At 57.1% G+C, this 56,482-nt stretch carries 55 protein-coding genes (2 of these 55 only partly in view); 34 read left to right on the top strand and 21 right to left on the bottom strand.

The window, feature by feature from the left end:
- Positions 1-447: the 5' end (the start) of a LysR family transcriptional regulator gene (locus FS690_RS12200; RefSeq protein WP_108569822.1), read on the bottom strand. 468 nt of this gene lie to the left of the window's left edge; the window shows 447 of its 915 coding nt (coding positions 1-447); it begins with the start codon at positions 445-447; the stop codon falls past the left edge of the window.
- Positions 448-584: 137 nt separating this feature from the next.
- Here FS690_RS12200 and FS690_RS12195 point away from each other — a divergent pair, with 137 nt between their 5' ends.
- From FS690_RS12195 to FS690_RS12185, 3 genes are all read left to right on the top strand, one after another.
- Positions 585-1,586 (top strand): zinc-binding alcohol dehydrogenase family protein, encoded by a 1,002-nt coding sequence (locus FS690_RS12195; protein WP_071668389.1) that lies wholly within the window; start codon positions 585-587, stop codon positions 1,584-1,586.
- 218 nt (positions 1,587-1,804) lie between these two features.
- A complete protein-coding gene (locus FS690_RS12190) occupies positions 1,805-2,572 on the top strand; it encodes a transporter substrate-binding domain-containing protein (RefSeq protein WP_071668388.1) in 768 nt (255 codons plus the stop codon).
- A gap of 39 nt (positions 2,573-2,611) precedes the next feature.
- Positions 2,612-3,715, top strand: coding sequence for a DUF2817 domain-containing protein (locus FS690_RS12185; protein WP_145339680.1), 1,104 nt, complete (start codon positions 2,612-2,614; stop codon positions 3,713-3,715).
- On the opposite strand, the gene FS690_RS12180 is transcribed toward FS690_RS12185, so the two are convergent.
- Positions 3,677-4,447, bottom strand: a complete 771-nt coding sequence (locus FS690_RS12180; RefSeq protein ID WP_145339679.1) for a 2OG-Fe(II) oxygenase family protein — start codon at positions 4,445-4,447, stop codon at positions 3,677-3,679. The genes FS690_RS12185 and FS690_RS12180 overlap by 39 nt on opposite strands.
- A 97-nt stretch (positions 4,448-4,544) precedes the next feature.
- On the opposite strand from FS690_RS12180, the gene FS690_RS12175 reads away from it, so the two are divergent.
- The 3 genes from FS690_RS12175 to FS690_RS12165 are packed head-to-tail and all read left to right on the top strand — an operon-like array spanning position 4,545 to position 6,802.
- A complete protein-coding gene (locus tag FS690_RS12175; RefSeq protein WP_145339678.1) occupies positions 4,545-5,447 on the top strand; it encodes a LysR substrate-binding domain-containing protein in 903 nt (300 codons plus the stop codon).
- Positions 5,448-5,503: 56 nt separating this feature from the next.
- On the top strand, positions 5,504-6,361 hold the full coding sequence (locus FS690_RS12170) for an AraC family transcriptional regulator (protein ID WP_145339677.1): 858 nt from the start codon (positions 5,504-5,506) through the stop codon (positions 6,359-6,361).
- Positions 6,362-6,394: 33 nt separating this feature from the next.
- On the top strand, positions 6,395-6,802 hold the full coding sequence (locus FS690_RS12165; RefSeq protein ID WP_040113600.1) for a DUF2000 domain-containing protein: 408 nt from the start codon (positions 6,395-6,397) through the stop codon (positions 6,800-6,802).
- Positions 6,803-6,822: 20 nt separating this feature from the next.
- Here FS690_RS12165 and FS690_RS12160 read toward each other — a convergent pair whose 3' ends face one another.
- Positions 6,823-7,857: a LacI family DNA-binding transcriptional regulator gene (locus tag FS690_RS12160; protein ID WP_104085801.1), complete on the bottom strand. Its 1,035-nt coding sequence runs from the start codon at positions 7,855-7,857 to the stop codon at positions 6,823-6,825.
- Positions 7,858-8,067: 210 nt separating this feature from the next.
- Here FS690_RS12160 and FS690_RS12155 point away from each other — a divergent pair, with 210 nt between their 5' ends.
- From FS690_RS12155 to FS690_RS12135, 5 genes are all read left to right on the top strand, one after another.
- The gene (locus FS690_RS12155) at positions 8,068-9,096 is read left to right on the top strand and encodes an ABC transporter substrate-binding protein (RefSeq protein ID WP_040113596.1); all 1,029 of its coding nucleotides are present in this window, start codon (positions 8,068-8,070) and stop codon (positions 9,094-9,096) included.
- A 74-nt stretch (positions 9,097-9,170) separates the two neighbouring features.
- Positions 9,171-11,393, top strand: a complete 2,223-nt coding sequence (locus FS690_RS12150) for an iron ABC transporter permease (RefSeq protein ID WP_104085802.1) — start codon at positions 9,171-9,173, stop codon at positions 11,391-11,393.
- Positions 11,390-12,451, top strand: coding sequence for an ABC transporter ATP-binding protein (locus FS690_RS12145; protein WP_145339676.1), 1,062 nt, complete (start codon positions 11,390-11,392; stop codon positions 12,449-12,451). The genes FS690_RS12150 and FS690_RS12145 overlap by 4 nt, the downstream gene beginning before the upstream one ends.
- Before the next feature lie 14 nt (positions 12,452-12,465).
- Complete coding sequence (locus tag FS690_RS12140) at positions 12,466-13,266, top strand: inositol monophosphatase family protein (protein WP_040113590.1); 801 nt, start codon at positions 12,466-12,468, stop codon at positions 13,264-13,266.
- A gap of 271 nt (positions 13,267-13,537) precedes the next feature.
- The gene (locus FS690_RS12135; protein ID WP_071668380.1) at positions 13,538-14,305 is read left to right on the top strand and encodes an N-acetylmuramoyl-L-alanine amidase; all 768 of its coding nucleotides are present in this window, start codon (positions 13,538-13,540) and stop codon (positions 14,303-14,305) included.
- Between the two features lie 40 nt (positions 14,306-14,345).
- Here FS690_RS12135 and FS690_RS12130 read toward each other — a convergent pair whose 3' ends face one another.
- Positions 14,346-14,984: a LysE family translocator gene (locus tag FS690_RS12130; RefSeq protein WP_040113586.1), complete on the bottom strand. Its 639-nt coding sequence runs from the start codon at positions 14,982-14,984 to the stop codon at positions 14,346-14,348.
- A 263-nt stretch (positions 14,985-15,247) separates the two neighbouring features.
- Here FS690_RS12130 and FS690_RS12125 point away from each other — a divergent pair, with 263 nt between their 5' ends.
- Positions 15,248-16,366 carry a lactonase family protein gene (locus tag FS690_RS12125; RefSeq protein ID WP_071668379.1) on the top strand — a complete coding sequence of 373 codons (1,119 nt, stop codon included), beginning with the start codon at positions 15,248-15,250 and terminating at the stop codon, positions 16,364-16,366.
- Between the two features lie 4 nt (positions 16,367-16,370).
- Here the strand turns inward: FS690_RS12125 and FS690_RS12120 are convergent, their stop codons facing one another.
- Positions 16,371-17,273 carry a LysR family transcriptional regulator gene (locus FS690_RS12120; protein WP_040113582.1) on the bottom strand — a complete coding sequence of 301 codons (903 nt, stop codon included), beginning with the start codon at positions 17,271-17,273 and terminating at the stop codon, positions 16,371-16,373.
- 101 nt (positions 17,274-17,374) lie between these two features.
- Between FS690_RS12120 and FS690_RS12115 the strand changes: the two genes are divergently transcribed.
- From FS690_RS12115 to FS690_RS12100, 5 genes are all read left to right on the top strand, one after another.
- Positions 17,375-18,442, top strand: coding sequence for an SDR family oxidoreductase (locus FS690_RS12115; RefSeq protein WP_071668378.1), 1,068 nt, complete (start codon positions 17,375-17,377; stop codon positions 18,440-18,442).
- A gap of 240 nt (positions 18,443-18,682) precedes the next feature.
- Positions 18,683-18,838, top strand: coding sequence for a hypothetical protein (locus tag FS690_RS18370; RefSeq protein WP_158249873.1), 156 nt, complete (start codon positions 18,683-18,685; stop codon positions 18,836-18,838).
- A gap of 316 nt (positions 18,839-19,154) precedes the next feature.
- Positions 19,155-19,706 carry a C40 family peptidase gene (locus FS690_RS12110; RefSeq protein WP_040113578.1) on the top strand — a complete coding sequence of 184 codons (552 nt, stop codon included), beginning with the start codon at positions 19,155-19,157 and terminating at the stop codon, positions 19,704-19,706.
- Positions 19,707-20,080: 374 nt separating this feature from the next.
- The gene (locus FS690_RS12105; RefSeq protein WP_040113576.1) at positions 20,081-20,296 is read left to right on the top strand and encodes a YdgH/BhsA/McbA-like domain containing protein; all 216 of its coding nucleotides are present in this window, start codon (positions 20,081-20,083) and stop codon (positions 20,294-20,296) included.
- Positions 20,297-20,719: 423 nt separating this feature from the next.
- On the top strand, positions 20,720-20,932 hold the full coding sequence (locus tag FS690_RS12100) for a hypothetical protein (RefSeq protein WP_145339675.1): 213 nt from the start codon (positions 20,720-20,722) through the stop codon (positions 20,930-20,932).
- Positions 20,933-20,974: 42 nt separating this feature from the next.
- On the opposite strand, the gene FS690_RS12095 is transcribed toward FS690_RS12100, so the two are convergent.
- The 3 genes from FS690_RS12095 to FS690_RS12085 form a co-directional block, all read right to left on the bottom strand.
- Positions 20,975-21,253: a VF530 family DNA-binding protein gene (locus FS690_RS12095; RefSeq protein ID WP_040113574.1), complete on the bottom strand. Its 279-nt coding sequence runs from the start codon at positions 21,251-21,253 to the stop codon at positions 20,975-20,977.
- A gap of 90 nt (positions 21,254-21,343) precedes the next feature.
- On the bottom strand, positions 21,344-21,871 hold the full coding sequence (gene blc / locus FS690_RS12090) for an outer membrane lipoprotein Blc (protein ID WP_040113572.1): 528 nt from the start codon (positions 21,869-21,871) through the stop codon (positions 21,344-21,346).
- Positions 21,872-21,982: 111 nt separating this feature from the next.
- Entirely contained in the window at positions 21,983-22,672 is a 690-nt protein-coding gene (locus FS690_RS12085) for a hypothetical protein (protein WP_145339674.1), read from the bottom strand.
- A gap of 206 nt (positions 22,673-22,878) precedes the next feature.
- Here FS690_RS12085 and FS690_RS12080 point away from each other — a divergent pair, with 206 nt between their 5' ends.
- On the top strand, positions 22,879-23,715 hold the full coding sequence (locus FS690_RS12080; RefSeq protein WP_104085808.1) for a substrate-binding domain-containing protein: 837 nt from the start codon (positions 22,879-22,881) through the stop codon (positions 23,713-23,715).
- Positions 23,716-23,759: 44 nt separating this feature from the next.
- Here the strand turns inward: FS690_RS12080 and FS690_RS12075 are convergent, their stop codons facing one another.
- Complete coding sequence (locus tag FS690_RS12075) at positions 23,760-26,087, bottom strand: FdhF/YdeP family oxidoreductase (protein ID WP_145339673.1); 2,328 nt, start codon at positions 26,085-26,087, stop codon at positions 23,760-23,762.
- Between the two features lie 217 nt (positions 26,088-26,304).
- Between FS690_RS12075 and FS690_RS12070 the strand changes: the two genes are divergently transcribed.
- A complete protein-coding gene (locus FS690_RS12070; RefSeq protein WP_145339672.1) occupies positions 26,305-27,501 on the top strand; it encodes an FAD-dependent oxidoreductase in 1,197 nt (398 codons plus the stop codon).
- Between the two features lie 178 nt (positions 27,502-27,679).
- On the opposite strand, the gene FS690_RS12065 is transcribed toward FS690_RS12070, so the two are convergent.
- Both FS690_RS12065 and FS690_RS12060 read right to left on the bottom strand, forming a co-directional pair.
- Positions 27,680-27,967, bottom strand: coding sequence for a DUF1330 domain-containing protein (locus FS690_RS12065; protein ID WP_040113562.1), 288 nt, complete (start codon positions 27,965-27,967; stop codon positions 27,680-27,682).
- Positions 27,968-27,969: 2 nt separating this feature from the next.
- A complete protein-coding gene (locus tag FS690_RS12060) occupies positions 27,970-28,647 on the bottom strand; it encodes a GntR family transcriptional regulator (protein WP_040113561.1) in 678 nt (225 codons plus the stop codon).
- Between the two features lie 532 nt (positions 28,648-29,179).
- Between FS690_RS12060 and FS690_RS12055 the strand changes: the two genes are divergently transcribed.
- The 8 genes from FS690_RS12055 to FS690_RS12020 all read left to right on the top strand — a co-directional run bounded on the left by FS690_RS12055 (position 29,180) and on the right by FS690_RS12020 (position 37,381).
- On the top strand, positions 29,180-29,782 hold the full coding sequence (locus FS690_RS12055; protein WP_040113559.1) for an amino acid synthesis family protein: 603 nt from the start codon (positions 29,180-29,182) through the stop codon (positions 29,780-29,782).
- On the top strand, positions 29,754-30,581 hold the full coding sequence (locus FS690_RS12050) for an alpha/beta fold hydrolase (protein ID WP_071668374.1): 828 nt from the start codon (positions 29,754-29,756) through the stop codon (positions 30,579-30,581). The genes FS690_RS12055 and FS690_RS12050 overlap by 29 nt, the downstream gene beginning before the upstream one ends.
- A gap of 3 nt (positions 30,582-30,584) precedes the next feature.
- Positions 30,585-31,526 (top strand): flavin reductase family protein, encoded by a 942-nt coding sequence (locus tag FS690_RS12045; protein ID WP_104085811.1) that lies wholly within the window; start codon positions 30,585-30,587, stop codon positions 31,524-31,526.
- Positions 31,523-32,560, top strand: a complete 1,038-nt coding sequence (locus FS690_RS12040; RefSeq protein WP_040113552.1) for an LLM class flavin-dependent oxidoreductase — start codon at positions 31,523-31,525, stop codon at positions 32,558-32,560. The genes FS690_RS12045 and FS690_RS12040 overlap by 4 nt, the downstream gene beginning before the upstream one ends.
- A gap of 12 nt (positions 32,561-32,572) precedes the next feature.
- Positions 32,573-34,039, top strand: a complete 1,467-nt coding sequence (locus FS690_RS12035; RefSeq protein ID WP_040113550.1) for an aldehyde dehydrogenase — start codon at positions 32,573-32,575, stop codon at positions 34,037-34,039.
- Positions 34,040-34,222: 183 nt separating this feature from the next.
- Positions 34,223-35,620 carry a cytosine permease gene (locus FS690_RS12030; RefSeq protein WP_071668371.1) on the top strand — a complete coding sequence of 466 codons (1,398 nt, stop codon included), beginning with the start codon at positions 34,223-34,225 and terminating at the stop codon, positions 35,618-35,620.
- A gap of 223 nt (positions 35,621-35,843) precedes the next feature.
- Complete coding sequence (gene leuE, locus FS690_RS12025) at positions 35,844-36,482, top strand: leucine efflux protein LeuE (protein WP_040113891.1); 639 nt, start codon at positions 35,844-35,846, stop codon at positions 36,480-36,482.
- Between the two features lie 32 nt (positions 36,483-36,514).
- Positions 36,515-37,381, top strand: coding sequence for a DMT family transporter (locus FS690_RS12020; RefSeq protein WP_071668429.1), 867 nt, complete (start codon positions 36,515-36,517; stop codon positions 37,379-37,381).
- A 4-nt stretch (positions 37,382-37,385) separates the two neighbouring features.
- On the opposite strand, the gene FS690_RS12015 is transcribed toward FS690_RS12020, so the two are convergent.
- Positions 37,386-38,717 (bottom strand): aspartate aminotransferase family protein, encoded by a 1,332-nt coding sequence (locus tag FS690_RS12015; RefSeq protein WP_145339671.1) that lies wholly within the window; start codon positions 38,715-38,717, stop codon positions 37,386-37,388.
- 98 nt (positions 38,718-38,815) lie between these two features.
- Here FS690_RS12015 and FS690_RS12010 point away from each other — a divergent pair, with 98 nt between their 5' ends.
- The gene (locus tag FS690_RS12010; protein WP_104085812.1) at positions 38,816-39,742 is read left to right on the top strand and encodes a LysR family transcriptional regulator; all 927 of its coding nucleotides are present in this window, start codon (positions 38,816-38,818) and stop codon (positions 39,740-39,742) included.
- 140 nt (positions 39,743-39,882) lie between these two features.
- Here the strand turns inward: FS690_RS12010 and betA are convergent, their stop codons facing one another.
- The 3 genes from betA to betI are packed head-to-tail and all read right to left on the bottom strand — an operon-like array spanning position 39,883 to position 43,669.
- Complete coding sequence (betA, locus tag FS690_RS12005) at positions 39,883-41,562, bottom strand: choline dehydrogenase (protein ID WP_071668369.1); 1,680 nt, start codon at positions 41,560-41,562, stop codon at positions 39,883-39,885.
- Positions 41,563-41,586: 24 nt separating this feature from the next.
- Entirely contained in the window at positions 41,587-43,059 is a 1,473-nt protein-coding gene (gene betB, locus FS690_RS12000; RefSeq protein WP_071668368.1) for a betaine-aldehyde dehydrogenase, read from the bottom strand.
- 13 nt (positions 43,060-43,072) lie between these two features.
- Positions 43,073-43,669 (bottom strand): transcriptional regulator BetI, encoded by a 597-nt coding sequence (gene betI, locus FS690_RS11995; RefSeq protein WP_145339670.1) that lies wholly within the window; start codon positions 43,667-43,669, stop codon positions 43,073-43,075.
- 249 nt (positions 43,670-43,918) lie between these two features.
- Between betI and FS690_RS11990 the strand changes: the two genes are divergently transcribed.
- Together FS690_RS11990 and FS690_RS11985 are read left to right on the top strand one after the other, a co-directional pair.
- Positions 43,919-45,949 carry a choline transporter gene (locus FS690_RS11990; RefSeq protein WP_145339669.1) on the top strand — a complete coding sequence of 677 codons (2,031 nt, stop codon included), beginning with the start codon at positions 43,919-43,921 and terminating at the stop codon, positions 45,947-45,949.
- Between the two features lie 105 nt (positions 45,950-46,054).
- Positions 46,055-47,032, top strand: coding sequence for a UV damage endonuclease UvsE (locus FS690_RS11985; protein ID WP_145339668.1), 978 nt, complete (start codon positions 46,055-46,057; stop codon positions 47,030-47,032).
- Here the strand turns inward: FS690_RS11985 and FS690_RS11980 are convergent.
- The 5 genes from FS690_RS11980 to ascF form a co-directional block, all read right to left on the bottom strand.
- Positions 47,019-47,468, bottom strand: coding sequence for an OmpA family protein (locus FS690_RS11980; RefSeq protein ID WP_040113887.1), 450 nt, complete (start codon positions 47,466-47,468; stop codon positions 47,019-47,021). The genes FS690_RS11985 and FS690_RS11980 overlap by 14 nt on opposite strands.
- Before the next feature lie 17 nt (positions 47,469-47,485).
- Positions 47,486-48,700: a diguanylate cyclase domain-containing protein gene (locus FS690_RS11975; RefSeq protein WP_145339667.1), complete on the bottom strand. Its 1,215-nt coding sequence runs from the start codon at positions 48,698-48,700 to the stop codon at positions 47,486-47,488.
- Position 48,701: 1 nt separating this feature from the next.
- Positions 48,702-49,259 (bottom strand): YfiR family protein, encoded by a 558-nt coding sequence (locus FS690_RS11970; RefSeq protein ID WP_071668365.1) that lies wholly within the window; start codon positions 49,257-49,259, stop codon positions 48,702-48,704.
- 96 nt (positions 49,260-49,355) lie between these two features.
- The gene (locus FS690_RS11965; protein ID WP_071668364.1) at positions 49,356-50,792 is read right to left on the bottom strand and encodes a 6-phospho-beta-glucosidase; all 1,437 of its coding nucleotides are present in this window, start codon (positions 50,790-50,792) and stop codon (positions 49,356-49,358) included.
- Positions 50,793-50,807: 15 nt separating this feature from the next.
- On the bottom strand, positions 50,808-52,250 hold the full coding sequence (gene ascF / locus FS690_RS11960; protein ID WP_040113527.1) for a PTS cellobiose/arbutin/salicin transporter subunit IIBC: 1,443 nt from the start codon (positions 52,248-52,250) through the stop codon (positions 50,808-50,810).
- 239 nt (positions 52,251-52,489) lie between these two features.
- Between ascF and FS690_RS11955 the strand changes: the two genes are divergently transcribed.
- On the top strand, positions 52,490-53,518 hold the full coding sequence (locus FS690_RS11955) for a LacI family DNA-binding transcriptional regulator (protein ID WP_071668363.1): 1,029 nt from the start codon (positions 52,490-52,492) through the stop codon (positions 53,516-53,518).
- Here the strand turns inward: FS690_RS11955 and FS690_RS11950 are convergent.
- Positions 53,512-54,186: a GntR family transcriptional regulator gene (locus FS690_RS11950; protein WP_071668362.1), complete on the bottom strand. Its 675-nt coding sequence runs from the start codon at positions 54,184-54,186 to the stop codon at positions 53,512-53,514. The two genes, FS690_RS11955 and FS690_RS11950, sit on opposite strands and share 7 nt — an antisense overlap.
- Positions 54,187-54,300: 114 nt before the next feature.
- On the opposite strand from FS690_RS11950, the gene FS690_RS11945 reads away from it, so the two are divergent.
- The 3 genes in view from FS690_RS11945 to FS690_RS11935 are tightly spaced (at most 14 nt apart) and all read left to right on the top strand, a layout consistent with a single transcriptional unit that may run on beyond the window.
- A complete protein-coding gene (locus FS690_RS11945) occupies positions 54,301-54,981 on the top strand; it encodes a DUF2848 domain-containing protein (protein WP_071668361.1) in 681 nt (226 codons plus the stop codon).
- A 14-nt stretch (positions 54,982-54,995) separates the two neighbouring features.
- Positions 54,996-56,345 carry an amidase gene (locus FS690_RS11940; RefSeq protein WP_108569898.1) on the top strand — a complete coding sequence of 450 codons (1,350 nt, stop codon included), beginning with the start codon at positions 54,996-54,998 and terminating at the stop codon, positions 56,343-56,345.
- On the top strand, positions 56,338-56,482 hold the 5' end (the start) of the coding sequence (locus FS690_RS11935) for a DUF4286 family protein (RefSeq protein WP_108569841.1). Its footprint extends 494 nt past the window's final position; only the first 145 of its 639 coding nucleotides appear in the window; the start codon lies at positions 56,338-56,340; the stop codon falls past the right edge of the window. Before FS690_RS11940 ends, FS690_RS11935 begins: the two co-directional genes overlap by 8 nt.

Genomic DNA, 56,482 nt, shown 5'->3' with positions numbered 1-56,482 from the left:
CTCTAATTTGCCGTAGCGAATAGCGATATCTACCGGATCGCGGAAGACGTTACTGACCTGATCGGAGAGTGAAAGGCGCAGCTGCAATCCGGTATGCTGACGGCAGAAACGGGTCAGTAACGGCAGCAGGATATGCCGCCCGATATCGGATGGCATCGCAATTTTCAGTTCACCGCGCAGTTCGTCGTCATGACGCTGCAGACTCTCGGCACCTGCCTGCATCAGCGCCAGCATCTCCTGTGCAAAAGGCAGATAGCGCTCACCTTCGGCGGTCAGCCGCAGACTGCGCGTTGAGCGCGCAAACAGGCGACGATCGAGATCGCGCTCCAGCCGCTGAATCGCCGCGCTGACCTGACCCGGCAGCAGGTTTGCTTCGCGCGCGGCACGGGAGAAGCTGCCCAGCGCAGCTGAGCGGACAAACAGCGTAATATCTTCGAGACGAACCATGACGTTTTTACCTGGCAAACCGGATTTTCACTCTACGAGTGAAAGTCTTCCCCTGCAACGTCGATTTTTCCATGCGCCATTGCCCGCTATGCTTGATGGGTATTCAGAAAATCTGTCAATCACCATGGAGATAAGGCATGAAAGCCATTGTTTATAGTCAGAACGGCTTACCCATTTCGGATGAAAATGCGCTGTATGACGCTGATGTCGCCAAACCTCAGCCCGGCGCCCGCGATCTGCTGGTCAAAATCAATGCCATTGCGGTGAATCCGGTCGACACCAAAGTACGTAAAGGCGCCGCCACTGAGCAGCCGCGCATTCTGGGCTGGGATGCCGTCGGTGTGGTAGAGGCGGTGGGTGAAGCGGTTACGCTGTTCCGCCCGGGCGATGAGGTGTTTTATGCCGGCGATATCAGCCGGGCCGGCAGCTATGCAGAGTATGGTCTGGTGGATGAGCGCATCGCCGGCCACAAACCGCGCTCCCTGAGCGATGCCGATGCGGCTGCGCTGCCGCTGACGTCACTCACCGCATGGGAGCTGCTGTTTGACCGTCTTGAGGTGCAGGCGGATGAGAACGCAGCGCTGCTGATTGTGGGCGCGGGCGGGGGAGTGGGTTCTATTCTCACCCAGCTGGCACGCAAACTCACCGGGCTGACAATTATCGGTACGGCATCCCGTCCTGAGACTGAAGAGTGGGTGCAGCAGCAGGGCGCGCATCACGTCATCAATCATCACCAGCCGCTGGCGGAGCAGCTGCGTGCGCTCGGCATCGACACGGTGAAATATGTTGCGTCGCTGACCCATACCGACAGCTACTATACGCAGCTGATTGAGGTGCTGGCGCCGCAGGGCAAGCTGGCGCTGATTGACGATCCGGAGACGCTGGATGCCATGCCGCTTAAGCGTAAAGCGATCTCATTACACTGGGAGCTGATGTTTACGCGCTCGCTGTTTGAAACGCCGGATATGCAGCGCCAGCATGAGATTCTGCAGCGTATCAGCCAGCTGATTGATGATGGCACCCTGCAGACCACCGCCGGGGAGCATCTTGGCAGCATCAATGCGGCTAACCTGCGCAAAGCGCATGCGTTGATCGAGAGCGGACGCGCGCGCGGCAAGCTGGTGCTTAGCGGTTTCTGATAACGTGATTCACCCGGCACGGAGCGGCCGCTTCGTGCCGGGTTTCAGTCAGGAAAACGTCACCCGCCGCCTTAAGTTAATCTGATGGCCGTCGTAATTTTCGCTAACCCCCTAACTATTATAAGAATTTGCTCTGCAAATCGCGGCTGCCGCTCTGGCTGAATGCTGCGGGTCATGATATGACTGCTCTCTGTGCTTTCAGCCTTCCGGAGAGAATTATGTATAAGCGAATTTCACTGGCTCTGCTGCTCTCGTACTGCGCTATTCAGTCAGCCGCGGCGCAACAGACGCTGCGTTTTGGCGTCGATCCCACCTTTCCCCCTTTTGAATCCAAAGCCAGCGATGGCTCCCTGCAGGGGTTTGACATCGATCTCGGCAACGCCATTTGTGCCCAGGCCAAAGTGAGCTGCAAATGGGTTCAGATTGGCTTTGATGGCTCTATTCCGGCGCTGCAGGCAAAGAAGTTTGACGCGATTTTGTCAGCCATGTCGATGACGGAGAAACGACGCGAGCAGGTTGCATTCAGCGATATGCTTTATGTCACCCCCAGCGCGCTCATCACCCCGGCTGACAGCGCCCTGACTGATGATATCGCCACGCTGCGCGGTAAAAACATCGGCGTAGCGCAGGGGACTATTCAGGAAACCTACGCGCAGACTTACTGGGCACCCAAAGGCGTCAGCGTGGTCTCCTATCCCAACCAGATGGAGATTTATCCCGATCTCGTTGCCGGACGCCTTGATGGCACGCTGGCAAATGCGGTGTCTGCCGATCAGGGCTTCCTGAATACCGCAGAAGGAAAGAAATATGTGAATAAAGTGACCCTGACCGATAAAGCTGTATTAGGTAACGGCGTGGGAATCGGGCTGCGCAAAGATGATGTCGCAAATCTTAAACTGATTAATGCGGCCCTGGCAGAACTGCACCGCAACGGTACCTACGATCGCCTGGCGCAGAAGTATTTCAAATATAAAGTTTATCCCTGATCGGGATGTGTGAATCCGTTATCTGCCAGCAGGGGAATTATGCGTAACCTGACCGATTACCGCACGCAACGGGCCCGCTTCCTGGCTGCCGTTGAGCATAAAAAAGGGGCGCTGCACACCTGGCAGCATCCGTTATGCGGTCCGGCCGGTGAAGCGCTGTTTACCGATCTTGCCGTGATTGGCAACCCGCATGCCTCGCGCGTCATGCTGATTTTCTCCGGCACGCACGGCGTGGAGGGATATTACGGGTCGGATAATCAGATAGAGTGGCTGAACAGTCTCGATGCGGCCCGCTTACCGGCAGAGTGTGCTGTGATGCTGATTCATCTGCTGAACCCGTGGGGAGCGGCGCATCTGCGACGCGTCAATGAAGATAATATCGACCTGAACCGCAATTTTATTCCGTTCAGCGCGCCGCTGCCGGATAACGCTGACTATGCACGCTATCACGCGTTTTATCACGGCGAGCGGGCAGAGGCGGATCGGCTGCTGGCTGCCGCGCTGCAGCGCGACGGCTGGCCGGCGATCAAGCGGGTGGTGGAGGCCGGACAGTATCAGCACGCTGATGGTCTGTTTTATGGCGGAGAGCACGCCACCTGGTCGCAGCAGACGCTGCAGAAGATCGTAACCGGCCATCTGCTGCGGGCAGAACAGATCCTGAGTTTCGATCTGCATACCGGCGCAGGCGCATGGGGACATCCGATGCTGCTGGGCATTGCGCAGAAGCGGGTTCCTGTGCACGCCTGGGGACGCGAGCTGTATGGTGAATGGCTGACGCTGATCGATACCGGCAGCGGGCAGGAGAGCGCCACCGGCATCACGGCAACGGCCACCGGTTACGTTTCGCAGTTTCTGCTGGATCAGCTGCCGCACGGTGCCATCCTGCCGCTGGTGGTGGAGTGTGGCACTTACGCGGGTGAGGAGATGCACCGGCGGGTGCGGGACGATCACTGGTTGCACTTAGAGGGCGATGTGCAGAGTGCGGCCGGGCAGGCCCTCAAACAGCAGCTGGTTGAGGGATTCTGGCCACAGGACCGCGACTGGCGCGAGCTGACGGCATTCCGCACGCAGCAAATTTTCCGGCGCGGCTGGCAGGCGCTGCTGTCACAGCCGGCCATAAAACGTCATGCGGGCGGTCTCTGACAAGGCAATTCCCGGCTGCGTATTGTAAGCGAGCACCACCAGCATGCGGGTGATATCACCTTCGGTCGGCGTCACGCGATGGAGCGAATTGCGTCCGCGAAACAGCACCAGATCGCCCGCCTCAATCGCCAGCGCATCCGGCGTGCGGGCTTCATTGAGCACAGCGGCGACGCCATCGTAGTTCATCTCGCCCGCGTCAGCATCGCGCAGATCGCGTACGTACTGAAATATGCCGCCCGCCTGCGGCTTCTGCAGCAGCAGAGTAATGGCAAAGGAGGAGTTGTCGAAATGCCAGCCCAGCTCCTGCCCCTGTGCGGCATAGTGCAGGTTGATTGACGAGAGCGGATCGGCATAAGGATAGAGGGCGCTCTCGTTCAGCACCTCGCAGAGAAACTGTTTAAACAGCGTATCGTTGTACAGCTGACGCAGCGGTGAGTCGTGAGCAATCGCCTCATCGGTAATACAGCCTTTGGTGCTGATGACATCGCGGTTACGGGGATGATCTGCGCTCAATGTCTCGTCTGTTTTCAGCAGATAGACGTTATGGTTGCTGCGCGTATGCCAGGCAAGATGGCGCTGCGCGTTCCCTTCTGTAATGATAGCCTGCAGCGCTGCCGGCTGCAGAAATTGCCGCAGCACCAGGGCGCCGTGTTGTTCCAGCTGCGCGCGACACTGCGCGCGCCAGTCAGCGTCCGCCAGAGGATGCAGGTCAAAACGTATTAATCCAGACATAGTGCGTTTCCCGGTAGCAACAGTGTCATAAAACTCTACGATGCTGCGGCGGGAATGCGTAGCGATAAATCATTACTGCCCTGCTAAGGAAACGTTAATGTCCGTCAGTGCTTCGCGTCTGCCAAAAATCAGCCTTATTCTCGCGTTCAAAGCTGCTGCAGAGCTGGGCAGTCTTGCAAAAGCAGCCGCGCACCTGGCGCTGACGCCGGCGGCGATCAGCCAGCAGATCCGCCAGCTGGAGACGCTGCTGGGTCACGCTCTGTTTGTGCGCACGCAAAACGGGGTCATGCTGACAGAGAGCGGCCGGGCCTATCTGCGCTATGTTTCAGAAGCGTTTGATATCCTGCGGATGGGACAGCTCAGTCTGCGCCAGGCGGCCAGCCAGCCTGCGCTGACTCTGTACGCACTGCCGGCGCTGGCGTCAAAGTGGCTGATGCCGCAGCTGAACCACTGGCGCGCGTGCTGTCCCGCGAGCGACCTCTGCCTGCATGGCACCCATGCACAGGTCGATTTCAGCGCCACGCCGGCTGATTTCGCTATCGTATTCGGTGACGATCGCTATCCGCAGCTGGAGAAACAGCGGCTGTTTCATGACGAGGTGCTGCCGGTAGCCAGCCCGGCGCTGCTGCAGCGCTTCCCGCGCGATCGGCTATTTAACCAGGCGCCGCTGATCCATCTCGACTGGGGCAATGAGGGGCGTTTTCTGCCGGACTGGCAAAGCTGGCTGCAGGCGCGCGGCCACGGCGAACCCGCGCAGCAGCCCGCTTTCACCTTTAACCTCACGTCGCTGGCGATAGATGCTGCGGTTGCGGGGGCCGGGCTGCTGCTGGGCCAGCGGCGTCTTATTGCCGCTGAGCTGGCGCGGGGCGATCTGGCGATCGCAGATAGCTTCAGCCTGCCGCTCAGTAAGCCCTACTATCTCGCCTGGCCGCAGCGCACGCTGCAGCAGCCCGACGCCCGGGCGCTGATAGAGTGGCTCACTGCGCTTGCGGCCGCCTGATTTTACCCGCACGCTGTAGCCAGATAATCTGCACCGCTGCCGGAAGGGACGAGACTATGTCAGAAAATAAAGATTGGGTTGAGCTGCGACGCGACCAGGAGACCGGCATTGAGAGTATCAACGCCCACTTCAGCGGTCACGCTTACGACGCACACGATCACGATGAGCTGCTGGTCGGGGTGACCCGGCAGGGCCTGCAGCGCTTTAACTGCCGCCGTGCCTTGCATACCAGTACGCCCGGCCGCGTCATACTTATTGAGCCGGGCGCAGTGCATGATGGCCACGCGCCGGAGGCTGCGGGTTTTACCTATGTCATGCTTTACCTGCCGCAGCCGTGGGTGGCTGACATGATGCAGCAGCGCGGACAGGGAGATATCGCCCGGATCGGCGGCGCATTCCGGCATACGCTGACGGATGACGTGCAGCTTGCCCGCGCCACGGAAGAGGCGTGGTATGCCATTCACCAGCGCGAAGGGCGTCTGGCGCGCGATCAGACGCTGGAGCAGTTGATAACGCTTCTGTCGCGGCATCTTGAGCGGCGTCCGGAGCGACCTGATACGGTGGCACAGCGTCAGATGCTGCTGCTGCGCGACTATTTGCATGATTTTATGGCGCAGGATGTCGGACTCGACGAGCTTTCACGCCTGGCCGGGCTGGATCGCTTTCGCCTGACGCGCCAGTTCCGGCAGGCGTTTGGTCAGACGCCGCACGCTTATCTGGTACGCCTGCGGCTGCGCGCGGCGCGCGCGCTGCTGGCGCAGGGCGTGGCACCGGTTGAAGTCGCTGCCCGCACCGGGTTTGCCGATCAGAGTCATCTCGGCCGCTGGTTCCGGCGCGCCTGGCATATGACGCCGGCAACGTATCAGCGCGCGTGCACAAATCTTCTATACGGCATACCGCCGCATCAGGAATGATAGCGTTTTCCTTTCTGAAGAGAGCGTTATGCCATGTCTGACACCAAAATTGCCCTGATCGTACGCGATGATTTAGCCACCTGGCAGCGTCTGAACGTGGTGGCGTTTATCGCTACCGGCCTTGCCGCCGGGGCACCGGAGATGCTGGGGGAACCCTACATCGATGCGCAGGGACGTCACTATGGCCGGATCGCCGGACAGCCGATGCGGGTGTTTTCCGGCAATCTCGCTGGCCTGCAGCGCGCGCATCGCCAGGGGCTGGAGCGTGAACTGACGCTGATACCCTATGTAGAAGCGATGTTTTCTACCGGCAACGACGCGGCTAACCGCGAGGTGTTTCTGGCAGAAAACGCGCAGGAGATGAATCTGGTTGGCCTGGCGCTTTTTGGTCCGAAAAAAGCGGTCGACAAAGCGATCAAAGGGCTGGCGCTGCATGAGTAGTCAGCCTGGCTGACGCGGCGTCATCCGCCGCGCACCGAGCCGCGCCAGATCACCTCTGCCTGATAAAGACGCGACGCGGGCGGCTCTCCATCCGTACCGGAGGCGTCATGCTCGCCCGATTCCGTGGCGCTAAGCCAGGCCACGGCGTCACGTGCAAACTGCTCTACCGGCTGTGCAAAGGTTGTCAGGTTATAGGACGCCCAGCCCGCCTGCGCAATGTTGTCATAGCCGAACAGGCAGAGATCGTCTGGCACCCGTAGCCGGAAGCGGTGACGCGCTTCATCCATCACGCCGCAGGCGATAAGGTCTGTCACGCAAAATATCGCATCAGGCCGCTGCGCGCGTGTCAGCAGACGGTGTGCCAGAATCTGTCCGCTTTCATATGAGGTTGTACCAAATCTCTCAACGGTAACGTGCAGGCCGGCGTCTTGCGCAACGGCCAGAAACGCCGCTTCACGCTTCTGCAGGCTGGGCGTGCCGGCCAGCGAGTTAGCAAAGGCAAGATGGCGGCAGCCTGCGCGCTGAAAGGCCATAACGGCGGTTTCAGCAGCGCTTTGCGCGTCCAGATGAATGCTGAGCGAGCCTGGCAGCGTTTCATCGCGGTTAATCAGAATGATGCGCTGTCCGTGCCGGTAGCACTGGGCGGTGATGGCACGGTCCGGCATACCTGACAGGATAATCGAGGCGTCGGCGCGGAAATTGATCGCCTGCAGCAGCGCGGCCGACACGCTGCTGTCAGAGCGATCGGTATTGATCACCATCGCCACTTTGCCCGCCTCCTGCAAAAATTGTGTCAGCCAGCGCACCAGCGTCGCGCGGTAGGGCGTGGCGATCTCTGAGACAATCAGACAGACAATGCCGCTGCGGTTACGCACCAGGCCGCGTGCCAGATGATTTACGTGATACCCCAGCTCTTCTGCGGCTTTCATTACTCTGGCCCGCGTAGCGGCAGAGACGCTGGCACCCGGCGTAAAAGCACGTGAAACGGCTGACCGGGAGACTCCGGCCCGCGCTGCCACATCCTGCGCGCTGACGCCCGCTTTATCGTTATGCATGGTTACATCCTCAACTCCCGTCGCTTAACTGAGTCTGCCGCAAATTGCAAAGCTGTGCAAATTATCCTTCGGCTTAAATGTTGCATTTTTGTGACGCAGGCAGTCAATTGCAGAGTACAGCGTTTGACAGCCTATTTTCTGTCCGTTACTAATTTGCACACACGTGCAAATAACAATTAATGCGCACCCTCTGCCCGACAGGAGACTACTATGCGAACCCTATCCCTTGCCGTTGCTCTCACCCTCTCAGCGGCTGGCCTGCCGATAACCGCCTCAGCTGCAGGCAATCTTAATATGATCTGTTCAGCGGATGTCGTGGTGTGCGAACAGATGACGCGTATTTTCAGCCAGAGCCATCCTGACATCAAAGTGAGCATGGTGCGGCTGTCAGCCGGTGAAGCCTACGCTCGTCTGCGCAGTGAAGCGCGTAATCCGCGTACCGATATCTGGTGGGCCGGCACCGGCGATCCGCATATGCAGGCGGCGGCGGAAGGACTGACGCAGGTCTACAAATCACCGCTGCTCGATCAGCAGCAGCCGTGGGCACAGAAACAGGCGGAAAATGCCGGTTATCGCACCGTGGGGATCTATGCGGGGGCGCTGGGCTGGGGATACAACACGAAACTGCTGGCAGAGAAAAAACTGAAAGAACCCACCTGCTGGGCGGACCTGCTTGACCCGGCCTTTAAAGGCGAAATTCAGATCGCTAATCCGAATTCATCCGGCACGGCATACAACACGCTGGCCACGCTGGTGCAGATTATGGGTGAGGACAAGGCTTTTGATTATCTGAAAAAACTCAATGCCAATATCTCACAATATACCAAATCGGGTTCGGCACCGGTGAAAGCCGCAGCGCGCGGTGAAGCGACGGTCGGTATTGTGTTTATGCACGATGCCGTCGCCATGCAGGTTGATGGATTCCCGATAAAAACCGTTGCGCCGTGTGAAGGCACCGGCTACGAAATCGGCTCGATGTCAATTGTGAAAGGCGCACGCAATCTGGCCAATGCCAAAGTCTGGTATGACTGGGCGCTCAGCGCAGAAGCGCAGTCGCATATGAAAGAGGCGAAGTCATTCCAGCTGCCCTCTAACCGCACTGCGGAAATCTCAGAATATGCGCCGCGTTTTGAGAACATCAAACTGATCGATTACGACTTTAAAACCTATGGCGATACGGCCAAACGTAAAGCGCTGCTCGGCCGCTGGGATAAAGAGATCGGCTCTGGCGCGCAGTAAGCCCATCTATGCAGACAGATATTCCGGGCTGGTGCAGATCGCGCCAGCCCGCTCCCTCCCGTTCGAGGTGTTATATGAATGCACATAATCGCCGTCTGACAGGCGCTCTGCTATCGGGGGCCGTAGCGCTGGCGCTGCTGCCCTGGTACAGCCTGGAAGCGGGTTTTTTTGATACCGGCTGGATCCTGTCGCTCTGGCGTGATGAGGCCAGCGCGCCGGCGCTGTGGCAGCTCGCGGCACATCCGTGGCTGTGGGGCGCGCTGACGCTCTGGCTGTTATGCGGTGTCAGTGGCCTGCTGCCGGGCAGACAGCGCAGCGCGCTGCTGCTGTTATTCAGTGCGCTGGGGATTCTGTTTCTGGTGATTGAGGGCCATGCCATTGGCTACAGCGGCTGGAGCTGGCTGTGGCTGGAGAATCAGTTTGGCACGCTGGAACAGGGGCAGCCTGCAATGGGAGCTGGCGCAATTTTACTGCTGACCACCTTTCTGCTGCTTTTTGCCTTTGCGCTGGCCGAGCGCGGCGTGCTGAGAGGAGATGCCTTTGTGGTGGCAGCGCTGGTGCTGATCACCGCGCTGGTCAGCGTATTTGTGCTCTACCCGGTGCTGAGTATGTTTGTGGTCTCCGTACAGGACGTTGACGGCAGCTTTCAACCCGATGGCCTGTTAGCTAACCTGCAGGATCCCTCAATCTGGAGCCTCTCCTGTCTGGCGGGCGGCAGCTGCGGGACAGCCTGGCGCACGCTCTGGCTGGCGCTGATGACGGCGACCGGCTCCACGCTGCTGGGGCTCGCTTTCGCGCTCGCCGCCACGCGCACGCCGCTGCCCTGTAAAAAAGCGCTGCGCATGCTGACCATTCTGCCCATTATCACGCCACCGTTTGTTATCGGACTGGCGCTGATCCTGCTGTTTGGCCGTTCGGGAGTGGTGACAGAACATCTGGCCGCGCTGTTTGGCATAGAGCCCGGTCGCTGGCTCTATGGCCTGACCGGGATCTGGATCGCGCAGGTGCTCTCTTTTACACCCATCGCTTTTCTGGTGCTGATTGGCGTAGCCGAGGGCGTCAGCCCCTCGCTGGAAGAGGCGTCGCAGACGCTGCGTGCCGATCGCTGGCGCACCTTCAGCCGCGTTTCGCTGCCGCTGATGGCGCCGGGCCTGGCAAACGCCTTTCTGATCAGCTTCATCGAAAGCATGGCCGATTTCGGCAACCCGATGGTGCTGGGTGGCAGCCACGGCGTGCTCTCGACAGAAATTTTCTTCTCGGTGGTAGGCGCCCAGAACGATCCGAGCCGGGCGGCGGTGCTGGCGATGATCCTGCTCTGCTTCACGCTGGCGGCCTTTGTGCTGCAGCGCCTGTGGCTGGGGGGCAAAAACTTTGCCACCGTAACCGGTAAAGGGGATGGTGGCCAGCACAGCCAGCTGCCGCGGCTGCTGCGCGGCGGCGTCTATGGGCTGGTGATCCCGTGGGGCCTCTTTACCCTGGTGGTCTACGGCATGATTCTGGTCGGAGGTTTTGTGCAGTCGTGGGGCCTGAACAGTGCGCTGACGATTGAGCACTACGTGCGCGCTTTCCGCGTGAGCATCAGCGACGGACACCTGCTGTGGAGCGGGGTGGCATGGAACTCCTTCTGGACCACGCTGGAGATAGCGCTGATCGCCGCGCCGCTCACCGCAATTGTCGGGCTGCTGACCGCCTGGCTGATTGTGCGCCAGAAGTTTGCCGGGCGGCAGACGTTTGAGTTTCTGCTGATGCTGAGCTTTGCCATTCCCGGTACGGTTATCGGCGTGAGCTATGTTATGGCTTATAACCTGCCGCCGCTGGAGATCACCGGGACGGCGATGATCCTGATCGCCTGTTTTGTCTTCCGTAATATGCCGGTGGGCGTGCGCGGCGGCATTGCCGCCATGAGCCAGCTCGATAAAAGTCTGGATGAAGCGTCGCTGACGCTGGGTGCCAGCAGTTTCCGCACGCTGCGCAAAGTGGTACTGCCTCTGCTGAAACCGGCCATCAGCGCCGCGCTGGTCTACGCCTTTGTGCGCGCGATTACCTCTATCAGCGCCGTGATTTTCCTTGTCAGCGCGCAGTACAACATGGCGACGTCCTACATCGTTGGCCTGGTGGAGAACGGAGAATATGGTGTGGCTATCGCGTACTCCACCGTACTGATTTTTGTCATGCTGCTGATTATTGGCCTGTTCCAGTGGCTGGTGGGTGAGCGCCGGCTGCGCCGCGTGGCGCGCCCGGTAGATGTCGCCGCTCCGCCCGTTGCTCCATCCTTAACCCAGGAGAGTGCTGTATGAGTGCCATCAAAGCAGGTTCCGTTGTATTTGAACACGTCACTAAGCGTTTTGCCGGGTTTAACGCGCTGCCGGATCTCTCGCTCACCGTGGAGCCGGGTACGCTGGTGACGCTGCTGGGTCCTTCCGGCTGCGGTAAAACCACGACGCTGCGCCTGCTCGCCGGGCTGGAACATCCTACCTCCGGACGGATACTGATTGGCGGGAAAGACGTCACCCATCTGCCCGCTAACGAACGCGATGTGGCGATGGTTTTTCAAAGCTACGCGCTGTTCCCCCATATGAGCGCGCTGGAAAATATCATGTACGGGCTACAGTCGTCCGGGATGACGAAGCGTGAGGCGCAGGATCGCGCGCGTGAAGGCCTGAAACTGGTAGGACTGGAGAGTCAGGGACAGCGTCTGCCTTCAGAATTGTCAGGTGGCCAGCAGCAGCGCATTGCGGTGGCGCGCGCGCTGGTGCTGGAGCCGCAGGTGCTGTTGCTGGATGAGCCGCTTTCTAACCTGGATGAACGGCTGCGTCGCCGGGTGCGGACCGATATCCGTGATTTGCAGCAGCGGCTTGGCTTTACGGCAGTGTATGTCACGCACGATCAGGAGGAGGCGCTGGCGGTATCCGACAAAATTATTGTCATGAAAGAGGGAGATATCGCTCAGCAGGGCGCGCCGGAAACGCTCTATCGCAGTCCGGCCTCCGAGTTTATTGCCGATTTTATGGGAGAGGCGAATATCCTGCCGTGTGAAGTTGAAGAGGTCGCAGAGAGTGAGGCGCTGATTCGGCTGGGAAATCAGCGCTATCGCGTGCCGGACAACGGCCTCCTCGCCGGCACCGCCCGTCTCTCCGTGCGCCCGCAGTTTATTACGCTCAGCACTCACCGCGCCGGGGCACTGACGGGGGAGATCACGCACTGCACCTGGTTGGGCGACCATATCGAATATGAAGTGACCACTGAGCTGGGCGCCTTGTTTATCGTCGATGCACAGATGGAGCAGCAGCTGCCGCTGGCGGCACGGGTCGGCGTCGATTTCAAACCACAGGGGCTGGCTCTGATTGCCGGCTGACAAGAGGAAGCGTCATGAGTGAGACAGTAAGCAGTGCGCTACAGGCGCGACGGGAGCTGGCTGAGCAGGTTGCGCGGGCGGGGGGTGAAAAGGCTCTGGCCTGGTTCCGGCAGCGCGATTCGCTGGTGGTGGAAACGAAATACGATCTGCAGGATGTGGTCTCACGCGCCGATCGTGAAGTTGAGCAGCTGATAGCAGAGCAGATCCGCCTCCGGTTTCCGCAGGATGGTTTTCTGGGAGAGGAGTATGGCCTGCAGCCTGGTTCGTCAGGTTATACCTGGGTGGTTGACCCTATCGATGGCACCAGCCCGTTTCTGAACGGTATGCCTAACTGGTGCGTGTCGGTGGCCGTACTGCACGAGGGGATACCGGTGGTTGGCATTATTTATGCGCCGGTTTATGAAGAGTGTTATGCCGCCTCCCTCGGCGCTGGCGCCACGCTGAATGGCACGACACTGCAGGTTGATCCCGCACGCACTTTGCAGAATCACGTGACAGGTTTTGGTGCAAACAGCCACGTCAGCCCGGAAGAGGTGGGCAGGCTGCTCGCGTCGCTGCTGGCGGCGGGCGGCAACTTTATCCGTATTGGCTCAGGCGCTCTGATGCTGGCCTGGGTCGCTGCAGGACGGGTGGTAGGCTATTTTGAACCCTATATGCACGCCTGGGATTGTCTGGCGGGATATTGTCTGGTGAAAGAGGCGGGGGGCTGGTATCACCCGTTTAATACCGAAGGCGATCGCCTGCTGAAAGGCGCTCAGGTGCTGGCAGTGGCGCCAGGCGCTGAAACCGAGCTCAGGCAGATTGCCGGCGTGTAACTACCGTTAGCGGATGCAAATTATTGCATCCGTTTTTTAACGTAACCGGAACGCTGGTATGCCAGCATATTGCATCAGTAAATATCCGATTCATCAGGCTATTTTTTATTAATAAAAATATAACAAGAAAATATAGCGTAAAGGCGTGAAATAGCGCTTAAAAAACTCCGTAATTAAAATTGTATAAATTTGTCATCGCAAACCTTCGTTTTATTTTTGTTTAATATAGGTGCTATAAAAATGATTTCTCTTACACGAAAAGGAGAATATCATGATTAAAATTGATTATAACAGCTATCGTTCTGTAAAAGGCTTTAACCGCCGCGTACGCTTTCTTATTATGCATTACACTGCATTAAATTTTAACGGTTCAGTGAATGCGCTAACGGGCGCTTCCGTCAGCGCCCACTATCTGGTCCCGGATTTTACAGACAAAACGTATATCGACGCCGGATTTACCGATGAACGTATATTTAACCTGGTGGATGAGCACGAGCGCGCATGGCATGCTGGCGTCAGCACATGGGCCGGACGAACAAATATTAATGACTCATCCATCGGCATAGAAATTGTTAATGAGGCTAAAAGTAGCAGTGAAGGATTTATTTTTCCTCCTTATCCCGACAGTCAAATCGAGGCGATAATTTCTCTGGCATATAATATTCTGCAGCGTTATCCCGATATTACACCTACGCAGGTAGTAGGGCACAGCGATATTGCTCCGGGTCGCAAAAGCGATCCGGGCGCAAGCTTTCCGTGGCAGCGATTATATGAAGCGGGCGTGGGTGCCTGGTATGATGAAAGTACGAAACAGATGTATAGGGAGCGTTTTGCTGCCGGATTGCCGGATAAAAAAGAAATTATCAGCAAATTTAAAACATATGGCTATAACACGCAGGAGGCTGCATCCGCTCACGGCTATCGTGTGCTGGTCAGGGCGTTTCAGCTGCATTTTCGTCAGCAGGATTATGCGGGCGTAATGGATGCAGAAACGGCCGCAATCCTCTATGCGCTGGTAGATAAATATTTTGCTGGCTAACAGGCGCTGCTCTGCCGCACAGATAGCGGCAGAGCACGCTTCAGGATATGACAAACTCCTGATACCCGGAGTAGATCACATACACCGCGAAATAGCTGAAAATCAGCGCTGAGGCGAGATAAGAGAGCCTCAGCAGCTTCCCACCCAGCATTTTGCCGCCCAGCGCGCCGGTCAGGCAAATCACGCCGCTCCAGAGCAAACCTGCAATAAAGAAGCCGCTCAGGAATTCTGCCGTGGCGCCTGCTCCCTGGTTACCCATACGCGCAATCAGCGCGCCGCCCACGCTGGCAAACCAGAGAATGGCGGTAGGCGATGACATTGCCAGCACCACTCCGCGCCGGAATTCCCGTGACAGCGGCTGTCGGGGCGCGGTTTCAGCTGCCGGCATGGCAACAGACTTTATCAGCGCGGCGTAAAGCATACGCCCGGCAAACCCGATCAGTAGCAGGCCACCGCCAATCCATAATGCCCAGCGCACAGGCGCAAATTGCAGCACCATAGCCATACCCGCCAGCGCCAGCAGGGCATAGATCAAATCACCAATGCAGGTGCCGACACCCAGCCAGAAACCCTGCAGAAAACCGCGCTGCATCGCCAGGGTCAGCATGGCGATATTGGCAAGACCAATATCGAGACATAAGGAGAGGCTAAGCAAAAATCCATTTGAAAACGGCAACATAGATCCGTCCCGGGCAGTAAAAAAGCTATTAAATCATCTCTGGCAGGCAGTGTTAATCGCAGAATCAGATTGTTGACTAACTCCTATAGACGGCTTGCAGAATCGTTGCCAGATTGCCCGTTTCCTGACTACGCTGTATCACACCTCTGGTCTGCAGGATAAACATAACGATGTCTATACCTTTCAAACCCGCTGCGTCTGGCGCATTGACGCCGCTTTCCGTAGCACTGTCACTGGCTCTTTTTACTTTTGGGGGAAATGTAATGGCACAAAATAGCGAAGATCAAATCGCCCTGGTGGGCACCTGGACCAGCGTGCCTGATGCTCCGGCGGCTGAAAAACCGGCGCAGCCAAGCGAGGGGCTCTACCGGCTGAAGCTGAACCGTGACGGCACGCTTACCCCGCTGGATGTGGTGAAGATGAAGAGTCCGTCATGGCTGGTGAAATCTGCCGACGGGCGTTTTCTCTATACCACCAACGAAGAGAAGGCAGGCAGCGTAACCGCACTGTCGGTTGCGGCTGATGGCACCGTAAAAGTGATCAACACGATAACCAGCCACGGCGATGAGCCAACACACGCCACGCTCAGCCCCGATGGCCGCTATCTGCTGGTCGCCAACTATTCCGGTAATAAAGGCGGTGCAGGCATTGCCGTACTGCCGGTGAACCAGGATGGATCGCTGGGTGCGCCGGTGCAGCACTTTCCGTTTGCTGAAGGCAGCGGCGTCGTGGACGAGCGTCAGGAGAGCGGACATGCTCATTCAGTCACGTTTACGCCGGATGGAAAGACGCTTTATGCCGCTGACCTGGGGGGTGACAAGCTTTATGCTTATCGCTACGACGCGCATTCAGCCACGCCGCTGCAGCCGGATCCGGCACGCGACATGACCTTTTCACCCGGTGCCGGGCCGCGTCATATGGTATTTTCAGCCGATGGTCACTACGCCTGGGTCATTGCAGAAATGGCGGCGGTGGTCGAAACCTGGCGGTTTACGGGAGAAAAACCGGAACGCATTGCGAGTACGGACATAGCGCCCGATAACGCTACGGCGGATCAGAGAAGCGGCGGCGCAATCATGCTCAGCCCGCAGGGCAAATTTCTGATTGTGTCCAACCGCGGTTCGCATAACCATCTGCTGGTATTCCGGATTGGGCGTGACGGCAAACCGGAGGCGCCCGTACGCTACCCGGCAGGCGGCATTGAGCCGCGGGCGTTATCTTTTGACGCCACCGGCCGCTATCTGTACGTGACCAATGTCTTCACTAACGCCATTTCGCTGTTTTCTTTCGACGAAGAGAGCGGCGAGCTGGAGGCGAAAGGGAAGGCGGCAGAAATTGCCACGCCAACTGATATCAAATTTGTGACCACAGAACGTCCCTGAGCGGCTAACGGATAGGCAACTGTTCAAGCGCCGTCAGCAGCGCATCAACTTTCGGTAACAGCTGCTTGCGGCGCGGCCAGATCAGCGACAGCGCAAAGCCGTCTGGCTGCTGCTGTGGGAGAATAATTTCGAGCTCGCCACGCTGCAGCGGCCCGGCGATGAGCCAGGAGGGCATCTGCGCCACGCCTAATCCGGCACAGACTGCCTGCACCTGTGCATCCACATCGCCCAGCGCCATACGATGCGGGACATTACGCCAGTAAGCGTGCCCCTCTGCGGTAGTCAGCAGCCAGGGCTTGGTGGTGCCATCAACCCGTTCATACATTACCGCCGGATGCAGCAGCAGCTCATTTTCCGTTGCGGGATAGCCGTGATGTGCCAGATAGTCCGGCGCTGCGCAAAATACCATACGTTCACGCCCGAGATGACGGCAGCCCAGTGACGCGGGCAGATCCGGCGAGCCGCCGATGCGCACGGCCAGATCGATTCCCTCCTCAAACAGATCGATAAAGCGATCGGAAAACGTCAGGCTTAGCTCCACTTCCGCGTGCTGCTGGCAAAAAGCGATCAGCAGCGGCATCACCGCCAGCCGGCCGTAGGTGCTGGGCAGGGCCAGTCGCAGGCGCCCTGACGGGATCGTTCGCTGCGCGGCCAGTACCGATTCCGCTTCGGCCAGCTCCTCCATGACGCGCAGGCAGGTCTGATAGTAGGCGCTGCCGGCATCGGTCAGCTTCAGACTGCGCGTGGTGCGCTCCAGCAGGCGTGAGCCGAGACGCGTTTCCAGCCGGGTAACGCTTTTACTGATCGCTGAACCGGTCAGATGCAGCCGCTGCGCCGCCGCAGCAAAGCTGCCGCATTCCACGCTGGCAACAAAAGGAACAATATCTTTCAGGCGATGATCGTGCATCTATTCATGAACTCAATTCAGAAATGAAGTGAATTTTTACCAGAGATAAGAACTGATTTCTCTATTAGGCTAAATATTAATAAACCGACGGGAGGATAATGATGAAAAAACAGGCACTCATTGTAGGGATCAGTGGCGTTATCGGACGTGCGCTGGCAGAACAGCTGCAGAAAGAGGGCTGGGACGTTACCGGCTTATCGCGCGGACGTGGTGCAGTACCGGATGGCTGCCGTAGCCTGACTGCTGACCTTACCGACAGCGACGCGGTACGCGATGCGCTGGCGCAGGAAAAACCCGATGCGCTGTTTTTCAGCGTCTGGGCACGTCAGGAAAATGAGAAAGAGAACATTCGCGTTAATGGCGGCATGGTGCGTAACGTCATTGAGGCGCTGGGCGAACGGCTGCAGGGTGCTCACGTGGCGCTGGTAACCGGCCTTAAGCACTATCTGGGGCCTTTTGAAGCCTATGGTAAAGGAGCCGTACCGGTTACGCCGTTCCGCGAAGAGCAGGGCCGCCAGCCGGTAGATAACTTCTATTATGCTCAGGAGGATGAGCTGTTTGCCGGGGCCGAAAAATATGATTATCGCTGGAGCGTGCACCGTCCGCACACCATCGTCGGCTTTGCACTGGGTAATGCGATGAATATGGGCCAGACGCTGGCCGTCTATGCCACCCTGTGCCGTGAGAAAGGCTGGCCGTTTATCTTCCCCGGCTCGCCTGAGCAGTGGAATGGTTTGGTCGATGTGACGGATGCTGGTTTACTGGCTGAGCAGCTGGTCTGGGCGGCTACAGCAGAAGGCGCAGCGAATCAGGACTTTAACGCAGTAAACGGCGACGTTTTCCGCTGGAACTGGATGTGGCCGCAGCTGGCAGCCTATTTTGGTATCGAAGCTGCAGACTTGCCGGCTCAGACGCTGCCGCTGGAAGAGAGAATGCAGGAGGCGGCTGAAATCTGGCAGGAGATCGCTGCACGCTATCAGTTACGTGAGGCGGATATCAGTAAGCTGGCGTCATGGTGGCATACCGATGCCGATCTCGGTCGCCCGATGGAAGTGTTTACAGATATGAGCAAAAGCCGCAAAGCAGGTTTTACCGGCTATCGTTCGTCCGTTGACTCTTTTATCCAGCTGTTCGATCGCCTCAAAGCGGAAAATATCATCCCGCGCTGATGCACTCAGGTTCTGCCGCCGCCTCTGGCGAGCGGCAGACGTTGCGCATAAACGCTATTTTTTACCGCACTGTTTTTATTTTGTAAAACTGACGTGCCTGGTCTGTTTTCAGCCTGTAAAGTTACGTGCAAAACGCACAAATGCCTTAAGCCAGCGGCAGATTAGTGCGGTTCGTTTATTTATTTTTAGTACCAGATCCTTACAATAACCCGCTGATACATTTCACCAGGTTATTGCGTTATGACAACACTTCTGAAAAACAACAACAGTGACACACAGCAACTTTTGGCCGTCATCGAACATGCTGTCAGCGATCCGGTTCCGCTGGTTCAGTCTCTGCCTGAGAATTTCTGGCAGCAAATTGAGTCGCTGGCCGTCGCCGCTGCAGAAGAGTAGCGATTGAGTCCCGGCTGGCTGTCAGAGTTAACCGGGACATCCTCTTTATCACTTCACAAGACGGCTGAAATTTTTCTTTTCCCTCCTCCTCTTTTCTCAAACACCCGCTAAAATTAGCTCGTTCAGCACGCGCGACCCACGGCACCTGTCAAAATTACTGTTTATCCTGTTTTTATACGTATAAACATGATGTTACCTTTATGTAAATTAAGGTAAATAACAGGGAGAGAGTGAGGATTTTCCCGCTGCGGGTTTAACTGTGCTGCTTTTTTACGGTATAAATCTTTCACCAATAAGCCGGGCGAAACGACAACCCATGACTATCACCGCAAGCCGTACTCTTTTTACCAGTCTGCTGCTCTTTACGCTGGCTGGATGCGCGAAAAAGCATCATGAAGCGCCTCCGCCTGACAGCGCTGAAATGAATCTCTCTGGTGATAAACAGCCCGATTTAATCCCGGTTATTGCTGCACTGCACGATCAGATGCACTCCTGGCAGGGCACAAAATATCAGTGGGGCGGCACGCAGCTCTCCGGCGTGGACTGTTCAGGCTTTGTCTGGCGCACGCTGAAAGATCGCTTTAATATTCCGATGGAGCGCGTGACGACACGTGAACTCATCGCCATGGGCAAGCCGGTCGATCAGGCCCATCTGCAGCCGGGCGATCTGGTCTTTTTCCGCATCAGGCATGAGCTGCATGTCGGCTTCTATGATACTGACCGCCAGTTCCTGCATGCGTCGGTGAGTCAGGGTGTGATGCGTTCATCCCTCAACAATCCTTACTGGAAGTCTGTCTATCTCCAGGCGCGGCGACTGCCCCGCGAACAGGGTTCGCAAATCAGCTTCAACTATAAAAACAAAGTCTGAGCGCTACCTGCTTCTCTGATCCAGGAATAACAGCCGTACCCCTCTCCGCCTGCTGAGAAAAACCGCCTGATGGCGGTTTTTTTACGCCTGGTTTTATTCAAAAAATATGAACATAAACGGCAAAATGCTTAGCTTTTAAACTCTCCTCAACACCTTTATTCTCTCTTCATCGCAACAGAGGCAGCGCTGATAGCGTTTCCGGAGTGATTCTCCAGCTGCTTTCTTAAGTGAAATAAACTGCTTGACTTGCTTGTGAATTTAGTTAGCAAGATCACAGTAACAGCATTAATTATCAAAATGTATATAGTTTACAGTGTTACTATATCTCTCATCAAAGGCGTGCGGCCTTTAAAACAGATATTAAGGAAAAGATTATGAAAACCATGAAAGCTCTCTCAATTGCTGCTGTAACCGCTCTGACCCTGGTATCCGGCGCAAGCTTTGCACAGAGCATCTCTGTGACCTCCGGTACGCTGGATGGTGCAGAAGCGAAAATTGCCGCTCAGGCGCAGGAGCAGGGCGCGCAGTACAAAATTACTGAAGCCAATACAAACAACCGTGTGCATATGACCGCTGAGCTCTATAAATAATCTGGCGTGAATAAGCGTTAAGGCCGCCTTCGGGCGGCTTTGCTGTTCTTATGGTTAAAAAATAACCAATCAATGGCGGCGTATCTGCCATGCGGCCTGCAGAAGGTTATCCACAGGTTTGCGCCTGCTCTTTTCACGCGGAATGTGGATAAACCCGCAAGCATAATCCATCCCCTTTGCCAGATAAGGCGCACTTAGCACTGTGCCGGCCAGTCTATCTGTTCGCCTCATTTTTATTCTATTTTATTCCCTGACTGCAGAACGCATAGCAATGACACGCTTCAACGCGAATTTTAACCTTTAGTAACTTATTTCTGGTTACACATTATTGCGGCGCAACTCAGGTAATTCATTCGATATTCCGGAATTTCATTACTATATTCAGCATGAATGCAATCTGCATTTATTTTCGGGGATAAGAATATGTGTAAAATAGCGTTTGCTTTATTAACTGCCGGCGTGCTGTTATCAGCGACTGCTCAGGTTCAGGCTAAAGGCTGTCTGAAAGGGGCTGCGGTAGGCGGTGTGGCAGGGCATCTTAAGCATCACGGTGTAGCCGGTGCGGCAGCAGGATGTGCAGTAGGTCATCACATGGCGAATAAAAAAGAGAAAGAAGCGAATAAAAATACGCAGTAATACTTATTGGGCAGGGCGCTATTTAGCCCTGCCTGAGCGCGCTCAGTGCTTCTCTTTATTTCCCTGCGTCCACGGATTAAATCCGGCGTCAGCAAGATCTTTCTCAGGCTGCTCAGTTAACATCTCCCGATAGAGCGCTTCAACTTCTGTACGCGCCCAGGGTGTACGTCGCAAAAATTTAAGGCTCGACTTTATACTGGGATCGCTTTTAAAGCAGTTAATATTGATCTTTTTTGCCAGTTCTGCCCAGCCGTAATGTTCTGCCAGCGCAGTCACTATCATTTCCAGCGTTACGCCGTGCAGAGGGTCATTTGAATGCATATCAGGTTGCGTCTCACAGGGCAAAAAGGGGCGCCAAGGTTACCGTAAACCTACGGTAACCGCAAACCACCCCGCGGTGAAACGTGTTTGTCAGGATTGATCGACCCAGATGAGTTTATCGGTGGCAAAGCCCAGCTCTCTGGCAAGATTAACATAGTCACGTTTAACCTGCTCCGGGATCTGCGGCTGGCGCGACAGTATCCACAAGTAGCTGCGATTCGGGCCGCTGACCAGCGCATACTGATAATCTTCATCCAGCGCGATAACGTTGTAGCCGCCGTAAAAAGGCCCGAAGAACGAAACCTTCAGCGCCGCAACGTCAGAGCGTCCGGTGAAATAGGCTTTACCCTCGCTTTCACTCCAGGATTTCTTCTCCGGATCGTAACCGCGATTGATAACAACCAGTCCGCCATCGCTGCGCTTTTTATACGTGGCGGTCACGTGATCTTTACCACGCTCAAAGCGATGATCGAGACGCGCAATTTCATACCACTTGCCCAGATAGCGCTGTGCATCAAAACCGGTAACCGGCTTAACACCTTTGGGCGGGGTAGGCGATTTGCAGGCCACCAGCGTCAGTGAAAGCGCGGTGACAGCAACCAGAGGCCAAATCTTCATTGTCTCTCCTTACACAACATCGTAAAAATCCCATGCTGAGTATAGTTAAGGATTGACGAGGCGTGGCGGGCGCGGGCAGATGCGTTCCGCCCGCGCCTTTGCCTGCAAGGACTATGGCGTTTTCTCGTCGTCCGCCGGGAACTGAGGTTCATCAATGGCAATCGACTTCCCGGACTTCAGCAGCTGAATATCGAGCATGACGTAAGTCATGGTGGTGATAAACAGAGAGATAACGCTGCCAATAACGCCGCTGGTGGTAAAGGTAAAGAAGTTATACATCACTACCCAGGTGACACAGATAAACAGCGCCAGCGCTACGCTGATAGCGGACTGTGAATAATTGGTTGCGCGCGCGCCCATTTCGTTGATCTGCATACTGAGGTTGCACCCTGTGTATTTCTCAAGTACCCAGATGCCCTGGTCCCAGCTGCGCAGACGACGCGCGCTGCCGCGTGTCACAAACAGAAACAGCAGTGAGATAAACAGGCCTGAGAAAGCGATCAGCACCGGTACTGCCGCCAGAGCATAAGCGATACTTTTATGCAGCGAATCCTGTGCCAGACCGGTGAGATCCAGGGTTAACGACGCGCCGAGTACGCCATACAAAAACAGAAACAGCACCAGATAGAGCGCGTTACGTTTCCAGTCGAGATCGGCTTCGTGGTTTTTCTGCTGACGAGCGATAACCAGAGCCTGCTGCAGGCGCTGCGCTTCAGCAGAGCTGGCGTCGATGGTGTCAGGTTCACTGCCCAGCAGTCGGTGGATAAAAGGCCGATCGGCCGGATCGATAATCACGTGCATAAGGGTTCCGCAAACAGAAGATAAGTGGCAACAGTGTAACAGTTGCCGGCTCAAAGTGATCGTTAAGGCGCGGCTGAAAGCCGTCCGGTGCACCGGTCTTAATCAGAGCGTACCGCCGGTTGTTGGCGATAGCGCATTATTCGGGTAACGTGGAATACTCACCGTTTTATTCATCAGGCCAGCCCGGACTGGCAGGAGCCTCTTTGATGTCAGCTTCCTCTTCACTTGTCGCGCTGATCTGTCGCGCGCCTGAAAATGCGGCAACCGCGCGTCAGCTCAGCGCATTCAGCGCTCAGCTCAACAAACGCGGCATGGTCAGCCTATTGATTCATGCGCAGTCACGCGAGGAGCTGCAGCAGGCGCTGCATAATGCCGCCGCGCTGCCGGTTACGCATCTGCTGTATCTCTCATCTGTCTGCGACGATGAGCAGACTCTGGCCGCAGAGATCCTGCCTGCGGTCGCGCAGCTTCATGCTGATGCACTGGCCAGCGATCGCTACAGCGCCGGCGAAGCGCTCGCCCTGCTGCTGCTTTCGCAGGGGCATCAGCGGACAGGCTTTATGCACGCCGGTGACACGCCGGCTATAAGCCAGCAGCTGGCAGGCGTGAATGCCGCTTTGCAGACGCAGGAGAAAGAGATACAGCTTTTACTGACGGCCGGCAGTGAGCAGCGCGAAGCGGCGTATCAAAGTATGATGACCTACCTGAAGAAAACCCGTGCCGCTGAACGTATTAACGCGCTGGTGTGCAGCAGCGATGAGCTGGCGTTTGGCGCGCTACAGGCCGTGCGTGATTTTGGTCAGGGTGCGCACGTGGCGGTAACGGGCTATGGCAGCGTGCCCGAAGCGGCAACATCCACCTGGCATCTTACCCGCTGGGCACCGCGCAGCGAGTTACAGATCGCAGAAACGCTGAACCGGTTACTGGAGCAGCGTGCTGACAGCAGCGTCTGGCAGCAGGGTGCACTGGAAGTGCGGCATTCCCATCAGGGAAAATATATCCCGGGCGAAATGTCGCAATGTGGCTGCGCGATTCGCCACTAAAGCGCGGCTCCGGACAGCATGAATGCGTATCCGGAGCCCTGCACTTAACGCAGCACGCCGCTGCTGTCAGCCTGCGCGGCACCGGAAGGCTCAATCACCACCGGAATACTTTTATACGCGGGAATACCGCTTTGCGTATCGTGGCTGTCGAGCGGCACCATGATATTCGCTTCCGGATAGTAAGCGGCTACCGAACCGGGCGCCATGTCATAAATCACGAGGGTCAGGTTCTCCATACGGCGCTGCGTGCGGTTGCCCTGCGGATCGAGCGCGGTCATATTGACCGTATCGCCGGAGCGCAGCTGCCGGCTCTCCGCTTCATCGGCAGAAATAAAGAGTACGTCGCGCCGGCCGGTAATGCCGCGATAACGATCGTTCAGCCCGTAAAGCGTCGTGTTGTATTGATCGTGACTGCGCAGCGTGGTCAGCACCAGATCGTGACACTGTAGCGAACGCGGATCCTCATTGATGCCCTGCATCACTTTAAACTGCGCGCGCTTCGACGGCGTCAGCCAGACACGTTCAGAAGCCGCGTTGTACAGGCGGAAACCACCAGGCTGCATTACGCGCTGGTTAAAGTTCTCAAAAGCGGGGAAGACGGCTTCAATCGCATCACGAATGTTACTGTAGTCGCTGACCATTTTATCCCAGTTTACGCGGGAAGCCGGCAGCGTCGCTTTTGCCAGCCCTGCTACCAGCGCCGGTTCCGATTTTAGATGCGGCGAGGCAGGCTCCAGCGTGCCGCGCGAGGCGTGCACCATCGACATCGAATCTTCCACGGTGACGCTCTGGTCGCCCGACGCCTGGCGATCCCGCTCCGTGCGGCCCAGCACAGGCAGCAGGTAACTATGTTTAGCCATCAACAGATGAGAGCGGTTGAGCTTCGTCGCCATATGCACCACCAGATCGAGCTTGCGCATCGCTTCAAAGGTGATTTGCGGATCGGAGATCGCTTCAGCAAGGTTGCCGCCCAGGCAAAGCAGCGCCTTTGAGCGTCCGTCACGAATCGCCTGAATCGCCGCCACCGCGCCGTGCCCGTGCTGCTGCGGGGGCGTGAAGCCAAAGACCTTCTGCAGACTGTCCAGCAGCGTCTGCGAGGGGATCTCTGTAATGCCCACGGTGCGATCGCCCTGTACGTTGGAGTGTCCGCGCAGCGGGCAGATGCCTGCGCCGCGCCGGCCAATATTGCCGCGCAGCAGTAGCAGGTTCGCAATCTGCTGCACATTTTGCGTGCCGTACTGATGCTGGGTGATGCCCATTCCGTAGCAGATAATGGTGTTTTCCGCGGCGGCGTAGAGGTGGGCAATATTCTGGATTTCGGCGATATCCATGCCGGAGACTTTCAGAATATGATCCCAGCTGGTGTCATCCAGATCCGCTTTCAGCGCCGCGAAGCCTTCAGTATGTTCACGGATAAACGTCTCATCCAGAATCGGCGGCTCGCCGGCTTCAAGCGCGTTATCATGCATAGCCAGCAGCGTTTTCATCACCCCTTTGAGCATGGCCGCATCGCCGCCAACGCGCACTTTATAGTAGGTTGAGGCCAGCTGCGTGGACCCCATCGAGAGCATTTCAATCGGGCTTTGCGGAGAGGTAAAACGCTCCAGCCCGCGCTCGCGCAGCGGGTTAATGGCCACAATTTTTGCACCACGCTTAGAGACCTCCCGCAGCGTCCCCAGCATACGCGGATGGTTGGTGCCAGGGTTGTGACCAATACAGATCACCAGATCGGCGTGATCGAAATCCTCCAGCTCTACCGTGCCTTTGCCGACGCCGATGGATTCAGGCAGGCCTACGCTGGTGGGCTCATGGCACATATTGGAGCAGTCGGGAAAATTGTTGGTGCCATATTCGCGGGCAAACAGCTGCCAGAGAAAGGCCGCTTCATTGGAAGCGCGTCCGGAAGTATAAAATTCCACGCTATCGGGATCGTCATAACCGCGCAGCAGCGCGCCAATCTCCTGCAGCGCGGTCTCCCACTCAATGGGCTGATAAGTATCGCTGACGGCATCATATTTCATCGGATGCGTGAGCCGGCCTTCACCTTCCAGTTCAAACGCGCTGCGCTGCCAGAGTTCGCTGACGGTGTGCGCGGCGAAAAAGGCGGGCGTGGTGCGTTTGCTGGTCGCTTCCCAGGAGACAGCTTTGGCACCATTTTCACAAAACTCAAACGACGAGGCGTGACGCGGATCGGGCCAGGCGCAGCCCGGACAGTCAAATCCCTCCGGCTGATTGACCTTAAATAACGCAATCACATCCTGTTTCACCGCCATCTGACGGCGAATGGCATCTGCTACCGCTTTCAGTGCACCCCAGCCGCCGGCTGAGCCGCCATAAGGTTTGATGCCGACATCCCGATTTTGCTCTTTCATGGCTACTTATCTCGCGTAAAAAATTATCTCATAAGCCTGGAATAAGCTGCCGGGTCCGCAAGGAAACTATTTAAAACAGGTTATTTTAATGTTTACAGAATATTGCAGCGCTGCGATTGCTAAACGGGCATATAAGCGCATCGGATTCTCGCCTTACCGCTATAACATGCTATATAAATGATAATTATTATCAGTAAATTGATGCGGAACTGACAGAATGCACAACGGTAAAACTCTCCATACTGACTGCTGTATTGCAGGCGGCGGTCCGGCCGGATTGATGCTGGGATACCTGCTGGCGCGTGCCGGCGTAAATGTGATTGTGATTGAAAAACATGCTGACTTTTTGCGTGATTTTCGCGGTGACACTATTCATCCTTCAACGCTGGAAGTGATGCACCAGCTTGGTCTGCTGGATGAGCTGTTAACGCTGCCGCATCAGCGGGCTGAAAAGCTGCAGGCGGAAGTGGGCGGGGAAGAGATCACCATGGCGGACTTTTCCCGCCTGCCGGTGCGCTGCCGTTTTATCGCCTTTATGCCGCAGTGGGATTTCCTCGATTTTCTGGCGCGTAAGGCCCGCGCCTGGGACAATTTTACGCTGCTGCAGGAGACCGGCTTTGCTGACTTTATCAGAGAGGGAGACCGGGTTACCGGCCTGACGACGTTGCAGGGACATACTATTCACGCACCGCTTGTGGTCGGGGCAGATGGCCGTCATTCACAGGTACGCGCCAAAGCCGGATTGACCAGCCAGAGTTTTGGCGCACCGCGTGACGTGCTGTGGTTTTCACTTCCTAAGCATCCCGACGATCCGGCGCTCGGCATGGGCCATAAAGGACCGAAGCAGAATTTTATTGTGATCGATCGCGGTGACTACTGGCAGTGCGGCTATACCATCGAAAAAGGTGAGTTTGAACGGCTCAAAGCGGGCGATGTCGCTGCGTTTATTACGCGGCTTGCTGAGGTGGCCCCCTTTAGCGAAGCGCGGCTTCAGGTGCTGACGCACTGGGAAATGTTCCGCCTGCTGTCGATCCGGATCGATCGGCTCGACAGCTGGTGCCGTCCAGGGGTGCTGTGCATCGGAGATGCGGCGCATGCGATGTCGCCCATCGGTGGCGTAGGGGTGAATCTGGCTATCCAGGATGCGGTGGCCACCGCTAATCTGCTCACGCCTTCACTGCTCAGGGGAAGGGTGAGCCTGAAAACGCTACAGAAAGTCCAGCGGCGGCGTCAGTTTCCGACGGTTGCCACGCAGTTTCTGCAGATAAAGATGAGCAGTAAAAAACGCACGCGCAGCGCGCCGTCAAAAGTGCCGCAGTTCATCAGCCGCTACCCGTTCCTGCGTCACCTGTTTGGGCGTCTTATCGGACTGGGATTTCGCCCGGAACGCCCGCGTCTGACCGGCAAAGTCTGAATTTCAGACAAAAAAAAGCCCGCGAGGCGGGCAGGCGAACGATAACCGGTAAACTTTCTCGTCAGCAACGCATTGCTGTTTAGCGTCACTATAATAGCAACGTTTCAGCGAACGTACGAATTTTGTTCGATGAGTTAATTTTGCTGAACAGATAAGTAATTTATGCAGCCGGGCCGGTTCAGGCTAATCCTTCGGTAATGACAATCGTTGCGTCAGCAATATCAGCACGCGCAGCACGCGCCTGCTGATATTCGGGTGAGTGGTAACACGCCACGGCCGTCTGATAATCGGGAAACGCGATTAACACATGCCGGCCATAGCTCTCGCCTTCCAGCGTCAGCGCCTGCTCGCTCCGCGCGAGAAATGTTGCCTGATATTTATTAAAGGCCGCCGGTGCAAGATCCCGGTAACGCTGATAGCGCTCAGCATCATGCACCGTCACGTGTGCTATCCAGTAAGCGGTCATGGTTACTCCTCCGTTGTCAGAATCGTTTTTGCCAGCTGCGCAGCTTCCGTCAGATGCTGTATCACCGCTTCTCTGGCCTGCTGCGGATCGCTGGCTTCAACTGCTGCACAGATACGCGACATACGTTCAAATCCGGCAACCTGGCGTTCAGGGCTGCGCAGCGTCATGGCGCGCAGCCGGCTGATACGGCTGTTGAGCCGCTGCACGATTTCCCAGGCGATATGATGCTCCGCAATCGAAAACAGCGTTTCATAAAACGCCTGAGACGCTTCAACCCGTTCAATATCGTCATGATGTTCAGATGCTCTGGCAATTCGCATCAGCCGGGTGTGCAGCTTCTGCTTATCTTCCGTTGTGGCTTTGCGGGCGCAATCTTCTGCAGCTGCAGATTCAAGCAGCTGACGTATGCTGTAGATCTGCTGCGCAATCTCCCAGGTGAGCCGCGCCACAATAGGCCCTTTTTTAGGCAGGTTTTCGATCAGTCCTTCCGCTTCAAGATAACGGATCACTTCCCGCACCACGGTACGACTGACGCCCAGCTCATCACACAATGAGCGTTCAACCAGACGATCGCCCGCTTTAAAATAGCCTGAGATGATTGCCTGTCTTACTTTGACCAGCGCCAGTTCCCGCAGTGTCACCGGCGTGTTTTCAATCCTTAAGGAGTGAATCGCAATCATGATCTTCCCTATTGTCCCGCGTTAAGAACCGTTGCGCGAAGCCCCCTGCGCGCGCTCTTTTTTACTATTAGCACTGTTCCGGCAGTTAACGCAACGTCGCGGACGTGGCTGCAACAGAGTCTGAGGTCATAAAGCCCTCAGCGGCGCTGTGATTTCGTCTGACGCCGCCATACCCGGAATTTGTTATTGCTCACATTTTTATCACTTATCGCTGAAGTATTCCCTTTTCCCGCGCGGGCTTTAAAAATAATGCAAATTTATCAATCACATGATTTTTTTCCGCTGCGCTGGCCTGCTTCACTTTTATGATGCCAGTCACACTCCGATAGCTGATTTTCTACTCGCTAAAACCTGCACTGGCAGCCCGCTAAAATGGCCCAGGACCGCGTCTGGCGCATCCTGGCGCATAAAAAGCAGGCAATTAAGGTATGACTGTATGATGGTATACCATGTTTTGACATCCCAAAAGTGGCGATGCTATACCCCTTTCACCAGTAGTAATTAACAAACCGTTAACTTGAAAGGGGTTTACATGCATCCGGATATTCGTAAAACCGTCGTCACCACTGAAACCGTGTATACCGATGGCGGCAAAGCGGCGGGCACGCCGCTGGTGATGATTGCGGCTGCAGCCGTGGTCAAAAATCCGTGGGCTGGCAGAGGCTTTGTTGAAGATCTGGCACCAGAAATCCGTGAAATGGCGCCGGTATTAGGCGAATTGCTGACCGGATTAATCGTTAAAGAAGCGGGGGGCGGCGATCGCGTGGTCGCCTATGGCAAATGTGCCGTTACCGGACTGAACGGCGAGCTGGAGCACGCCTCAGCGCTGATTCATACGCTGCATTTTGGTAATCACTACCGTTCTGCGGTGCAGGGCAAAACCTATCTGGCATTCAACAATACGCGCGGCCCGGCCAACACCCCGATTCTCGTCCCGATGATGGGAACAGAAGATGAGGGCTCGCGCGAACATTATCTGACCATGCAGTTCACCATCAATGATGCCCCGTTCAGCGACGAGATCGTGATTGCGCTGGGCGCTGCGCTGGGCGGCCGCCCGCATCATCGCATCGGTAACCGTTATCTTGATCTTAAAGAGCTTGGCCATGATCAGAAAAATCCAGCCGCTGTCTGAGGCGTCAGCGCAGGTCAGCTATCTCGAAGCGGGAGCCGGCACTCCGCTGGTGCTGATTCACGGCGTGGGCATGAATGCGGAAGCCTGGTTTCCCCAGATAGCGGTACTGAGCCGCCATTTTCGGGTTATCGCAGTGGATATGCCCGGGCATGGCGACAGCACAGGCTTCGGGCATCACGCGACGCTGACCGACTACGTTTCCTGGCTGGCAGCCTTTCTCGCCACTCAGCCAGAGCAGCGTTTTGCGGTTGCCGGGCACTCAATGGGTGCCCTGATCACCGCCGGACTGGCAATTGATTATCCGCACTCTGTCAGCCGCGCCATCGTCATGAGCGGCGTATTCAGGCGCTCAGCTGCGGCCCGCGCTGCGGTCCTGCAGCGCGCTCACGAGCTGGCAAGCGGTGATGTCCAGCTGGATGCGCCACTGGAGCGCTGGTTCAGCGCCACCCCGGAGGAGCAGCCGCTGCGTCACAGAGTCGGCGAGTGGCTGCAGCAGGTCAGCCCGGCAGGCTATGCGCGCGCCTATCAGGCGTTTGCTGAAGGCGACTCGCTGTATGCCGATCGCTGGGCAGAGATGCGCTGTCCGGTGCTGGTCATGACGGGCGAACTGGATGCCAACTCCAGTCCGGAAATGACACGCCAGATGGCCGGCGCAGCACCTTACGGTGAGGCGGTGGTTATCGATAACGCCAGACACATGTTGAATCTGACCGATGCTGAACGGGTCACGCAAGAGATGCTCTCTTTCCTTGAGCCGGTTGCAGCCCCCGTCACGTCACAAGAGCCTATTCAGGAGTAACTTATGGACGCAGATAAACGCAGAGAGTTGCGCGACGCCTTTGGCGCCTTTATGACGGGCGTAACCGTGGTCACGACCCGGGATGCTAAAGGTGAGCCGATTGGTTTCACCGCAAACTCTTTTTCATCGGTATCACTCGACCCGGCGCTGCTGCTGGTCAGCATCGACAAACGTTCGGCTAACTTTGAACATTTTACGCAGTGCCGCCATTTTGCCGTCAATATTCTGGCAGAACAGCAGAAAGAGACGTCAAACGTGTTTGCGCAGAAAATTGCCGACCGGTTTGCGCGCGTCAGCTGGCATCGCGGAGAGCAGGGCACGCCGCTGATTGATGAGAGTTCGGCCTGGTTTGAGTGTTCGCTGCATCAGGTGATTGACGCGGGCGACCACGCAATTCTGATTGGTAACGTGCTGCAGTTCGCTTCCAGCGGCACGGCGGGTCTGGGCTACTATCGCGGCGCCTATTTTACCCCTTATCAGCAGGCAGAGTCGCTGATTAGCGGGCCGGATGTTGTGGTCAGTGCGCTTATCGAGTCCGCCGGTAAGGTGCTGCTGGTCAGGCAGTCAGAGGGGTATGAGCTACCGGCACAAACCATGCGCGGCCGCAGCGTCGATGAAACGCTGACGCAGGTATTCAGCACGCTGCAGATTGCCGCCAGTCCGGGCTTTATCTACTCCATGTGGGAGGATCGGCAGAAAAAGCAGCAGCATATTGTCTTTTTATGCGCTCAGCCCACCGGCGGTACGCTACCCGCAGTTGACCAGGGAGAGTGGCGCGATCTGCAGGATCTGGCTGCAGTACCGGTGGCTAACGGTGCGCTGCAGGCGCTGCTGGGACGCTACATGCGTGAATATGCGGCGGGTAATTATGGCCTCTATTACGGCGATGAAGCGCAAGGTTCGGTGCGCCAGTTCTCTGTGTCAGCCCATCAGGAGGTGGTATGAAGCTTTCTCTGTTTCTGCATATGGAGCGCGTCTCGGCTGATGATGCACAGGATAAGCTCTACGAAGAGATGATGACGCTGTGCGAAATCGCCGATCGCGGCGGGCTGCATGCGATCTGGACCGGTGAGCATCACGGTATGAACTTCACCATTGCACCGAACCCTTTCATCAATCTGGTGGATATTGCGCACCGCACCCGACATGTGCGCCTCGGTACCGGCACCATTATTGCGCCGTTTACCCATCCGATTCGCCTTGCCGGTGAGGCGGCAATGACCGATATCATCACTAACGGACGGCTGGAGCTGGGTATTGCGCGCGGCGCCTATGCGTTTGAGTATGAGCGTCTGCTGCCGGGCCTTGATGCCTGGGGAGCCGGTCAGCGCATGCGGGAGCTGGTGCCGGCAGTAAAAGCGCTCTGGCGCGGTGATTATGCTCATCAGGGCGAGTTCTGGCAGTTCCCGTCCACTACGTCCTCGCCGTTACCCAAACAGCAGCCGCATCCCCCCATCTGGGTGGCTGCCCGCGATCCCAACAGCCATGAGTTTGCCGTTAAGCAGGGTTGTAACGTGCAGTGCACGCCGCTGCATCAGGGAGACGAGGAGATTGTGCGCCTGATTACCACGTTTAAAGAGGCGTGCCGGGAATACGCTCCGGAGCAGCCGCTAAAAATTATGCTGCTGCAGCACGGTTTCGTAGCGGCGGATGAAGCGGATGCACAGCAGGCAGCGCAGGAGCTGAACCGCTTCTACCACTACTTTGGCGCCTGGTTTAAAAACGAGCGTCCGGTGACGCAGGGGCTTATTGCGCCACTCAGTGATGAAGAGATTGCCGCTAACACCTATTACAGCGCGGAAAAAATGCGCCAGAACCTGGCTATCGGTACGGCGGACGAAGTGATCGCCCGGCTGAAAAACTATGAAGCACTGGGCTATGACGAATATGCGTTATGGCTCGACAGCGGTATGACCTTTGAGCGCAAAAAAGCTTCGCTGATGCGCTTTATTGAGCAGGTCGTTCCGGAATTCCACTAAGCGGAGAGAGAGATGGACGCGTTTAAACTCTATATTGACGGGCAGTTTGTAACCGGCGCAGCCTCGTTCACATCCCTGAATCCGGCGACCGCAGAGCCCTGGGCAACTATCGCTGGCGCAGAACAGCAGGAGACTGACCGCGCGGTGGAGGCGGCTGCCCGCGCGTTTACGTCAGAGGCATGGCGCGCGCTTACCGCCAGCGCGCGCGGTAAACTGCTGCTGCGGCTGGCCGATCTGATTGAGCGGGATGCGGCGCGGCTGGCACGCATTGAAACGCTGGATACCGGCAAAATTATTCGCGAGACGCAGGCGCAGATCGCCTATGTGGCGGAGTATTACCGCTATTACGCGGGCATGGCCGACAAAATGGAGGGGGCCACGTTAAGTATCGATAAGCCCGATATGGAAACGTGGGTCAGACGTGAGCCGGTGGGCGTGGTGGCGGCAATCATCCCCTGGAACAGCCAGCTGTTTCTGTCAGCGGTTAAAATCGGCCCGGCGATCGCCGCTGGCTGTACGCTGGTAGTGAAGGCAGCAGAGGTGGCTCCGGCTCCCCTTCTGGCGCTGGCAGAACTGATTGATGAAGCGGGTTTTCCGCCCGGCGTGATTAACGTCATCACCGGCTTTGCTGAGCAGTGCGGTGCACGGCTCACCGCACACCCGCTTATCGATCATATCGCATTTACCGGCGGCGCAGAAACCGCACGCCATATTATACGCGGCAGCGCGGAGAATCTCGCCAGCACCTCACTGGAGCTGGGGGGCAAGTCACCGTTTATTGTTTTTGCCGATGCCGATCTGGAGAGTGCGGCGAACGCTCAGGTGGCTGCGATCTTCTCAGCCTCGGGTCAGAGCTGCGTTGCAGGCTCGCGCCTGCTGGTAGAAGCCAGTATTAAAGAGGCGTTTATTGAAAGGCTGGTGAGTAAAGTGCGCAGCATTGTGATCGGCTGTCCGCAGCAGCCTGAAACGCAGTTTGGCCCGCTCTGCACGCTGCGCCAGAAACAGAACATTGAACAGGTCGTCAGCCGCACGCTGGAGCAGGGCGCTAAGCTGATTATCGGGCATGAGCCTGTTCACAAGCCTGGCTTCTATTATCCGCCTACTATTCTTGATTGCAGCAGCGTACCGGCAGCAGAGAGTGTCGTGCAGGAGCTGTTTGGTCCGGTGCTTTCGGTGCTGACTTTCAGCGGGGAAGCGGACGCGCTGCGGCTGGCTAACGGCACCGAATATGGTCTTGCCGCCGGCGTCTTTACGCAAAATCTGACGCGCGCGCATCGCATCACGCGCCAGCTGCGCAGCGGTGTGGTCTGGCTGAACACCTATCGGGCAGTCTCACCGCTGGCACCCTTTGGGGGCTATGGCAAATCAGGATTCGGGCGCGAGGGCGGCACTGACGCCGCGCTGGAGTACACCACAACCAAAACGGTATGGCTGCGCACCAGCGATGAGCCCATCGACGACCCATTTATCATGCGTTAATTCCCTTTCCGGCGCTGGCCATTCACATCCCCGCCCGCCGGATCGCTAAGTATCAGGAGTCTTACCGCCAGCAGTTTCTCCTGCGAGAAGACGAGACGCACATCGTCGGGATGGCTATGGCATGACAACGCCAGTGATGTATCTGCAACACATAATAATTCTGCATCTCAACTGGAGGGTAAGGTGGAAAAATCATCACGTCAGGGGCCGTTTATCGAGAACAAGTCGGTGGATTATGTGCCGGTGTCTGAGCGGCACGGCAAATCGCACAGCCTGTTCACGCTCTGGTTCTGTACCAATATTGCTCCGCTGGCGGTGGTCAGCGGGGCGATCGCAACCGAAACGTTTCATCTTAATGTAATTTCCGCGCTCTCTGCGATTATCGCCGGCCATCTCTTTGGTGGCATCTTTCTTGCGCTGACCTCAGCGCAGGGGCCGAAAACCGGCATTCCGCAGATGGTACAGAGCCGCGCGCAGTTCGGGCGCTATGGTTCGCTGCTGGTAATCAGTTTTACTACCGTGATCTATCTGGGGTTCTTTATCTCCAATATCTCGCTTTCGGGCCGGGTAATTAACAATGTCATTCCGGCGCTGCCGGTGGCGAGCGCAACGATTTTAGGCGCCGTGCTGGCAACAGCGATCGGCGTGATAGGTTACCGCTTTATTCACCGGATCAATAAAATTGGCGCATGGATCATGGGCGCGGCCCTGCTGCTGGGACTGACGCTGATGCTATCGCAGCCACTACCGGCAGACTTCTGGCAGCGCGGATCGCTGAGCGCGGCAGGCTGGTTCGGGACCTTTTGCATTGGTGCGGTGTGGCAAATCAGCTTTTCACCTTATACCTCAGATTATTCGCGCTATCTGCCTGCGGATGTGGGGATCGCCCGTCCTTTCTGGGCGACTTACCTCGGCGCCTGCGGCGGAACTATCCTGGCGTTTGTCTTTGGCATGATGGCCGTCAGTATTGCTCCGGCGGATGACGCCATGATGGCGGTGCGTCATGCCACCGGCTGGCTGGGACCGCTGCTGATGATCCTGTTTCTGGTGAATATCATCTGTCATAACTCCATGAACCTGTACGGGGCGGTGTTATCGCTGATAACGGCCGTGCAGACCTTCCGTCCGCACTGGACGCCGGGGGCGGCGGTGCGGCTGGTGGTGTCCGCTCTGGTATTGACAGGCAGCATTTTGATTGCGCTGGCGGCGTCGCAGAACTTTGTCGCATTTTTTATCAACCTGATTCTGGCGCTGATCGCCGTACTGATCCCGTGGATTGTGATCAACCTGCTCGACTTCTACTACGTCAATAAACAGCACTACGACGTGGCAGCCATATTTCAGGCGGACGGAGGACGCTATGGGCGGCTTAATACACAGGCGCTGCTGGTCTATTTTGCCGGGATCCTGGTGCAGGTTCCTTTCATCGAAAATGCGTTTTTCTCCGGTCCCTATGCAAAACTGATCCCGGGCGTGGATATCTCATGGATTATCAGTCTGGTTGTAACCAGCATCGCCTATCCGCTGTTTCATCGCAGGCATCAGCCGGTATTGACCGTACTGCCTGAAAGCAAAGTGTAATAACCGGGCAGGGATGCCCCGGTCTGCTTCCCGCTTTAGCAACGAACGTGCTGTTGTCTGCGACCTTCTCATGCACGGCAACCGCACGCAACAGAGGTGCGATTTATGCGGGATACCTGCTAACATAGCGCGCGGCAGCGTCGCGCTGTCGTCTGGTTAACCCGGTATAAATATTATGATTACGCCGTGCGAATAACGCGTGGCGAATGGAGCTATGGCACTAATGTTGCAAGATTTAGGCATTATCGATTTATGGACGTTTCTGGCAGGTGCGCTGGTGATTATTCTGTTACCCGGCCCGAACAGCCTCTATGTTTTACGCACCGGCATGGGCCGCGGCATGAAAGCTGCGTCTAAAGCGATTGCGGGCGTCATGGCAGGCGATCTGATCCTGATTTTTCTTGCCTGGGCAGGGGTTGCTACGCTGATCCGCACCAGCCCGCACATTTTTATGATGGTGCGCTATCTGGGCGCGATGTTTTTACTTTATCTGGGTATCAAAATCATCATGGGCGCACTGCGCCAGCGCGCGGATGCGCAGCCTGCTGAGCCGGTCAAAGCAGAAAACTACTTTCTGCGTGCGGTACTGCTGGGGGTGACTAACCCTAAAGCTATCCTGTTCTACGTCTCTTTCTTTATTCAGTTTATCGACCCCAAAGTCACTCATACCGCGCCGGCGTTCGCCACGCTGGGTGCGCTGATCCAGCTTATCAGCTTCAGCTACTACTCCGTGCTGCTGGTGGCGGGCGCGGTGATGGTCCGCTTCCTGCGCAGCCGCACGCGGCTGGTTAAATTTGCCAACATGCTGACCGGTATGCTGTTCTTTGGTTTTGCCGTCCGGCTGGTGAGCGCCCAGAGCTGATGGCAAACACGCACGCTGCGGAGAGATAAATGATAGCCAGACAACGTCAGGCGGATGCCCTGCTGGTGAGCACCACGCTCATCGCGGCATTTGGCTGGATCTGCTCACGCGAAGCGATAGCTGGTATGCCCGCGCTGGCCTTTGTTGCGCTGCGCTTTCTTTCGGCCAGCGTGGTACTGCTGCTGCTGTGCCGTGCCGCCGAGCTGCGCCATACGCTGCGGAATATCAGGCCGGTTCTGATGAGCGGGCTGCTGCAGTCTGCTTATATGCTGCTGTGGATTTATGCCGTCGCCACCACGCGCTCGCTGGGTGAGGGGGCTTTTATTATGAGCCTCTCAATGCTGTTTGTGCCGCTTTTTGCCTGGGTTATTCTGCGCAGCCGGCCGGCGCGTGCGTTCTGGCTCTCCCTGCCGGTGGGCATCGCGGGGCTGGCGCTGCTGACGCTCAGGCAGGATCTCCATTTTGAACTGAGCCAGCTCCTGTTCCTCGGCGCCGCGCTGGTTCAGGCAGTCTACTTCTGTTTCACCACCCGCTTTGCCGCGACGGTCCCTGTCTGTCCGCTGGCCACGGTACAGCTCGCCTGCACCGGCGCGGTAGCAGGCGTGCTGTCGCTGCTCTCTGAAAGCTGGCCGCAGGAGATCACGCTGGCTTCCTGGAGCTGGCTGGCGGCCAGCGCGCTGCTGGCGACCAGCCTGCGCTTCTGGCTGCAGCTGAAAGGACAGAGCATGACCAGCGCGGCAAATGCCGCACTGATCATGATCCTGGAACCGCTGCTGACGGTGCTGGCGGCGGCCCTCTGGTATGGCGAAGCGATGTCGGCCCGGCAGATGCTCGGCTGCCTGCTGATATTACTGTCGCTGCTCTATTACCGTCTGCAGCAGGCGAAAGCGCTGGCGTAATCGCTTAAGCAAGGCGATACAGCGCATCGCTTACCGCATTAAACAGCCTGTCAAGTTCGTCAGGCTGAGCAGAAAACATCGGACCAAACTGCAGCGTGTCGCCGCCAAAGCGAACATAGAATCCCGCCTTCCATAACAGCATGCCCGCTTCAAAAGGGCGCAGCGTGGCATCACCTTCACGCGGCGCCAGCTGAATCGCCCCGACCAGCCCGCAGTTGCGAATATCCACCACGTGCGGACAACCGCGCAGCGCGTGGAGCTGCTGTTCAAACAGCGGTGCCAGTTCAGCCGACTGCGCTATCAGCGACTCCTTTTCCAGCAGGTCAAGCGTGGCGATAGCCGCTGCGCAGGCGACCGGATGGGCGGAATAGGTATAGCCATGCGCAAACTCCACCGCATGCTCTGGCAGCGGCTGTGACATATAGGCGTGATAGATTTCGCTGCTGGCGGCCACGCCCCCCAGCGGGATGGCGCCGTTGGTGATCTGCTTGGCAAAGTTAAGCAGATCCGGCGTCACGCCAAAGTACTCTGCGCCGGTCCAGCGTCCCATGCGGCCAAAGCCGGTGATCACCTCATCAAAAATCAGCAGGATGTTGTGCTGCGTGCAGATCTCACGCAGGCGCTGCAGATAACCCCGTGGCGGAATGATGGCTCCGGCGGAGCCGGAAAGCGGCTCAACAATCAGCGCGGCGATGTTTGACGCATCGTGCAGCTCAATCAGTTTCAGCATCTCATTGGCCAGCGCCTCGCCTCCGGTTTCAGCCTGACCCGGCGTGAAGGCGAGGTCGCTTTGCAGCGTATGCGGCAGGTGATCCGCATCCATAAACTGACCAAACATTTTGCGGTTGCCGCCAATGCCGCCGAGGCTGGTGCCGGCGATGTTCACACCGTGATAACCGCGGGCGCGACCGATCAGTTTGGTTTTGGCCGGCTGGCCTTTGGCGCGCCAGTAGCCGCGCGCCATTTTTACCGCGGTGTCTGCCGCTTCAGAACCGGAGCCGGTGAAAAAGATATGGTTGAGATCGCCCGGCATGTACTGCGTGATACGTTCTGCCAGCTGAAACGAGAGCGGATGGCCATACTGAAAGCCGGGGGAGTAATCAAGCACGCCGAGCTGCCGGCTTACCGCCTGCTGGATCTCACTGCGCGTGTGGCCAGCGCCACAGGTCCACAGCCCTGACAGACTGTCATAAATGTGTCGCCCTTGATCATCGGTAAGCCAGCGTCCCTCCGCTGCCACGATAAAGCGCGGATCGCGCTGGAAATTACGATTGGCGCTGGAGGGCATCCAGTGCGACTGCAGGTTCAGGGAAGCGGTATCTATGCGTTCGGACATGGCGGGTTCTCCAGAGTGTATAGCCAGAGTTTGCAATCAGGCATCGGTTAAGTTAAATGCTAATTAACTTAAGTTTAGTCAGCGGAAAACTCACCTGAATGAAACCTAAAACCCTGGCGCAGGTTACCGATTTCGATCTGCGTCTGCTGCGGCTGTTTAAAGTCGTTAGCGAATGCGGCAGCTTTACGGCTGCCGAGAGCAGGCTGGGCATTACCCGTTCGGCGATCAGCCTGCATATGAGCGATCTGGAGAAGCGTCTCGGGATGCGGCTCTGTCAGCGCGGAAGGGCGGGATTTGCCCTGACGGATGAGGGGCGCGAGATCCTGCGCCACAGCGCCAGCCTGATGGCGGCGGTTGAGGATTTTCGCCAGCAAATAAATCAGATGCATAAACAGCTGCGCGGTGAACTTAATATCGGCATTATCAATAATCTGGTGACGCAGCCGCGTATGCAGATTACGCAGGCGCTGGAAGCGTTACGCGAAAAGGGTGCGGAAGTCCGCATTAATATCAGTATGCTTACGGCCGCTGATATTGAGCAGGGTTTGCTTGACGGACGTCTGCACGTGGGCGCGCTGCCCTATACCGCGCCGGTGTCGGGCCTGGTCTATATGCCGCTCTATGAAGAGATCTCCTGTCTTTACTGCAGCAGTACGCACCCGCTTTTCAGCCAGGCGCATGAGGCGGATCCAGCGGTGCTGCATCGCTATGAAGCGATAGCGCCTGGCTACCGTCTGAGCGCGGAAGCCGCTGCGCTGCATCGGTCACTTAACTGTACGGCCACAGCCTCTGACCGGGAAGGTATCGCTTTTCTGATCTTAACCGGACGCTATATCGGCTTTCTGCCCGATCACTATGCGGCACGCTGGTGTGAGCTGCAGCAGATGCGTGCAATTGCGCCTTCGCGGCTGCGCTTCGGCAGCCAAATCGCGATTGTGACCCGGCAGGGAGAGCGCCGGAATGCCATTCTGCAGCATTTTCTGGCAGCAGCAGGCGCGGAAAATGAAGCTGCCACACTATCATAATTACAACATACTATTAGTTGATTAACTAACTCGTTCAGCTTCAGTGTCGGCTGGTCCGATCGGGCATTCGTCGTGGCATGTTTCACAGCGAGGATAAGACGGTATGAAGCAGGGCAGCATTGCGCTGCCCTGCAGAGAGGTTATGCCCGTACAGGCTCACCGCGCACCGGGCGCTCGCCGGCAACATAGTAGTCGGCAGTGCTGCGTGGCAGCGGATCGCGACCGCGAATGTTATCCGCAATCTTCTCGCCAATCATAATGGTTGTCGCATTCAGGTTGCCGGTGATGATCAGCGGCATGATGGAGGCATCGACCACGCGCAGCCCCTGCAGGCCATGCACGCGACCTTCACCATCGACCACGGCCATCTCATCGCTGCCCATTTTACAGGTGCCGCAAGGGTGGTAAGCGGTTTCACCGTGGTTACGCACAAACTCATCCAGCTGCTCATCGGTCTGGCAGTCGATTCCCGGACTGATTTCGCGACCGCGATATTTATCCAGCGCCGGCTGGTTGATGATTTGACGCGTAATGCGAATCGCATCGCGGAACTCATGCCAGTCCTGTTCATGCGACATGTAGTTGAACAGAATGGCCGGATGGCGGCGCGGATCGCGTGATTTGATCCGCACGTGACCCCGGCTTGGCGAGCGCATAGAGCCAACATGGCACTGGAAGCCGTGCGCTTCAACCGCGTTAGAGCCGTTGTAGTTAATGGCAACCGGCAGGAAGTGATACTGGATGTTAGGCCAGTCGAACTCTTCCCGGCTGCGAATAAAGCCGCCGCCTTCAAACTGGTTGCTGGCGCCGACGCCGGTACCGTTGAACAGCCATTCGGCGCCGATTTTCGGCTGGTTCCACCACTTCAGCGCCGGATAAAGAGAGACCGGCTCTTTGCACTCATACTGCAGATACATCTCCAGGTGGTCCTGCAGATTCTCACCCACGCCGGGCAGGTCGTGCACGACCGGAATATCAAACTGCTGCAACAGCTCTGCCGGACCGACGCCTGAACGCTGCAGGATCTGCGGCGAGGCGATGGCGCCAGCGCACAGCAGTACTTCACGCCGCGCATAGACCGTTTTCGGGGTGTTACTGCCGCCCTCAAGGTATTCAACGCCGGTCGCGCGCTTGCCGTCAAACAGAATGCGATCGGTGGTCGCATGGGTAATGATCTTCAGGTTCGGACGTTTCTTCGCGGTATCAAGATAGCCGCGTGCCGTGCTGGAACGGCGGCCTTTTGGCGTAACAAAGCGATCCATCGGGCCAAAGCCTTCCTGCTGATAGCCGTTCAGATCGTCGGTGCGCGGATAACCCGCCTGCACGCCTGCTTCAATCATTGCCGCAAACAGGACGTTGTTATCCGGCTTACAGGTGGTGATGCTGACCGGACCTTCGCCGCCGTGATAGTCATTTGCGCCGATATCACGCGTTTCTGACTTGCGATAGTAGGGCAGGCAGTCGAGATAGCTCCACTGCTCAAGACCGGGCGCTTTGGCCCAGTTATCGAGATCCATCGCATTGCCGCGGATATAGCACATGCCGTTGATCAGCGAAGAGCCACCCAGCCCTTTACCGCGCCCGCACTCCATGCGGCGGTTATTCATATAAGGTTCCGGCTCGGTCTCATACGCCCAGTTGTAGCGCTTACCCTGCAGCGGGTAAGCCAGGGCCGCAGGCATCTGAGTGCGGAAGTCAAAGCGGTAATCGGGTCCACCCGCCTCCAGCAGCAGTACGTTGACATTGCTATCTTCGGTCAGACGGGTAGCCAGTACGTTTCCTGCGGATCCGGCTCCGATAATGACGTAATCAAATTCCATTAGTCGCTCCTCAGGTAAGCTCAATTAAAATACTGACTGAAAACGGGTCATTTCGATCTGCACCGATTTAACCTGGGTGTAATTCTGCAGCGTCATCACGCCGTTTTCACGGCCGATGCCGGAGTGCTTATAGCCGCCTACCGGCATTTCAGCGGCGGATTCACCCCAGGTGTTGATCCAGCAAATACCGGCTTCAATCTGGTGAATAACGCGGTGCGCGCGGTTAAGATCCTGCGTGACCACGCCCGCGGCCAGACCATATTCGGTGGCATTAGCGCGACGCACGACCTCTTCTTCGCTCTCATAGGTGAGAATGGACATTACCGGGCCAAAAATCTCTTCCTGTACGATGGTCATTTCGTCGCGGCAGTCGGTAAAGACGGTTGGTTCAACCCACGCGCCCTGATCAAATTCAGCGCCGCTCATGCGCTTACCGCCGCACAGCAGCGTAGCCCCTTCGCTGATGCCCGATTCGATATAGCGCATTACGTTGTCGCGATGGGCAAAGCTCACCAGCGGACCAAAGTTCGTGGCCGGATCGGCGAGGTCGCCCGCTTTGATACGCGCCACGCGTTCGCTGATTTTGGCCTCGAATTCCGCTTTTACCGCTGCGGGAATAAAGACGCGGGTGCCGTTGGTGCAGACCTGACCGGAGCTGTAGAAGTTTGCCATCATGGCGATGTCAGCAGCGAGGTCGAGATCGGCATCATCAAAGATAATCAGCGGAGATTTACCGCCCAGCTCCATCGTGACATCTTTCAGTGTCGAGCCGGCAGCGTTTGCCATCACTTTCTTACCGCTGGCCACGCCGCCGGTGAAGGAAACTTTGTCGATACCAGGATGATCGGTCAGCAGCTGACCGGTCACCGCGCCGCGTCCGTTCAGCACGTTGAAAACACCATCCGGCACGCCGGCCGCGGTGTAGATCTCAGCCAGCTTCAGCGCGGTCAGCGGAGTGACTTCACTGGGTTTGAAAATCATGGCGTTACCCGCAGCCAGTGCCGGTGCCGATTTCCACAGCGCAATCTGGATGGGATAGTTCCACGCGCCGATCCCGGCCACCACGCCGAGCGGTTCGCGGCGGGTATAGACAAAAGAGGTGTCGCGCAGCGGGATCTGCTGGCCTTCCAGTGAAGGGATCAGCCCGGCATAGTACTCCAGTACATCAGCACCGGTGACAATATCTACCGCCTGGGTTTCGCTGAACGGTTTACCGGTGTCCAGCGTTTCGAGTTCCGCCAGTTCGTCATTACGTTCACGCAGGATCTCCACCGCACGCCGTAAGATGCGCGAGCGCTCCATCGCCGTCATCGCAGCCCAGATTTTCTGGCCTTTTTTCGCGGCTTCAACGGCGCGATCGACATCCGCACGCTCAGCTTCATGGACTTCTGCCAGCACATCGCCATTAGCAGGGTTGATACTCTGGAAGGTGTTACCTGCTGCAGAGGGGACAAATTTGCCATCAATGTAGAGGTGCTGTTCGGTGAATCGGGACATGGTTTCTCCTTCCTCAGTGATTCGGTGAGTCAGCCAGTTGCTGACGAATAAATTGGGTGGTAAGCGTTCTGGCAATCGCTAAATCAAAGGGCTTGCCACTCAATGCGGCACGCAGCCACAAGCCATCAATCATAGAAGCCAAACCGTAAGCTGCCAGTCGGGCCTGCTCGCGCGGCATTTCCCGGCGAAACTCTGCAGCCAGGCTGGAGAACAGGCGGCGACTGCTGACCCGCTCTAACCGGCCCAGCTGCGGCTGATGCATGCTGCTTGCCCAGAAGTCGAGCCACGCTTTCATGGCGGCACTGTGCAGCTGGGTATCATCAAAGTTGCCTTCCACAATGGCCAGCAGGCGCGCTTCGGTGCTGGCGTTTGCCAGCGGTTTAAGCCGCATGGCAACGGCTTCGCGCAGCTGACGCGTGACATCACGCATGGTGGCTTCCAGCAGGCCATTTTTGTCTTTGAAATAGTGACTGATGATGCCGGTAGAGACGCCAGCCCGTCGGGCAATTTGCGCGATGGTGGCGTAGTTAATTCCTACGTCGTTGATGGTATCCAGCGTCGCATCAATCAGTTGCCGGCGACGTATCGGCTGCATTCCTACCTTTGGCATCACTTCCGCTCCACCTCAAATCGAGACCCCTATTAAAACTTTTTTTGATTGCACGTTCAATATAAAAAAGAAAGTTGTTAGGATGGTGTGCTTCGTTTGTTACAAAAGCCAAACGGTGAGCTACGCTTGGTAGCGATTTATCACCGTGCCCAACTAACGGAGGTAAAGCAGGGAGTACAACAACAAGATCAGCCACACTGATCGCATCAATTTATTGAGTAGTTACAGGAAATTAACCAGAGGTTATCGATGATTAATCCACCTGCCAGTGAAAAGGACAGAATTAATCCCGTGGTGTTCTTCACCTCGGCCGGACTGATTCTGACATTTTCACTTGTCACCATTCTCTATAGCGACCTTGCGGGCGCCTGGATCCAGACAGCGGTAAACTGGGTCTCAACCACGTTTGGCTGGTATTACATGCTGGCCGCCACGCTCTATATCGTTTTTGTGGTCTATATGGCCTGCTCGCGCTATGGCGCGATTAAGCTCGGGCCGGAGCAGTCCAAACCGGAGTTCAGCCTGCTGAGCTGGTCGGCGATGCTGTTTGCCGCCGGTATCGGGATCGATTTGATGTTTTTCTCCGTTGCAGAGCCGGTGTCGCAATATATGCAGCCGCCGGAGGGGGCCGGACAAACCATGGAAGCGGCGCGTCAGGCGATGGTCTGGACGCTGTTTCACTACGGGCTGACCGGCTGGTCAATGTACGCACTGATGGGGATTGCGCTCGGCTACTTCAGCTACCGCTATAATCTGCCGCTCACCATTCGCTCTGCGCTCTATCCGATCTTTGGTAAACGCATCAACGGACCGATTGGCCATACCGTGGATATTGCTGCGGTAGTCGGCACCATTTTTGGTATCGCTACCACGCTGGGTATCGGCGTCGTACAGCTGAATTACGGCCTGAAGGTGCTGTTTGATGTTCCTGAAGGGCTGACCGCGCAGATGGCGCTGATTGTCCTGTCGGTGATCATTGCGACGATCTCCGTCACCTCGGGCGTCGACAAAGGTATCCGGATCCTGTCTGAGCTGAACGTGGCGCTGGCGCTCGGCCTGATCCTGTTTGTGCTGTTTATGGGCAAAACGGACTTCCTGCTGAACGCGCTGGTGCTGAACGTTGGCGACTATATCAATCGCTTTATGGGCATGACGCTGAACACGTTTGCGTTCGATCGTCCGACCCAGTGGATGAATAGCTGGACGCTGTTTTTCTGGGCGTGGTGGGTCGCCTGGTCGCCGTTTGTTGGCCTGTTCCTGGCGCGTATCTCACGCGGCCGCACCATTCGCCAGTTCGTGCTTGGCACGCTGATCATTCCCTTTACGTTTACCCTGCTGTGGCTTTCTGTCTTTGGTAACGCCTCGCTGTATGAAATTATTCACGGCGATGCCGGCTTTGCGCAGGAAGTGATGGCGCATGCTGAACGCGGCTTTTACAGCCTGCTGGCGCAATATCCGGCGTTTAAGCTCAGCGCGTCGGTGGCGACCATTACCGGGATGCTCTTCTACGTGACCTCAGCGGATTCCGGTTCGCTGGTACTGGGTAACTTCACCTCAAAGCTCAAGGATATCAATAGCGATGCGCCTAACTGGCTGCGTATCTTCTGGTCAATCGCGATCGGGGTGCTGACTATGGGTATGCTGATGACCAACGGTATTTCTGCACTGCAGAACACCACGGTCATCATGGGGCTGCCGTTTAGCTTTGTGATCTTCTTTGTGATGGCCGGCCTGTGGAAGTCGCTGAAAGTGGAAGATCATCGTCGCGCCAGCGCCGTGCGTGAAACCGCGCCTTATATTCCCTCAAGCAGCGATCGCCTGAGCTGGAAGAAGCGGCTGTCGCGCCTGATGAACTATCCGGGCACGCGCTATACGCAGCGCATGATGGAGACCGTTATCTATCCGGCGATGGAAGATGTGGCGAAAGAGCTGGAGCTGCGCGGGGCGCGCGTCATGCTGGAGAAAATGCCGGCTGAAGAGGGACAGGCGCTGGGTCACCTTGAGCTGCGTGTGGATCTCGGTGAAGAGCAAAGCTTCATGTATCAGGTCTGGCCGCAGCAATATTCGATTCCCGGCTTTACCTACCGCGCCCGCAGCGGTAAATCGCACTATTACCGTCTGGAGACATTTTTACTGGAGGGTAGCCAGGGCAACGATCTGATGGACTATAACAAGGAGCAGGTGATTATCGATATTCTCGATCAGTATGAACGCCACCTGAACTTTATCCATCTGCATCGTGAGGCACCGGGCAGTAATCTGACCTTCCCCGAGATGTAACCCTCCGGGCAGCTGCGACCATGCAGCTGCCCGTTTTCTTTTCTCTCCGCCTCGCGCATTCCTGTCTGAGAGCTAGACTCACTAGCTGCTGTTAAGGGGAATTCTATGAAACTGGGTTTTGCGTGTAAGTATTTCGATCATGAGGCGAAGCAGCCTTTTCCATTCAAAAGCACCACCCGTACCCGCTTTCTGGGCATGCAGGGTGATGCCGCCGCCACGCTGCTAATTGGGCTGGCCCGTACTAACCTCACCAATCTTCATGCTCTGCTGGAACAGCTCGCCACGCTGCCTGATGCACTGCGCATGATGCGTATCGGCAGCGATCTGCTGCCGCTCTATACCGTTCCGCAGGCTACGCCACTCTACCGCGAGGCGATGCCGGAGCTGGCGCCGCTGTTTGCCCGCTGTGGCGAACTGGCGCGCGCCAGCAATATTCGGCTCTCGTTTCATCCCGGACAATATACCGTGCTGGCGTCTGATAATGAGGGGGTGGTGGAGCGTGCAATTGAGGATGTTGAATATCATGCCACCTGTGCCGTTCTGATGGGCTATGGACAGCGTTTTCAGGATTTTAAAATCAATATCCATATGAACGGCAAAAAGGGGTTTGCTGGTTTTCGCGATGCGTTTATGCGGCTCAGCCCTGAGGCGCGTAATATGCTCACGGTAGAGAATGATGAGGTTTCCTGCGCGCTGGATGATGTGCTTCAGGCGCGCGAGCTGTGCGCGGTGGTGCTGGATATTCACCATCACTGGGTAAAAGAGAATGCCTTTATCAAACCTGACGATGGCCGGATTGCACAGATTATCGACTCCTGGCGCGGCGTGCGTCCGGTACTGCACTACTCGATTGCGCAGGAAGGATTGATCCCCGATAGCGGTTTTCCCGATCAGAACGCGCTGGCAGCCTCCAAAATGAAGCTGCGCGCGCATTCGGACTACTTCTTTAATCAGACGCTAAACGACTGGGCGCTCTCGTTTGACCGGTTCGATATCATGTGCGAAGTCAAAATGAAAAACCTCGCCCGCGACCGGCTCTATTTCTATGCGCTGGAGCGCGGTGGTCACGCTACGGCGCTGTGATCACAATAGCGACGCGGCGGTTCTGCGCACGCCCCTGCGAGGTACTGTTGCTGGCAACCGGCACCCGCATACCCAGCCCGCGCGTCACAATATTCGCGCGCGGGACGCCGCTGCCGGCGGCCCACTGCTGCGCGACGGCATTGGCGCGTTTAAGTGAAAGCTGCTGATTATAGCCCGCTTCACCGTAGTTATCGGTATGACCATCAATGCGCAGATGCGTAATACCGGTAGCTGCCAGCAGGCTTGCCGTGGAGGCGATGCGCTGTTTACTGGCCGCGGTAAGGTCTGACTCATTAATGCCAAACAGGATGCGGTTGGGTAATCCCAGCCCCCAGCCTTCGCTGTTCTGACTAAAGCCCTCCTGCTGCAGCGCTGCAACCTGGGCACGGGTAAAGCCGCCGGACTGGCAGCCCGCGCAGGTGAGTATCAGCGCCATCAGGCAACCATAGATTTTCACAGCCGATCCTTATTCAGTTTTTTGTTTTTATACATATGCAAATCTGCCCGCTCCAGCAGTGAGGCCACGCTGTCGCCAGAGTGCGCCCAGGCGTAGCCGATGGTGACTGAGGTGGTAATAGTGCGGTCTTCACTGAGCGCGATAGGCTGGCGTACCGCATGCTGTATGGCATCCCGGAGCGCCTGCAGCCGGGCAGGCGTAGTGCGGCTGGTGTGGACAATCGCAAACTCATCGCCGCCCATGCGTGCAACCAGATCGCCTTCAGAGACCAGGGCGGCCAGGCGTTCGCCGGTTGCTTTCAGCACTTCATCCCCGGCAGCGTGTCCCCAGCTGTCATTAATGTATTTAAAGCGGTCACCATCCAGAAACAGCAGCGCAAAGCGCGGCGGCGTTAACGGACGATCGAGCAATTGCGCCAGCCGCGCCACAAAAGCAGAACGGTTCGCCAGACCGGTAAGCGGATCCGTCAGCGCTTTTTCTGCCAGCGAACGGTTATCGCGCAGCAGCGATGCTTTCAGCGTCTGCATCTCACTCAGCAGCGCGTTCAGATCGCTGGAGAGCAGCTGAAACTCATTGATCGGCTCAGGCGGCACGCGCTGAGCAAAATCACCGGTGCGGATCACATAGTGAATCGCGCGCGTGATAGTGCGCATGGAGAGCAGAATGCCGCGATGCAGGAACTCACTCAGCATAAAAGAGATCACCAGCACGCACAGCATACCGCAGGTCAGGATCAGGATGGAGTAGTGGATAAATTCGCTGGCGCCGTTCACCGTTCCGGCCAGCGTCAGGCTGCCGGCCCGCGTGCCCGCGTGCTGTATCTCCACGGTAATCGGGCTGGCGTAGATCCACTGCCGCAGCTGTTTTTCATAGAAGCCGCTGTGCTCGCGGCGGTTGACCCAGTCAACCAGTACGGTATGGCTGGCGGTGACCAGCTGCGCCGACGCAAACATCCCTTTGTCACCCAGCATGGCAATCTTACTGTGCGCATCATAGCTGTCTTCAAATACCGTTGCCGCAGTAAGACTGGTGCTCAGCGTGGTTGCCGTCAGCGCCAGATTGCGGTTTTCGTAACGCTTAATAAAGTAGAGAGAGGTCGAGGTCATCAGCAGCCAGCACAGCAGCAGGATCACCGCCGCATTTATGGTGCTGATGCGGCGCAGGCGACCGCGCAGTGATGAACCCTGACGTTTTCTCAGTAAAAATTTCATCTTATTGGTTCTCTTTACGCGACAGCATCAGCACATCGGGACTGACTTTGACGCCGCTGCGTGCCAGTGAATCGAGATTCACCGAAAAACGGGTACGTTCCTCACCAAAAATCATACAGAAAGTGGCGCCGGTTGCGCAGTCAGGGTTATTTTCCGCCATGCTGAGCACCGCTTTATCAGGCATTGCTGCCAGAGCAGCGTGCTGCTGAGCCGGAGTTTCCGTGCCGAAATAGACCGCGTCGCAGTGCAGCGCGGATAACCTGCCAGCGCTGTCAGCGCGCACGACGCTGAACGGCGTGGCAGGCGGCGCGTCGGCTGATGAAAGCGTGAGGTGTCGGGCGGAGGCCAGGATGCAGAGCTGCGGCACCTGCACCCGAGGTGGCCAGCGGGTAAAACTCAGGATACCGCTGACAATGCGGTTAGCGCGATTGTCAGCGGCAGTATGCTCAGCGGCGTATGCCATCGGCCAGCTAAGCAGCACCAGCAGCGCAGGCAGTGCGCAGCACAGCCAAAGGCAGGATCCTTTTGAATACGGGGCAGGAAATCCTTTTATCTGCATGGCACTCTTCCTGGTCAGTAAAGCCGGGATAGTACCATTCTTCCGTATCAATACACATCAGCCGCCCGCAGCCGTGACGACAGAAGTGGCAAAATATTACTCAGAACTGAGGTCGCGTCCGTTACTGGCAATGACTTTTTTATACCACCAGAAGGATTTTTTGCGCGTGCGCTGCAGGGTGCCGTTGCCCATGTCATCCCGATCAACGTAGACCAGGCCATAACGCTTACTCATCTCACCTGTAGAAGCGGCGACCAGATCGATACAGCCCCAGGTGGTGTAGCCCATCACCGGTATGCCATCGGCGATAGCCTCTGCCATAGCCTCAATATGCTGCTGCAGATAGCTGATGCGGTAGTCGTCATGAATTTCACCGGCGGCGGTAAGCTCATCACGTGCGCCGAGGCCATTCTCCACCAGAAACAGCGGCTTCTGATAACGGTCATACATCATATTCATGGTGATGCGCAGGCCCAGCGGATCGATTCCCCAGCCCCAGGCGCTGCGCGCAATGTGCGGGTTGGTCAGCGATTTAACAACGTTGGCGGCGCTGCTGTTCTGCTCATTCATCTCTGCCGAGGCGCAGCGCGAGGCGTAATAGCTGAAGGAGATAAAATCTACCGTGTGACGCAGAATGGCTGCGTCTTCATCCGTTATTTCAAGGGTTACGCCTTTTTCACGGAACAGTCGTGCGCTGTAGGCAGGGTAGGCTCCGCGAGCCTGAACATCAATAAAGAACAGGTTTTCACGATCTTTCTGCAGCGCGGCCCAGACATCCTCTGGCTTGCACGACCATGGATAAAAGTTACCGCCCGCCAGCATACAGCCCACCTGGTTCTGCGGATTAACCTCATGCGCAATCTTTGTCACCAGCGCGCTGGCGACCAGTTCATGATGCGCCGCCTGATACTTCACCTGCTCATGATTCTCGCCGGGTTCAAATACCAGGCCAGCGCCTGAGAAGGGACTGTGCAGCAGGATATTGATCTCATTGAAGGTCAGCCAGTACTTCACCAGGCCATCAAACGCTTCAAAGCAGGTTCGCGCGTACCGCGCAAAGAAATCGATCATTTTACGATTGCGCCATGAGCCATATTCAATGACCAGATGCATTGGCACATCAAAGTGAGAGAGCGTAACCAGTGGCTCAATGCCATATTTTCGGCACTCGGTGAATACTTTATGATAAAAAGCGATCCCGTCCGCATTCGGCGTCAGCTCATCGCCGTCAGGAAAGAGCCGGCTCCAGGCGATAGAGGTACGAAAAACGGTAAAGCCCATCTCTGCCATCAGCGCGATATCTTCTTTATAGCGATGATAAAAATCGATAGCGTCATGGCTGGGATAGAACTCCTCTTCGCGCAGCGTAAACCGCTTCTCCAGCCCCAGCTTAACCGCCATACGGTTAGCGCCGTGCGGGATCATATCCACCGTGGTCAGCCCTTTACCATCGGCCAGGTAACTTCCTTCAGACTGGTTGGCGGCTAAAGCGCCGCCCCATAAAAAACCGGCCGGGAATGGCGTGTCAGACATAAAAAACCTCAATCATTAACGGGTAGGGATGGCAACATTGCCGGTGGCCGGCTGCGGCTTTTCTGCTGGTGTGGTAACAGGAATATCCTCAAAGCCGAGCAGCAGCGTCAGCACAAATGAAACCACCACGGAAAGCACCATAACGCCGCCCACCCAGACAATGCTCATGGGGTTAGCAGGATCAAAAAACTGGACGCTGGTAAACAGGCCCGGTGAGGCCATAGAGTGGCTGGCGAGTCCGCCGATGCCGGCCACCGCGCCGCAGATAAAACCGCTGATCAGACTGGCGATCAGCGGACGGCGCAGCCGCACGGCCACACCGTACAGCGCCGGCTCGGAAATACCGGCGACAATGGCAGAGGCGGCGGCGGCAAAAGCGGTCTGACGCAGCTCCGGGTTTTTGGTTTTAAACGCGACTGCCAGCGACGCGCCGCCAAGCGAAAGGTTGGCACCAATTTCTGACGGCATCACCATGCCCTCTTTGCCGGTTTCAGCGATGGTCTGAATGATAGTAGGGGTAAAAACGCGGTGCATACCGGTCATCACCAGCAGCGGCCAGAGTGCGCCCATAATGGCGACTGAGAGCCAGCCCAGATAGCCGTGAATGGTGTAGACCAGCGCAGAGATGCCGCTGCCGATCCAGATCCCCAGCGGCCCGACAAGCAGAATGGCTACCGGCGCGGCCAGCAGGACGATCAGCATCGGCTTGAGGAAATTTTTCGTCACGGCAGGGGTGATGCGATCAACCCAGCGTTCGATCCAGGAGAGGATCCAGGTCATCACCAGCGCGGGGATCACGGTATAGGTATATTTCACCGCCGTTACCGGAATAAACGCGAACTCCACCGTCTGGCCCTGCGCGGCTTTCGCCATCAGGTCGATAAAATTGGGGTGTACCAGCACTCCGGCAATGGCGATCGCCAGCGACATATTGGTATTAAATTTAAGCGCGGCTGAAGCCGCAACCATCACCGGCAGGAAAAAGAAAGCGCCGTCGCCGATAACGTTGAGAATGATCAGCGTTGAACTGCCTTTCTCCAGCACGCCACCCATCTCCAGCATCATCGCCAGCAGCTTAACCATTGAGCCACCGATGATAGCCGGGATTAGCGGTGACATCGTGCCCACCAGTGCATCAAGAATGCCGGCTCCGATGCGGCGCAGCGTGATTTTCCGCGCCGGCGCGGCTGCGGTGGCAGAAGCGCCGGGCGTGCCGAGCTGCTGCACCGCCTGGTAAGCGAGGTTTACGTCATTGCCAATGATCACCTGACACTGTGTGTCGGTATAGACCACACCCATTACGCCCGGGATCGCTTTTAGCGCGGCATCATTAATCTTTTCGCGTGCGTGCACCACAAAACGCAGTCGCGTCATACAGTGGGTCACCGCCGTAACGTTCTCCAGGCCGCCAAGCGCAGCAACAATGGAGCGGGCGGCGTCTGCATATTTATTCGCCATGATTTCTGTCTCAGTTTTCAGGGTAAGATTGTCCGGCAGCAGGCTGCCTGTTTTTTATTCATGAGAAACCGGTTTCACAAAATCATGAGATGTGCATTATGTTCAGGCAAGAGAATTAAAATTTAATATCTGCAATTGTGACGCAGATCGGATCTCGCCCGGCGGGACAAAAGATAAATTTCTTTGCCTGTCCCGATACTTAGGTAAACTCAGCGCAGGAGAGCTTAAACAGGCAGATTATGACCACTATCACCGAAGTAGCGAAACGCGCGGGTGTCTCAAAAGCGACAGTGTCACGTGTTCTGTCAGGTAACGGCTATGTCAGCCAGGATACGCGGGAAAAAGTGTATGCGGCCATCGCTGAAACCGGCTTCCGGCCCAATCTGCTGGCGCGCAATCTGGCGACGCGCTCCAGCCAGACAATCGGGCTGGTCATTACCAATACGCTCTATAGCGGCAGCTACTTTACCGAGATGATGCAGCATTCAGCGCGCATGCTTGAACAGCAGGGGCGCCAGCTGCTGCTGGTGGACGGCAAACACAGCGCGGCAGAAGAGCGGGCCGCCATTGAGTTTTTGCTCGATCTGCGCTGCGATGGCGTCATCATCTATCCGCGCTTTCTTTCCATTGAAGAGATGGACAGCATTATTGCTCAGCACCGGCATCCGATTTTGGTCATCAACCGTCGCCTGCGTCAGCATACCAGCTACTGCATTTTTGCCGATCAGCACGCCACCAGCGCGGCAGTCGTTGAGCAGCTTATTCTGCTGGGGCATCGCGAGATTGCGTTTATCACCGGATCGCTTGATTCGCCTACCGGACGCGAGCGTCTGGCGGGCTATCAGACGGCGCTGGCGAAGCATGGCATTGCGTTCGATTCGGCTCGGGTGGTGGAAGGGCGCTGGCAGGCGGAACAGGGCGTCATGGCTATTGAGCAGCTGCTGACGCAGCACGTCCGCTTCAGCGCGGTGGTGGCAAGTAATGATGAAATGGCGATTGGCGCACTCAGGGCGCTGGCCGTCCGGGGGATTGCCGTGCCGCAGCAGGTGGCGGTGGTGGGATTTGATGATATTCCACTGGCACCCTATACCCTTCCTGCGCTGTCGAGCGTGAAAATGCCGGTGACAGAGATGATCCATGAAACCATCGCCCGTCTGGTCGCCATGCTTGACGGCGGCGATATCAGGCCAGGCGCGCCGCACACCGGCACGCTTATCCGGCGTGAATCCCTGGCTGCAGGTCCCTGGCTATCCCGCGCGACTCAGTGATTAAGCAGCGCCTGACGGAAAGAGAGAATATGTACCCGCGTCGCCGCTTCCGCCTGTTGCACGTCACCTTGCTCCAGCGCCAGGATGATCGCTTCATGCTCGGCGATCACCTCTTCCATATGCCGGACGCTGGAGAGCGTGGTTGCCCAGAAGCGCTGTGCCTGAGCATGAATAATGCTCAGAATGTCGGTCAGACGCCGGTTTCCGGCAATCTCCGCCAGCCCCTGATGAAATTCCCGATCCAGCAGCATCATCGTCTCTCTTTCATGCGCCGCACCGGCATGTGCGATTTGCTGATTGAGCTGACGCAACGTAGCAATCTGCGCGTCACTGATGCGCGCCGCGGCCAGCCTGACGCATAGCGCTTCATTCACCAGCCTGACCTCAATCAGTTCAAGCGCATCATCAATAGAGAGCGGCGAAACCATCACACCTTTACGGGGAATGATCTGCAGCAGGCCCTCCGTCGCCAGCCGGTGCACCGCCTGATTAACCGGCGTGCGGCCCATCTGCAGATCTTCCATCACCTGCGCCGTGTTCAGATAGTCGCCGGGTTTATAGCGCAGCGTGATCAGGCGATGTTTAAACGCCAGATAGGCGCGCTCATTTAATGAAAGCGTCTTTCCCTCCGCCTGCGGGTTCACATTTTCAGCCATTACATCACTCATTGCGCACATCCTTTTTTGGGTACTGAGACATATTACACAAAAACCTGGCATGAAAATGGCTACTTTGAAATCACAGTGAAATTTCACAATCATTTCAAGTCAGGAGAACCGACCATGCAGCTACGTTTCAACACGCAGGAAAACCCGCCCCTGTCGCTGGACGTCACCATCAACCGACTGGTCATTGCGGGCTGGGCCGGGCGCGATCGGGAAGCCGTATTGCACCATATCCGTGAGCTGGAGGCGCTGGGCGTGCCCGCTCCTGGTGCAGTACCGCTGTTCTATCGCGCCACGCCAGGGCTGCTGAGCCAGCAGGCGAACGTGGATGTGGTGGGAGAGCAGACGTCAGGGGAAGCTGAGCCGTTTGTCTTTTTTCACCAGGGAGAGTGCTGGGTTTCGCTTATCTCTGACCACACCGATCGCCATCTGGAAACCTTCAGCGTGGCGCTCTCAAAACAGGTATGTGTGAAGCCAGTCGCGCAGCAGGCGTGGCGCATGGCGGAGGTTGCCGCGCACTGGGATCGGCTGGAGCTGCGTGCCTGGATAATGGAAAACGGCGACTGGGTCACCTACCAGTCCGGCACGCTTGATGCACTCCTCTCTCCGCTGGAGCTGATTGCGCGCTTCTCAGGTAAAACGGCTGAAGAGGAGGGATTTGCGATCTCCTGCGGCACATTATCGGCTATTGGCGGTATTCGTCCCGCCGCGGCGTTTCGCATGGCGCTGCACGACCCGGTGCTGAATCGCACGCTGGAACACAGCTATTCGCTGTCCACTCTGCCGGTTATTGCCTGATGGAGACGCGCCTTATGACAACCTTATGGCAGGCAAGCCAGCAGCTGCAGGCGGGCGAAACCACATCGGTGGCGCTGACGGCACAGGCGCTGGCGGCGATTCAGGCGGAGCAGGGCGAGGGCGCGCGCGCGTTTACTCAGGTATGGGCGGAGCAGGCGCAGCAGCTGGCCATCGCTGCCGATGCGCGCCGGGCACGCGGCGCGGCGCGCTCACCACTTGATGGCGTGCCGGTCAGTATTAAAGATCTGTTCGACGTTGCAGGCTCCCCCACGCTCGCCGGATCGCGGCTGCCCGGCCTCCCGCACGCGACGGCTGACGCCACTATTGTGCAGCGCCTGCTGCAGGCGGGCGCTGTGATCGTGGGCAAAACCACTATGACGGAATTTGCCTTTTCCGGGCTGGGCATTAATCCGCATTACGGCACGCCAGCTAACCCGTGGCGGCGGCAGGAAAAACGCATTCCGGGCGGTTCATCATCCGGTGCGGCGGTCGCGGTTGCGGACGGTATGTCAGCCGGCTCCGCAGGCACGGATACCGGCGGCTCAGTACGTATTCCGGCCGCACTCTGCGGTCTGACCGGCTTTAAGCCCAGCGCCAGCCGTATTGACCAGCGGGGCACGCTGCCGCTGGCACCGTCGCTCGACAGTATCGGGACGATTGCTCATGACGTGCGGAGCTGCTGGCTGCTGGACAGCGTTATCGCCGATGCACCGCTGACGCTCGGGCCGCGCAGTCTGGCTGACGCACATTTTCTTATTCCTCAAACCCGCGTGCTCGACGGTCTGGATGAGGGCGTCAGCGCTGCCTGGCAGCGCGCGCTCAGGATACTGCGCGAGGCGGGTGCGACGCTGACAGAGCAGCCGATGCCTCTGCTGAACGAGCTCGATACCCTCAACGCGCGCGGCGGTATCACCGCGTATGAAGCCTGGCAGTGGCACCAGGCGTGGGTGGAGAGAGCCCCGGCAGAGTACGATCCGCAGGTGCTGCTGCGGATCCGGCGCGGCAGCGCGCTGACGGCGCAGGATGCGGAGCAGCTGTATCAGCTGCGCCGGACGTGGCAGCAGCAGGTCAGCGATTTCCTGTTGCCCTTTGACGCGCTGCTGATGCCCACCGTGCCGCTGATCGCACCCACCATTGCCGAACTGGATGATGAAGAGCGCTACCGCGAAGTCAACCTGCTGATGCTGCGCAACACCAGCGTCATCAACATGCTGGATGGCTGCGCCATTTCACTGCCCTGCCATACGCCCGGCGAGGCACCTGCCGGCCTGATGCTGGCGTCAGTTCACAACCAGGATGCAGCGCTGCTTAGCTGGGCCGCTGCTGCCGAATCTGCCCTGCAACGAGGTTTACATCATGAATAATCCCCACGGTATGCTGTTTGTCGCCACCAGTGTGGCACCCGAAGATGATGCTGATTTTAACCAATGGTATGACCATGAACATGTTGAAGAGCGCGTCGCCATCGAAGGCTTTCTCAGCGGTACGCGTTATCGTGCCG

The organism is Pantoea sp. PSNIH1, from assembly GCF_007680655.1.
In the GTDB taxonomy this organism is placed as follows: domain Bacteria; phylum Pseudomonadota; class Gammaproteobacteria; order Enterobacterales; family Enterobacteriaceae; genus Pantoea; species Pantoea eucrina.
The sequence above is the reverse complement of the archived record's forward strand: the minus strand, read 5'-3'. Positions and strand labels throughout refer to the sequence as shown.

Coding starts and splice junctions, on each gene's coding strand:
- FS690_RS12195 (WP_071668389.1), top strand. CDS start 585: ATGAAAGCCATTGTTTATAGTCAGAACGGCTTACCCATTTCGGATGAA.
- FS690_RS12190 (WP_071668388.1), top strand. CDS start 1,805: ATGTATAAGCGAATTTCACTGGCTCTGCTGCTCTCGTACTGCGCTATT.
- FS690_RS12185 (WP_145339680.1), top strand. CDS start 2,612: ATGCGTAACCTGACCGATTACCGCACGCAACGGGCCCGCTTCCTGGCT.
- FS690_RS12180 (WP_145339679.1), bottom strand. CDS start 4,447: ATGTCTGGATTAATACGTTTTGACCTGCATCCTCTGGCGGACGCTGAC.
- FS690_RS12175 (WP_145339678.1), top strand. CDS start 4,545: ATGTCCGTCAGTGCTTCGCGTCTGCCAAAAATCAGCCTTATTCTCGCG.
- FS690_RS12170 (WP_145339677.1), top strand. CDS start 5,504: ATGTCAGAAAATAAAGATTGGGTTGAGCTGCGACGCGACCAGGAGACC.
- FS690_RS12165 (WP_040113600.1), top strand. CDS start 6,395: ATGTCTGACACCAAAATTGCCCTGATCGTACGCGATGATTTAGCCACC.
- FS690_RS12160 (WP_104085801.1), bottom strand. CDS start 7,857: ATGCATAACGATAAAGCGGGCGTCAGCGCGCAGGATGTGGCAGCGCGG.
- FS690_RS12155 (WP_040113596.1), top strand. CDS start 8,068: ATGCGAACCCTATCCCTTGCCGTTGCTCTCACCCTCTCAGCGGCTGGC.
- FS690_RS12150 (WP_104085802.1), top strand. CDS start 9,171: ATGAATGCACATAATCGCCGTCTGACAGGCGCTCTGCTATCGGGGGCC.
- FS690_RS12145 (WP_145339676.1), top strand. CDS start 11,390: ATGAGTGCCATCAAAGCAGGTTCCGTTGTATTTGAACACGTCACTAAG.
- FS690_RS12140 (WP_040113590.1), top strand. CDS start 12,466: ATGAGTGAGACAGTAAGCAGTGCGCTACAGGCGCGACGGGAGCTGGCT.
- FS690_RS12135 (WP_071668380.1), top strand. CDS start 13,538: ATGATTAAAATTGATTATAACAGCTATCGTTCTGTAAAAGGCTTTAAC.
- FS690_RS12130 (WP_040113586.1), bottom strand. CDS start 14,984: ATGTTGCCGTTTTCAAATGGATTTTTGCTTAGCCTCTCCTTATGTCTC.
- FS690_RS12125 (WP_071668379.1), top strand. CDS start 15,248: ATGGCACAAAATAGCGAAGATCAAATCGCCCTGGTGGGCACCTGGACC.
- FS690_RS12120 (WP_040113582.1), bottom strand. CDS start 17,273: ATGCACGATCATCGCCTGAAAGATATTGTTCCTTTTGTTGCCAGCGTG.
- FS690_RS12115 (WP_071668378.1), top strand. CDS start 17,375: ATGAAAAAACAGGCACTCATTGTAGGGATCAGTGGCGTTATCGGACGT.
- FS690_RS18370 (WP_158249873.1), top strand. CDS start 18,683: ATGACAACACTTCTGAAAAACAACAACAGTGACACACAGCAACTTTTG.
- FS690_RS12110 (WP_040113578.1), top strand. CDS start 19,155: ATGACTATCACCGCAAGCCGTACTCTTTTTACCAGTCTGCTGCTCTTT.
- FS690_RS12105 (WP_040113576.1), top strand. CDS start 20,081: ATGAAAACCATGAAAGCTCTCTCAATTGCTGCTGTAACCGCTCTGACC.
- FS690_RS12100 (WP_145339675.1), top strand. CDS start 20,720: ATGTGTAAAATAGCGTTTGCTTTATTAACTGCCGGCGTGCTGTTATCA.
- FS690_RS12095 (WP_040113574.1), bottom strand. CDS start 21,253: ATGCATTCAAATGACCCTCTGCACGGCGTAACGCTGGAAATGATAGTG.
- blc (WP_040113572.1), bottom strand. CDS start 21,871: ATGAAGATTTGGCCTCTGGTTGCTGTCACCGCGCTTTCACTGACGCTG.
- FS690_RS12085 (WP_145339674.1), bottom strand. CDS start 22,672: ATGCACGTGATTATCGATCCGGCCGATCGGCCTTTTATCCACCGACTG.
- FS690_RS12080 (WP_104085808.1), top strand. CDS start 22,879: ATGTCAGCTTCCTCTTCACTTGTCGCGCTGATCTGTCGCGCGCCTGAA.
- FS690_RS12075 (WP_145339673.1), bottom strand. CDS start 26,087: ATGAAAGAGCAAAATCGGGATGTCGGCATCAAACCTTATGGCGGCTCA.
- FS690_RS12070 (WP_145339672.1), top strand. CDS start 26,305: ATGCACAACGGTAAAACTCTCCATACTGACTGCTGTATTGCAGGCGGC.
- FS690_RS12065 (WP_040113562.1), bottom strand. CDS start 27,967: ATGACCGCTTACTGGATAGCACACGTGACGGTGCATGATGCTGAGCGC.
- FS690_RS12060 (WP_040113561.1), bottom strand. CDS start 28,647: ATGATTGCGATTCACTCCTTAAGGATTGAAAACACGCCGGTGACACTG.
- FS690_RS12055 (WP_040113559.1), top strand. CDS start 29,180: ATGCATCCGGATATTCGTAAAACCGTCGTCACCACTGAAACCGTGTAT.
- FS690_RS12050 (WP_071668374.1), top strand. CDS start 29,754: ATGATCAGAAAAATCCAGCCGCTGTCTGAGGCGTCAGCGCAGGTCAGC.
- FS690_RS12045 (WP_104085811.1), top strand. CDS start 30,585: ATGGACGCAGATAAACGCAGAGAGTTGCGCGACGCCTTTGGCGCCTTT.
- FS690_RS12040 (WP_040113552.1), top strand. CDS start 31,523: ATGAAGCTTTCTCTGTTTCTGCATATGGAGCGCGTCTCGGCTGATGAT.
- FS690_RS12035 (WP_040113550.1), top strand. CDS start 32,573: ATGGACGCGTTTAAACTCTATATTGACGGGCAGTTTGTAACCGGCGCA.
- leuE (WP_040113891.1), top strand. CDS start 35,844: ATGTTGCAAGATTTAGGCATTATCGATTTATGGACGTTTCTGGCAGGT.
- FS690_RS12015 (WP_145339671.1), bottom strand. CDS start 38,717: ATGTCCGAACGCATAGATACCGCTTCCCTGAACCTGCAGTCGCACTGG.
- FS690_RS12010 (WP_104085812.1), top strand. CDS start 38,816: ATGAAACCTAAAACCCTGGCGCAGGTTACCGATTTCGATCTGCGTCTG.
- betA (WP_071668369.1), bottom strand. CDS start 41,562: ATGGAATTTGATTACGTCATTATCGGAGCCGGATCCGCAGGAAACGTA.
- betB (WP_071668368.1), bottom strand. CDS start 43,059: ATGTCCCGATTCACCGAACAGCACCTCTACATTGATGGCAAATTTGTC.
- betI (WP_145339670.1), bottom strand. CDS start 43,669: ATGCCAAAGGTAGGAATGCAGCCGATACGTCGCCGGCAACTGATTGAT.
- FS690_RS11990 (WP_145339669.1), top strand. CDS start 43,919: ATGATTAATCCACCTGCCAGTGAAAAGGACAGAATTAATCCCGTGGTG.
- FS690_RS11985 (WP_145339668.1), top strand. CDS start 46,055: ATGAAACTGGGTTTTGCGTGTAAGTATTTCGATCATGAGGCGAAGCAG.
- FS690_RS11980 (WP_040113887.1), bottom strand. CDS start 47,468: ATGGCGCTGATACTCACCTGCGCGGGCTGCCAGTCCGGCGGCTTTACC.
- FS690_RS11975 (WP_145339667.1), bottom strand. CDS start 48,700: ATGAAATTTTTACTGAGAAAACGTCAGGGTTCATCACTGCGCGGTCGC.
- FS690_RS11970 (WP_071668365.1), bottom strand. CDS start 49,259: ATGCAGATAAAAGGATTTCCTGCCCCGTATTCAAAAGGATCCTGCCTT.
- FS690_RS11965 (WP_071668364.1), bottom strand. CDS start 50,792: ATGTCTGACACGCCATTCCCGGCCGGTTTTTTATGGGGCGGCGCTTTA.
- ascF (WP_040113527.1), bottom strand. CDS start 52,250: ATGGCGAATAAATATGCAGACGCCGCCCGCTCCATTGTTGCTGCGCTT.
- FS690_RS11955 (WP_071668363.1), top strand. CDS start 52,490: ATGACCACTATCACCGAAGTAGCGAAACGCGCGGGTGTCTCAAAAGCG.
- FS690_RS11950 (WP_071668362.1), bottom strand. CDS start 54,186: ATGAGTGATGTAATGGCTGAAAATGTGAACCCGCAGGCGGAGGGAAAG.
- FS690_RS11945 (WP_071668361.1), top strand. CDS start 54,301: ATGCAGCTACGTTTCAACACGCAGGAAAACCCGCCCCTGTCGCTGGAC.
- FS690_RS11940 (WP_108569898.1), top strand. CDS start 54,996: ATGACAACCTTATGGCAGGCAAGCCAGCAGCTGCAGGCGGGCGAAACC.